The 56084-nt window shown below is 72.6% G+C and carries 52 protein-coding genes and 1 pseudogene (2 of these 53 cut by a window edge); 26 read left to right on the top strand and 27 right to left on the bottom strand.

Features of this window, described 5'->3' with window-relative positions; genetic code table 11:
* Positions 1–940, bottom strand: partial view of a DUF3068 domain-containing protein gene (locus tag ACFYXE_RS13610; protein ID WP_389312064.1) — the 5' portion only. It extends 95 nt beyond the left edge of the window; only the first 940 of its 1035 coding nucleotides appear in the window; it begins with the start codon at positions 938–940; the stop codon falls past the left edge of the window.
* Between the two features lie 225 nt (positions 941–1165).
* Between ACFYXE_RS13610 and ACFYXE_RS13605 the strand changes: the two genes are divergently transcribed.
* From ACFYXE_RS13605 to ACFYXE_RS13595, 3 genes are all read left to right on the top strand, one after another.
* Complete coding sequence (locus tag ACFYXE_RS13605; RefSeq protein WP_361176665.1) at positions 1166–1318, top strand: hypothetical protein; 153 nt, start codon at positions 1166–1168, stop codon at positions 1316–1318.
* A gap of 42 nt (positions 1319–1360) precedes the next feature.
* Positions 1361–2668 carry a helix-turn-helix domain-containing protein gene (locus ACFYXE_RS13600; RefSeq protein WP_389312559.1) on the top strand — a complete coding sequence of 436 codons (1308 nt, stop codon included), beginning with the start codon at positions 1361–1363 and terminating at the stop codon, positions 2666–2668.
* Between the two features lie 159 nt (positions 2669–2827).
* Positions 2828–3544 (top strand): hypothetical protein, encoded by a 717-nt coding sequence (locus tag ACFYXE_RS13595; RefSeq protein WP_389312061.1) that lies wholly within the window; start codon positions 2828–2830, stop codon positions 3542–3544.
* 86 nt (positions 3545–3630) lie between these two features.
* On the opposite strand, the gene ACFYXE_RS13590 is transcribed toward ACFYXE_RS13595, so the two are convergent.
* The gene (locus tag ACFYXE_RS13590) at positions 3631–4098 is read right to left on the bottom strand and encodes a MarR family winged helix-turn-helix transcriptional regulator (RefSeq protein ID WP_389312059.1); all 468 of its coding nucleotides are present in this window, start codon (positions 4096–4098) and stop codon (positions 3631–3633) included.
* 146 nt (positions 4099–4244) lie between these two features.
* Here ACFYXE_RS13590 and ACFYXE_RS13585 point away from each other — a divergent pair, with 146 nt between their 5' ends.
* Both ACFYXE_RS13585 and ACFYXE_RS13580 read left to right on the top strand, forming a co-directional pair.
* The gene (locus ACFYXE_RS13585) at positions 4245–5276 is read left to right on the top strand and encodes an NADP-dependent oxidoreductase (protein ID WP_389312057.1); all 1032 of its coding nucleotides are present in this window, start codon (positions 4245–4247) and stop codon (positions 5274–5276) included.
* 132 nt (positions 5277–5408) lie between these two features.
* Positions 5409–5837: an organic hydroperoxide resistance protein gene (locus ACFYXE_RS13580; RefSeq protein ID WP_355808728.1), complete on the top strand. Its 429-nt coding sequence runs from the start codon at positions 5409–5411 to the stop codon at positions 5835–5837.
* A 74-nt stretch (positions 5838–5911) separates the two neighbouring features.
* On the opposite strand, the gene ACFYXE_RS13575 is transcribed toward ACFYXE_RS13580, so the two are convergent.
* Together ACFYXE_RS13575 and ACFYXE_RS13570 are read right to left on the bottom strand one after the other, a co-directional pair.
* Complete coding sequence (locus ACFYXE_RS13575) at positions 5912–7072, bottom strand: serine hydrolase domain-containing protein (RefSeq protein WP_389312054.1); 1161 nt, start codon at positions 7070–7072, stop codon at positions 5912–5914.
* An 84-nt stretch (positions 7073–7156) separates the two neighbouring features.
* The gene (locus tag ACFYXE_RS13570; protein ID WP_389312052.1) at positions 7157–9757 is read right to left on the bottom strand and encodes a M14 family zinc carboxypeptidase; all 2601 of its coding nucleotides are present in this window, start codon (positions 9755–9757) and stop codon (positions 7157–7159) included.
* Positions 9758–9894: 137 nt separating this feature from the next.
* Here ACFYXE_RS13570 and ACFYXE_RS13565 point away from each other — a divergent pair, with 137 nt between their 5' ends.
* Positions 9895–10734, top strand: coding sequence for an EI24 domain-containing protein (locus tag ACFYXE_RS13565; protein ID WP_389312050.1), 840 nt, complete (start codon positions 9895–9897; stop codon positions 10732–10734).
* Here ACFYXE_RS13565 and ACFYXE_RS13560 read toward each other — a convergent pair.
* Positions 10692–12068: a pyroglutamyl peptidase gene (locus ACFYXE_RS13560; protein WP_389312048.1), complete on the bottom strand. Its 1377-nt coding sequence runs from the start codon at positions 12066–12068 to the stop codon at positions 10692–10694. The two genes, ACFYXE_RS13565 and ACFYXE_RS13560, sit on opposite strands and share 43 nt — an antisense overlap.
* Positions 12069–12416: 348 nt before the next feature.
* Between ACFYXE_RS13560 and ACFYXE_RS13555 the strand changes: the two genes are divergently transcribed.
* Complete coding sequence (locus tag ACFYXE_RS13555; RefSeq protein WP_389312046.1) at positions 12417–13049, top strand: LysE family transporter; 633 nt, start codon at positions 12417–12419, stop codon at positions 13047–13049.
* A 1-nt stretch (position 13050) separates the two neighbouring features.
* Here the strand turns inward: ACFYXE_RS13555 and ACFYXE_RS13550 are convergent, their stop codons facing one another.
* A complete protein-coding gene (locus ACFYXE_RS13550; RefSeq protein ID WP_389312557.1) occupies positions 13051–13935 on the bottom strand; it encodes an aminoglycoside phosphotransferase family protein in 885 nt (294 codons plus the stop codon).
* 250 nt (positions 13936–14185) lie between these two features.
* On the opposite strand from ACFYXE_RS13550, the gene ACFYXE_RS13545 reads away from it, so the two are divergent.
* Positions 14186–15004, top strand: a complete 819-nt coding sequence (locus tag ACFYXE_RS13545; RefSeq protein WP_389312044.1) for an NAD(P)-dependent oxidoreductase — start codon at positions 14186–14188, stop codon at positions 15002–15004.
* Positions 15005–15051: 47 nt separating this feature from the next.
* Positions 15052–15363, top strand: a pseudogene (locus ACFYXE_RS13540) (RidA family protein); the annotation flags it as partial.
* On the opposite strand, the gene ACFYXE_RS13535 reads toward ACFYXE_RS13540, so the two are convergent.
* Positions 15313–15996 (bottom strand): TetR/AcrR family transcriptional regulator, encoded by a 684-nt coding sequence (locus ACFYXE_RS13535; RefSeq protein WP_389312042.1) that lies wholly within the window; start codon positions 15994–15996, stop codon positions 15313–15315. The pseudogene ACFYXE_RS13540 and the gene ACFYXE_RS13535 sit on opposite strands and share 51 nt — an antisense overlap.
* 152 nt (positions 15997–16148) lie before the next feature.
* Between ACFYXE_RS13535 and ACFYXE_RS13530 the strand changes: the two genes are divergently transcribed.
* On the top strand, positions 16149–18617 hold the full coding sequence (locus tag ACFYXE_RS13530) for a glycoside hydrolase family 3 protein (protein WP_389312555.1): 2469 nt from the start codon (positions 16149–16151) through the stop codon (positions 18615–18617).
* A gap of 21 nt (positions 18618–18638) precedes the next feature.
* Here ACFYXE_RS13530 and ACFYXE_RS13525 read toward each other — a convergent pair whose 3' ends face one another.
* Positions 18639–19631 (bottom strand): aldose epimerase family protein, encoded by a 993-nt coding sequence (locus ACFYXE_RS13525; protein WP_389312040.1) that lies wholly within the window; start codon positions 19629–19631, stop codon positions 18639–18641.
* Positions 19632–19661: 30 nt separating this feature from the next.
* A complete protein-coding gene (locus ACFYXE_RS13520; protein WP_389312038.1) occupies positions 19662–20570 on the bottom strand; it encodes an SGNH/GDSL hydrolase family protein in 909 nt (302 codons plus the stop codon).
* 341 nt (positions 20571–20911) lie between these two features.
* Between ACFYXE_RS13520 and ACFYXE_RS13515 the strand changes: the two genes are divergently transcribed.
* Positions 20912–21406, top strand: coding sequence for a DUF3145 domain-containing protein (locus ACFYXE_RS13515; protein ID WP_389312036.1), 495 nt, complete (start codon positions 20912–20914; stop codon positions 21404–21406).
* A 105-nt stretch (positions 21407–21511) separates the two neighbouring features.
* Here the strand turns inward: ACFYXE_RS13515 and fabF are convergent, their stop codons facing one another.
* From fabF to fasR, 5 genes are all read right to left on the bottom strand, one after another.
* Positions 21512–22774 (bottom strand): beta-ketoacyl-ACP synthase II, encoded by a 1263-nt coding sequence (fabF, locus tag ACFYXE_RS13510; protein ID WP_389312034.1) that lies wholly within the window; start codon positions 22772–22774, stop codon positions 21512–21514.
* Between the two features lie 70 nt (positions 22775–22844).
* A complete protein-coding gene (locus ACFYXE_RS13505; protein WP_361166433.1) occupies positions 22845–23093 on the bottom strand; it encodes an acyl carrier protein in 249 nt (82 codons plus the stop codon).
* A 96-nt stretch (positions 23094–23189) separates the two neighbouring features.
* Entirely contained in the window at positions 23190–24191 is a 1002-nt protein-coding gene (locus tag ACFYXE_RS13500; RefSeq protein WP_389312032.1) for a ketoacyl-ACP synthase III, read from the bottom strand.
* A gap of 28 nt (positions 24192–24219) precedes the next feature.
* Entirely contained in the window at positions 24220–25131 is a 912-nt protein-coding gene (locus ACFYXE_RS13495) for an ACP S-malonyltransferase (RefSeq protein WP_361166427.1), read from the bottom strand.
* Positions 25132–25220: 89 nt separating this feature from the next.
* The gene (gene fasR / locus ACFYXE_RS13490; RefSeq protein ID WP_361166424.1) at positions 25221–26465 is read right to left on the bottom strand and encodes a fatty acid biosynthesis transcriptional regulator FasR; all 1245 of its coding nucleotides are present in this window, start codon (positions 26463–26465) and stop codon (positions 25221–25223) included.
* A 58-nt stretch (positions 26466–26523) separates the two neighbouring features.
* Here fasR and ACFYXE_RS13485 point away from each other — a divergent pair, with 58 nt between their 5' ends.
* A complete protein-coding gene (locus ACFYXE_RS13485) occupies positions 26524–27186 on the top strand; it encodes a pirin family protein (protein ID WP_389312029.1) in 663 nt (220 codons plus the stop codon).
* A gap of 103 nt (positions 27187–27289) precedes the next feature.
* On the opposite strand, the gene ACFYXE_RS13480 is transcribed toward ACFYXE_RS13485, so the two are convergent.
* Entirely contained in the window at positions 27290–28111 is an 822-nt protein-coding gene (locus tag ACFYXE_RS13480) for a serine hydrolase domain-containing protein (protein WP_389312027.1), read from the bottom strand.
* A gap of 151 nt (positions 28112–28262) precedes the next feature.
* Between ACFYXE_RS13480 and ACFYXE_RS13475 the strand changes: the two genes are divergently transcribed.
* Positions 28263–28736, top strand: a complete 474-nt coding sequence (locus ACFYXE_RS13475; RefSeq protein WP_389312025.1) for a MerR family transcriptional regulator — start codon at positions 28263–28265, stop codon at positions 28734–28736.
* A gap of 5 nt (positions 28737–28741) precedes the next feature.
* Positions 28742–29845, top strand: a complete 1104-nt coding sequence (locus tag ACFYXE_RS13470) for an aldo/keto reductase (protein WP_389312023.1) — start codon at positions 28742–28744, stop codon at positions 29843–29845.
* 23 nt (positions 29846–29868) lie between these two features.
* Here the strand turns inward: ACFYXE_RS13470 and ACFYXE_RS13465 are convergent, their stop codons facing one another.
* From ACFYXE_RS13465 to ACFYXE_RS13435, 7 genes are all read right to left on the bottom strand, one after another.
* Entirely contained in the window at positions 29869–31173 is a 1305-nt protein-coding gene (locus ACFYXE_RS13465) for an acyltransferase (protein ID WP_389312021.1), read from the bottom strand.
* Positions 31170–32333 carry an alpha/beta hydrolase gene (locus tag ACFYXE_RS13460; RefSeq protein WP_389312019.1) on the bottom strand — a complete coding sequence of 388 codons (1164 nt, stop codon included), beginning with the start codon at positions 32331–32333 and terminating at the stop codon, positions 31170–31172. Before ACFYXE_RS13460 ends, ACFYXE_RS13465 begins: the two co-directional genes overlap by 4 nt.
* Before the next feature lie 146 nt (positions 32334–32479).
* Positions 32480–33157: a response regulator transcription factor gene (locus ACFYXE_RS13455; protein ID WP_361166405.1), complete on the bottom strand. Its 678-nt coding sequence runs from the start codon at positions 33155–33157 to the stop codon at positions 32480–32482.
* Positions 33154–34518: a sensor histidine kinase gene (locus tag ACFYXE_RS13450; protein WP_389312017.1), complete on the bottom strand. Its 1365-nt coding sequence runs from the start codon at positions 34516–34518 to the stop codon at positions 33154–33156. The genes ACFYXE_RS13455 and ACFYXE_RS13450 overlap by 4 nt, the downstream gene beginning before the upstream one ends.
* A 158-nt stretch (positions 34519–34676) precedes the next feature.
* Positions 34677–35561, bottom strand: coding sequence for a DUF4429 domain-containing protein (locus ACFYXE_RS13445; protein ID WP_361166399.1), 885 nt, complete (start codon positions 35559–35561; stop codon positions 34677–34679).
* Positions 35562–35636: 75 nt separating this feature from the next.
* Positions 35637–36848, bottom strand: coding sequence for an alpha/beta hydrolase (locus ACFYXE_RS13440; protein ID WP_389312014.1), 1212 nt, complete (start codon positions 36846–36848; stop codon positions 35637–35639).
* Between the two features lie 283 nt (positions 36849–37131).
* Positions 37132–37767: a TetR family transcriptional regulator gene (locus tag ACFYXE_RS13435; protein ID WP_361166478.1), complete on the bottom strand. Its 636-nt coding sequence runs from the start codon at positions 37765–37767 to the stop codon at positions 37132–37134.
* 205 nt (positions 37768–37972) lie between these two features.
* Between ACFYXE_RS13435 and ACFYXE_RS13430 the strand changes: the two genes are divergently transcribed.
* Positions 37973–39583: an MFS transporter gene (locus ACFYXE_RS13430; protein WP_389312013.1), complete on the top strand. Its 1611-nt coding sequence runs from the start codon at positions 37973–37975 to the stop codon at positions 39581–39583.
* 262 nt (positions 39584–39845) lie between these two features.
* Complete coding sequence (locus ACFYXE_RS13425) at positions 39846–40220, top strand: peptidase inhibitor family I36 protein (protein ID WP_361166391.1); 375 nt, start codon at positions 39846–39848, stop codon at positions 40218–40220.
* A gap of 106 nt (positions 40221–40326) precedes the next feature.
* On the opposite strand, the gene aceE is transcribed toward ACFYXE_RS13425, so the two are convergent.
* Positions 40327–43059: a pyruvate dehydrogenase (acetyl-transferring), homodimeric type gene (gene aceE / locus ACFYXE_RS13420; protein ID WP_389312011.1), complete on the bottom strand. Its 2733-nt coding sequence runs from the start codon at positions 43057–43059 to the stop codon at positions 40327–40329.
* Between the two features lie 367 nt (positions 43060–43426).
* Between aceE and ACFYXE_RS13415 the strand changes: the two genes are divergently transcribed.
* The 6 genes from ACFYXE_RS13415 to ACFYXE_RS13390 all read left to right on the top strand — a co-directional run bounded on the left by ACFYXE_RS13415 (position 43427) and on the right by ACFYXE_RS13390 (position 48249).
* On the top strand, positions 43427–43858 hold the full coding sequence (locus tag ACFYXE_RS13415) for a DUF3052 domain-containing protein (RefSeq protein WP_361166385.1): 432 nt from the start codon (positions 43427–43429) through the stop codon (positions 43856–43858).
* Between the two features lie 266 nt (positions 43859–44124).
* Positions 44125–44583, top strand: a complete 459-nt coding sequence (locus ACFYXE_RS13410; RefSeq protein WP_361166382.1) for a peroxiredoxin — start codon at positions 44125–44127, stop codon at positions 44581–44583.
* Between the two features lie 162 nt (positions 44584–44745).
* Entirely contained in the window at positions 44746–45321 is a 576-nt protein-coding gene (locus ACFYXE_RS13405; RefSeq protein WP_062781869.1) for a TerD family protein, read from the top strand.
* Between the two features lie 197 nt (positions 45322–45518).
* Complete coding sequence (locus tag ACFYXE_RS13400; RefSeq protein WP_389312008.1) at positions 45519–46094, top strand: TerD family protein; 576 nt, start codon at positions 45519–45521, stop codon at positions 46092–46094.
* A gap of 64 nt (positions 46095–46158) precedes the next feature.
* Complete coding sequence (locus ACFYXE_RS13395; protein WP_389312006.1) at positions 46159–47304, top strand: DUF475 domain-containing protein; 1146 nt, start codon at positions 46159–46161, stop codon at positions 47302–47304.
* Positions 47305–47508: 204 nt separating this feature from the next.
* Positions 47509–48249 carry a Tellurium resistance gene (locus tag ACFYXE_RS13390; protein ID WP_389312004.1) on the top strand — a complete coding sequence of 247 codons (741 nt, stop codon included), beginning with the start codon at positions 47509–47511 and terminating at the stop codon, positions 48247–48249.
* A gap of 16 nt (positions 48250–48265) precedes the next feature.
* Here ACFYXE_RS13390 and ACFYXE_RS13385 read toward each other — a convergent pair whose 3' ends face one another.
* Positions 48266–49147, bottom strand: a complete 882-nt coding sequence (locus ACFYXE_RS13385; protein ID WP_389312002.1) for a TerD family protein — start codon at positions 49145–49147, stop codon at positions 48266–48268.
* Positions 49148–49393: 246 nt separating this feature from the next.
* Here ACFYXE_RS13385 and ACFYXE_RS13380 point away from each other — a divergent pair, with 246 nt between their 5' ends.
* The 4 genes from ACFYXE_RS13380 (at position 49394) to ACFYXE_RS13365 (ending at position 54168) form a co-directional block, all read left to right on the top strand.
* A complete protein-coding gene (locus ACFYXE_RS13380) occupies positions 49394–50578 on the top strand; it encodes an HpcH/HpaI aldolase/citrate lyase family protein (protein ID WP_389312000.1) in 1185 nt (394 codons plus the stop codon).
* An 84-nt stretch (positions 50579–50662) separates the two neighbouring features.
* On the top strand, positions 50663–53101 hold the full coding sequence (locus tag ACFYXE_RS13375; protein WP_389311998.1) for a phosphoribosyltransferase: 2439 nt from the start codon (positions 50663–50665) through the stop codon (positions 53099–53101).
* Positions 53102–53166: 65 nt separating this feature from the next.
* Positions 53167–53919 carry an HAD family hydrolase gene (locus ACFYXE_RS13370; protein WP_389312553.1) on the top strand — a complete coding sequence of 251 codons (753 nt, stop codon included), beginning with the start codon at positions 53167–53169 and terminating at the stop codon, positions 53917–53919.
* A 9-nt stretch (positions 53920–53928) separates the two neighbouring features.
* Positions 53929–54168: a zinc ribbon domain-containing protein gene (locus ACFYXE_RS13365; RefSeq protein WP_389311996.1), complete on the top strand. Its 240-nt coding sequence runs from the start codon at positions 53929–53931 to the stop codon at positions 54166–54168.
* Between the two features lie 24 nt (positions 54169–54192).
* Here ACFYXE_RS13365 and ACFYXE_RS13360 read toward each other — a convergent pair whose 3' ends face one another.
* The 3 genes from ACFYXE_RS13360 to ACFYXE_RS13350 form a co-directional block, all read right to left on the bottom strand.
* Positions 54193–55179 carry a sugar kinase gene (locus ACFYXE_RS13360; protein ID WP_389311994.1) on the bottom strand — a complete coding sequence of 329 codons (987 nt, stop codon included), beginning with the start codon at positions 55177–55179 and terminating at the stop codon, positions 54193–54195.
* A complete protein-coding gene (locus ACFYXE_RS13355) occupies positions 55176–55820 on the bottom strand; it encodes a bifunctional 4-hydroxy-2-oxoglutarate aldolase/2-dehydro-3-deoxy-phosphogluconate aldolase (RefSeq protein ID WP_361166351.1) in 645 nt (214 codons plus the stop codon). The genes ACFYXE_RS13360 and ACFYXE_RS13355 overlap by 4 nt, the downstream gene beginning before the upstream one ends.
* Before the next feature lie 124 nt (positions 55821–55944).
* Positions 55945–56084, bottom strand: the final stretch of a protein-coding gene (locus ACFYXE_RS13350) for a hypothetical protein (protein WP_389311992.1). 1333 nt of this gene lie beyond the right edge of the window; the window shows 140 of its 1473 coding nt (coding positions 1334–1473); its start codon lies beyond the right edge, outside the window; it ends in the stop codon at positions 55945–55947.

Genomic DNA, 56084 nt, shown 5'->3' with positions numbered 1-56084 from the left:
CGTCGTCATGCCGTCCTCGTGCGACCAGGGCGATTCCGGCCAGCGCGAGCGCCCCGCCCAGGACGGCCGCGACGATCGGCAGCGTCTCGCCGACCAGCTTCAGCCGGCTGCTGTCGTCGTCCGCGAGCTTCACCTGGGCCTTCTGGGTGGCCGGCGTGAACGCGATCCGCTCGCTGTCGAGCAGCACGGTGGCGTCCTTGTCCGAGCCCGGCGCGCGCAGCGTCTTGCGCGGCCCGATCGCGGCGTAGATGATCCGGCCGGTGCGCTGGTCCGCGACCAGCTCGATGCCGTGGTTGGCGTAGTACTCATTCGCGATCACCTGACTCCTGCTCGGCTGGCCGACCAACCGGCCCGGTACTTGCCGGGTGCCCGTCTTGGTGGCTTTCACCGTCGCCGTGAAGCGGTAACCCTCGTACCCCTGGACCTTCTTGGTGCCGCGGTAGGTCAGCGGCACGGTCGCCCCCAGCGTGTTGTCCCACCAGGTGTAGGAGCGCTTCTCCACGTCGAAGGGGAACTTCAGGTACGCCTCGCCCTCGAAGTAGGGCTCCTCCTTGCAGCAGTGCACCGGCGCGTTCGTCTTCCGGTCGGTGACCCAGCGCTCCAGCGTCCACTGCAGCGAGTCGTGCGGGTCGGCCGCGGGCAGCGACTTGTCGGGGTCCACGGACGTGGACACGTCCCAGACCGCCCGCCCGCTGTCCTCGCTGTCGGCGACGTCGCCGCGCACCTGGCGGGTGATCGTGAGGTTCTTGTCGTGGACGGTCTTGATCTTCTCGGTGTCGAAATAGCTTCCCTTGCCCTTGAAGACGGTCGTGATGTCGACGTCCACGGGCGTGCGTTTCGCGCGCGGTTCCACGTACCAGGCCAGCATCGGGGCCAGGACCAGAAGAAACGCGCCGAGCCCGAGAAGGATCAGCGACAGCGGAGAGGCGGTGCGGCGCATGAGGTCACTCCTGGGCTGAGGGCGGGAGAGTGTTACCGAGCCGTATGGGCCGGGAACCGTAGGCGCACCCTTGACGAAGTGTCAATGCATTGCCGAGACTGGGCACTTGCCGGGCGGGGCCGGTACGAGCTGGGTGACCTGCACTGTGGCCAGAGCCGCTCGACTGGCCGAGGGACCGCGTGACCGGGGTGGGGACGACCTCCGACAGAGAGGCTGACCCTCGCAATGCACCGACTGCTCGCCGCTTCACTCACCGTCGTCGCCGCGGCACTCCTCGCCGTGGGCGCGTCGCTCGGCATCGTCGCGCTCCTCGACGCCACACCGGACCAGCCCAATACACCCCTGGTGCACTACGAGACGCCCACCCGGGGTCAGTGAGCGACGGTGGCCGCGACCCACGCCCAGGCGTCCGACGAGTGGATGAGCGACGATCCGACGGCCGACGACCGCGCCGGGCACGACCCGTTCCGCTCGGCCTGGCGCGACGTGCCGCCCCGGCAGGTGCGGCAGTTCGCCGCGCTCGCCCTGGAGGAGGTGCCCGCGCTCGCGCAGGACATCCTGCGGGAGATCCGCGCCGAGTACCCCGGCCTGCCCGTCGTCCTGGACGACTCGGGCGAGCCGATGGCGCTCGTCGGCATCCGCCGTGCCCTGGAGGGCTTCGTCAAGGAGATCGCGTCCCAGGAGGGCCGCCCGCGCTACCACCTGGAGGTCTTCCAGGAGTTCGGCCGCGGCGAGGGCCTGCACGGCCGCAGCCTCGACTCGCTCCAGGCCATCTACCGCCTGGGCGTACGCCTGGCCTGGCGCCGCCTGGCCGAGATCGGCCAGCAGATCGAGATCCCGCCGCCCGCCATGTACGAACTCGCCGAGTCCGGCTTCGAGTACCTGGACGGCCTGGTCGACCAGTCCGTGCGCGGCTACGCCGAGGCCGCGGCCCGCGAGGCGGGTGAACGGCTGCGACTGCAGCGCAAGTTGATGGAGCTGCTCCTCTCGGAGCGCCGCTCGGACGCATCCGCCGGGTACCCGTACGGCCCCGCGGCGGGCCACGGCCCGGCCACCGGCGCCGGCGCGCTCGGCAACGCCCTGGGCGAGCGCGCCGCCCGGGTCGGCTGGCAGTTGCCCGAACGCGTCGCGGTCGGTGTCCTGCTGCGCCCCGCGCGCGACGCCGTCGCCCCCGCCGTCGGACAGGGCGTCCTGCTCGACATGGAGGCCGAGCAGCCCCGCATGGTCGTCCCCGACCCCGACGCGGCCGGGCGGCCCGAGCTGCTGCGCCGTGCCATGACCGGCTGGTCGGGCGCCATCGGCCCGCCCGTCGCGCTCGCCGACGCGGCGAAGTCGCTGCGCTGGGCGGAGGCCGCGGTGCGCCTGATGGAGCGCGGACTGCTGCCCTCCGGCGAGGTCCTGCACTGCACGGAGCACACCGAGGCACTGGTGCTCCTGCAACCCGAGGAACTCATCGAGGACCTGGCCCGGCGCTGCCTCGCCCCCTTGGACCACTGCGGCCCGGCCCACGGCCGCCGCCTCGCCGAGACCCTGCTGGCCTGGCTGGAGACCCGGGGCGGCGCTCCCGAGGTGGCGGCCCGCCTGGGCGTCCACCCGCAGACGGTCCGCTACCGCCTGCGCCAGATCAGGGAGCTGTGGGGCGACGAGATAGACGATCCGGACCGCCGGTTCGAACTGGAACTCGTGCTGCGCGCCCGCCGGTTGCGGGGCGAGCTCGGCCGGGCCTGAGCCGGGCGCGACCGGGGCGTTCCGGTCGTACTGCCGTGCCCCGCGTCCTCCGCGCGGACGCCCGCCGGCCCCCGGTACACCGGACGTTTCGATTCCGCACACAACTTTCACAGCGCCAACTTCCGTTGGTACGGACCCGGCACTTAGCCTCCAGGCCTCATGGACTACTGCCAGCCGTGCCGCAGGCACCTCAACGGCGCCCTCGCCTGCCCGGGGTGCGGAGCCCCGGCCGAAGCCTGCCGGGAGTACGCCCAGACCGTCGCGGTGTCCCCGCAGCAGCCCGGCGATGGCCTGCCGCCGGGGGACGACGCGTACGACGGTCCTGCGCCGCGCACCCGCGGCCGCCGCAAGGAGCGCAGCCGCCGGGCGCACCGGCGCAGGCGCCGCAAGGTCCTGTTCGTCACCGCGGGACTCGCGCTCGCCGCGGGCGGCCTGAGCCTGGCCGAGCTGGGCACCGAGAGCCGCTCCGAGGACCCCGCCGCCGCCTCCGTACGGGACGCCGGAACGGCCGGACCCTCCCCGTCGCGGTCCGGCGAGGCGGCCGGGGGCGCCCCCGGTGCCGCGACGGCCGAGGACGCGGTGGCCACCTCGGCACCGGCGTCCGGGGCGGCGCGGGACGCCGGGCGGCGGGCGGAGCGGGAGCGCGCCGACGGGCGTGAGACGAAGGGGGGCGCGGAGCGCCGCGACGACGCCCACGGGGGTGGCGGGGACCCGCGCCCCGCCGCGACGCCGACCGCGGCACGCCCGCCCGCGGGCGGCGGCCCGGCCACGGCCCGCCCGACGCCCCCGGCCGCCACCGCCGAGCCGCGCCCGACCCGGCCCCCGGCCCCGGAGCCGACCAGGACCTGCGACCGCTTCCTGTGGTGGTGCACCTGACCGCAGGCACCCCTGACCGCAGGCACCCCCGACCGCAGTCACCCCCGACCGCAGGCCACGGGGACACCGCGTCCCCGTGGGTCCCGTCACCCCTGCGGCGGCAGGAACTCCTCGCCCAGCATCCGGCGCAGCAGCCCGCGCAGCGCGAGCCGCTCCTCGCGGGAGAGCCCGGCCAGCGGCTCCCGGGCGAAGTCCAGTGACTCCCGCAGGCTGCGGGCGACCTCGACGCCCCGGTCCGTGGGCGCCGCCAGCTTCACGCGCCGGTCGGCCGCGTCGGGGCGCCGCTCGACCAGGCCGCGTGCCTCCAGGCGGTCCACGATCCCGGTGATGTTGGACGGCTCGCACTTCAGCTTCCGCGCGATGCGGCGCATGGGCAGCGGTTCCAGGGCGAGGAGCCCGAGGACCCGCGCCTGCGCGCCGGTCAGCGCGTGCCCGGCGGCCGCTTCCTCGTACTCCTCGTAGTAGCGCGCCACGACCGTGCCGATGAGCTCGACGACTTCGAGCGTCAGCGGGTCGGCGCTGGGCGTGCGGGCACGGGAGCTGCTGGTGGCCATGGTCACCAGGCTACCCGGTTACTTGACATCATGAAATATTCAGGCGCATGGTTGTTTCATAACCTCAAGCATTTCTGGTCGCACCAGACAGCGCGCCAGACATCGCAGCCAGACACCCCCGTGCACGCAGTAGGAGGACGCCCCCCATGTCCGTCACCCCCGAGCAGCTCCCCTCCGTCGGCCGCGAGTGGCACCTCGTGCGGCGCCCGTCCGGCTGGCCGGTCCCGGAGGACTTCGCGCTGCGCGAGGTCCCCGTCGAGGCCCCGGCCGAAGGCCGCGTCCTGGTCCGCAACCTGCACTTCTCCGTGGACCCGTACATGCGGGGCCGGATGAACGACGTGAAGTCGTACGTCCCGCCGTTCCAGCTGGACCGCCCCATGGAGGGCGGCGCGGTCGGCGAGGTCATCGCCTCGAACGCCGAGGGCTTCGCGGTCGGCGACCACGTCCTGCACTTCGCCGGCTGGCGCGAGTACGCCTCCGTCCCCGCCCAGCACGCCACCAAGGTGGACGCCCAGGCCGCGCCGCTCTCCGCCTACCTCGGCGTGCTCGGCATGACGGGCCTGACGGCGTACGCCGGGCTCCTGGAGGTGGCCTCCTTCAAGGAGGGCGACTCCGTCTTCGTGTCCGGCGCGGCCGGCGCGGTGGGCGGCCAGGTCGGCCAGATCGCCCGGCTCAAGGGCGCCTCGCGCGTCGTCGGCTCGGCGGGCTCCGACGAGAAGGTCAAGCTCCTGGTCGAGGAGTACGGCTTCGATGCGGCCTTCAACTACAAGGACCCCAAGCCGGTCGTCGAGCAGCTCAAGGAGGCCGCTCCCGACGGCATCGACGTCTACTTCGACAACGTCGGCGGCGAGCACCTGGAAGCCGCCATCAGCCGCATGAACGTGCACGGGCGCGCCACCATCTGCGGCATGATCGCCGGCTACAACGACACCGAGCCGACCCCCGGCCCGCGCAACCTCGCCATGGTCATCGGCAAGCGGCTGCGCCTGCAGGGCATGCTCGTGCAGGACCACGCGGACCTGCAGCCGGAGTTCGTGCGCGAGGTCGGCGGCTGGATCCGCTCCGGCGAGCTGGCCCACCGCGAGACGGTCGTCCAGGGCGTGGAGAACGGCGTCGAGGCCTTCCTCGGCATGCTCCGCGGCGAGAACACCGGAAAGATGATCGTCTCCCTGGGCTGACCGCCCGGCCCGGCGGGCCCGGCCCTTCGACCGGCCGGGCCCGCCGTCGTACTTCCGGTATCCGATAACCTAATTCCACAAGCCGTGGTTGTGGGCGCGCACCACGTCACATCTCAGGAGGAACAGGCACTTATGTCCATCCAGAAGATCGACGTCAAGTACACCGCTGTCGCCACCGCAGAGAACGGCCGCGACGGCCGCGTGGCCAGCGACGACGGCAAGCTCGACGTCGTCGTGAACCCGCCGAAGGAGATGGGCGGCAGCGGCGCGGGCACCAACCCCGAGCAGCTCTTCGCGGCCGGCTACAGCGCGTGCTTCCAGGGCGCCCTCGGCGTGGTCGCCCGCAAGGAGAACGCCGACATCTCCGGCTCGACCGTGACCGCCAAGGTCGGCATCGGCCAGAACGAGGCCGGCGGCTTCGGCCTGGAGGTCGCGATCACCGCCTCCATCCCGAACGTGGACGCGGCCACCGCGCAGTCCCTGATCGAGAAGGCCCACCAGGTGTGCCCGTACTCGAACGCCACGCGCGGCAACATCAAGGTCGAGCTCGCGGTCGCCTGACCCGGACCGACCCGCGTACGACGGAGGGCCGCACCCCGAAGGCGGGGGTGCGGCCCTCCGTCGTGCCCGCCTCCTCAGCGCGCCGCGAGCGCCGCCTCGTGCACGGCCCGCACCAGCCGCTCGTTCTCCGGAGCGGCACCGCCCGGGAACGCGAACCGCCGCCGCGTGTAGCCGTACGCCAGCCCGGCGCGCGGGTCCGCGAACGCCTGCGAGCCGCCCGCGCCGCTGTGCCCGAAGGAGCCCGCGCCGAGGAACGGGTACCAGTTCTCCGACGTCGCCTGGAAGCCCACCGCGAACACCTTGTGCGCCCGCGCCACCAGGTCGTGCCCGGCCGACTGGATCTGCCCGAACACCCCCAGGGTGTCCGCGGTCAGGAGCGCCGCACGCCCCTCGGCGCCGGTCGCCGCCGCCGCGTACATCCCGGCGAGGCCGCGCGCGGAGGCCACACCGCCGGCCGACGCGGGGCCCGCGGCGCGGATCGCGCGGGAGTTGGGCAGCGCCTCCAGGTCGGTGGGGAGCGCGGCGTTGCGGTTGAAGGCGATGGAGGTCAGGTCGTGCGGCCCGCCCGGCGCCGCCGCGAGGAGCGCCCGCTGCTCGGGCGTCGGCGCCATCGGCAGCACGGTGCGGAACCGCCCCTCGTGCTCCTCGGGCAGGCCCAGGAAGAAGTCCAGCCCGAACGGCGCCCGCACCCGCTCCTCGTACACCTCCCGCAGCCGGCGCCCGGTGGCGCGGAGGACCACCTCACCGGCGAGCGCCCCGACGGACAGCGCGTGGTAGCCGAAGGCGCCGCCCGGCCGCCAGAACGGGCGCTGGGCGGCGAGCCGGGCGGCGACCGCCCGGTCGTCGGCGAGCTCGTCGGGGGTGAACCCGGCGTCGGCGCCCACCACGCCCGCGCGGTGCGCGAGCAGCTCGCGCAGGGTGACGGCGCCCTTGCCCCCGGCGGCGAACTCCGGCCAGTAGTGGGCCACCTCGCGGTCCAGGTCGAGCACGCCGTCCTGGACGAGCAGGGCGACCACGAGGTGCGCCGCGCCCTTCGTGGACGAGTACACCCCGTACAGCGTCCCGCCGTCGGTGTCGGGGCCCGCCCACAGGTCGACGACCCTGCGGCCGTGGACGTACGCGGCGAGCTGGCCCGCGTAGTGCGGTTCCTGGTCGGCGAGTACGGCGGTGAACTCCTCGCGCACCGCCTCGAACCCCTCGGCGACGGTGCCCTGCACTCGGATCTCACGGGTCATGCGGTCAGGCCTCCGGGGCGCGGTGGGACGATCGTGCCCCGATCAACCGCCGCGCCCCGGGCCCGCATTCCCGCATCCCGCCGCCTACCGGCCGACCCGCAGCAACGCCCTGCCGACCTGCGGGAACACCCCCTTGGGGTGGGCGCGGAAGAGCGGCTCGGTGCCGAAGAGCACCACGCCCGTACGCCCGGCCGTCCCGCTGATCACCGAGGCGCGCCCCGCGGCCGCCGCCGGGCCCCCGCCGCCGTCCGGCAGGGCCCGCCAGTGGCCGGACAGCAGCGGGTTCCCGCTGCCGTACCGCTGCTCTACGCGCACGCCCCTGCCCAGGCCGGTGAACCACGTCGGCGCGTAGACGAAGCTGTGATCGGGCGCTCCGGCGGTGAGCGCGCCGCCGGTGTTCACCACCCGCACCACGCCGTTGGCGTCGCCGTTGCCCTCGACGGCCCGCGCGGTGAGCAGCTTCGCGTCGGCGTTCAGCGCGGCACCGGCCGCGCCCCGCCCCACCAGGCCGCCGCCCCGGGCGAGGAACCGGTCGAGTCCGGCCCGCGCCGCGGGGCTCAGCCGGGCGCGGTCGAGCCCGGCCGACACGAAGAGCGCGTCCGTCCTCCGCCAGTCGAAGCCCGCGTCGAGCACGGCGGTCGACACCGGCACCACGTCGAAGTTCATCTCCCGCAGCGCGAACAGCTCGCCCGGCGTGACGGCCGCCGCGACCCGCGTGCGGTGCAGCGGGGCGCCGCCGGTGGCCCTGGTGGCGTCGAAGGCCACGTCGTACGTCCGGGCGGCCGCGGTCGCCGCCCGGCGCGCCGACGACGGCAGGACCGCGCTTCCGTCCCGGTCGCTCCGGGCCGGCACACCCTGTGCGAGCAGCGAGTTCAGGGCCGCGATCTCGCGCGGGTCGTCCAGGCGCAGCCGCAGATCACCGCGCGGCGCCACGTATCCGACGCGCGACGCGGCGTGCACCGCCCGGGTGCGCACGCGGTCCAGGTCGCCGCGCTCGACGGCGTCCACGCGCGCGCCCCACAGGCGTCCCAGGCTCCACCCCGAGATGTCGTACATCGTCGCCACCTTGCCGCTGATGTCCCGCCCGTCGGCGAGCATGACGTTGGCCAGGCCTCGTTTGGGCTGGTGCATGTCGACGACGTACGCGCCCTTCGGGTACGTCCGCCCGCCGAGCCGGAACGACATCCCGGCGCGGGTGACGCGGACGTCGTTGGCGAGCAGATGGTCGACCAGCCGGGCCGCCGCCGTCGCCGACCCCCGGCCGCGCCCGTCGGCCGGAATCACGTACGCGCGCGGGAAGTCGGTGGTGTACACGTCCTCGGGGCCGATCCCGGGCACCCCCGGCACGGTCTCCTCCGACACCGGGACCTGCGCGGCGCCCGTGGCGCCCCGCCGGAACACCTCGATCTGGTCGGCGATCACCGAGCCGCGGTGGCGGTCGGTGTAGTCGAGGGTGGCGCGCATCGCGGCGCCCGCGATGTCCACGTTGACGGCCGCCCTGCGGCGCAGCTCGGCCACCGGCAGCGTGTCGTAGGCGGCGTTGTTCACCTGCATCGGGAACTCGATGGTGTGCGCGGCGACCGCGCCGTGGAACGGCATGTACTGCGGGGTGAAGATCGGCGGCCAGTCGTCCCAGCCCTCCTCCTGGTCGCGGAACGGGATGACGGGTGGCTTCACGCCGTCCTTCTCCTCGGTGTGGCCGAGGCCCTTGATGGCGGCCTCCATGCCCAGGGCGTTGGCGTAGGAGTGCTTGAGGAAGAGGTCGTACTCGTAGTTCTCGCCGTGCGGGGGAGTGGTCGGCTCGATCAGCGTGCCGTTCACGTACCCGTGCAGGTCGATCATCACCGCGGGCTGCTTGGTGATCGCGATCCGGCGCACCGCGCGGGCCTCGGGCTGGGAGGCGGTGATGAAGTCGCGGTTGAGGTCGAAGCCGCCCGCGTTGGCGCGGGTCCCCGCGATGCGGCCGTCGGGGTTGGTCGTGACGTTGAAGTAGAGGCGGTTGCGCGCCAGGAGCTTCCCGGTCCGTGCGTCCTTCGCGCCCGCCAGCTCCCGGATGAGCTTCAGGGCCGCGTCGGTCCCCTCCCACTCGTTGCCGTGGATGTTGTTGTTGACGAACACGGGCGTCTTGTACGAGGACTTGATCGCCTTGTCCGCGGCGGCGGCCGACGGTTCGTTCTCGATGCGCTCGCGCATCCGCTCCTGCCGGGCCGCCTCGCGCGCCGACTCCGGGGCGGTGACGGTCACCAGATAGAGCTGGTGGCCGCCCGCGGAGCGGCCGTTGAGCTCCACGCTCACCCGGTCGCCGATGCGCTGCAGCGCGTTCAGTTCGGGGGCTATGCCGTGGTAGGGCACGAGCCCCAGTTTCAGCGACTTGTCCGCCGGGTTCACCGGGGGCGCGGTGAGCCTGCGCTCGCGCGGATAGCCCCGGCCCGCGCCGTCCACGGACTCCACGGACTCCACGGACTCCACGGACTCCGCGGCTCCCGAAGCGCCGAGCGCCCGCTCCGCCGCGCCCTCGGGGGCCCGGGCGGCCGGTCCTGCGTCGTCCCGCGGGCCCTCGCGGGTGACCGGCCGTGGCGTCGGGCCCGCGGTCGCGCTGCCCGGGACGAGCGTGGTGAGGACCAGCGCGCCCGTGGCGGCGGCGGTGGCGAGCAGCAGGGGTCTGGACGGCCGGGATATGCCCATACGTACCTCCGGGAGATCGGTAGGCGAGGTCTACCGGTTCAACCCACCGACAACAAGAGGGCCTTGTGTCCCAGCTGTGACCCGACCGTCGACTTTCCCGCGCAAACCCCCGTCGACCTGCGGCTAAGGTGTGCCGCATGCGCGATCTGGGTGTGGGCTTCGGCTACTTGGTGAAGGGGCAGCGCTGGGTCGCCCAGCACGGCAGGCAGTACGGATGGGGGCTGCTGCCCGGCCTCATCACGCTCGTCCTGTACGCGGCGGCGCTGGTCGCGCTCGCCCTGTGGGGCTCCGACCTCGTCGGCTGGGCCACGCCCTTCGCCGACGACTGGTCCTCGCCCTGGCTCGGCCTCTTCCGCGGCTTCCTCACCGCCCTGCTCTTCGCCCTCGCGCTGCTGCTCTCCGTCCTCACCTTCACCGCGGTGACGCTCCTGGTCGGCCAGCCCTTCTACGAGTCGCTGTCCGAGAAGGTCGACATCGCCGAGTCCGGGCACGCCCCCGAGTCGGGGCTGCCGCTCTGGCGCGAGCTGTGGATCTCCGCCAGGGACAGCCTGCGCGTCCTGGTGCGCGCGGCACTGTGGGGCGTGCTCCTCTTCGCCCTCGGCTTCGTTCCGGTCGTCGGCCAGACCGTGATCCCGGTCGTCGGGTTCGCGGTGACCGGCTTCTTCCTGGTCGAGGAGCTCACCGCGGTGGCCCTGCAGCGCCGGGGCGTCGAACTGCGTGACCGGCTCGCCCTGTTGCGCGCCCGCAAGGGGCTGGCCTGGGGCTTCGGGACGCCGCTCGCCGTCGCCTTCCTGGTGCCGTTCGTCGCGGTGTTCCTGATGCCGGGCGCGGTCGCGGGCGCGACGCTGATGGCACGGGACCTGCTGGGCGAGAACGGTTCGGGCGACGGCGGGGGCGGCTCCGGGGCCGGGGTGCGTTCCGGCGCGGACGCGGGTCAGGACGACGAGGCGGCCACCCCGAGGATCCCCCGCACCTGAGCGATGATGTCGAGCCGGTTGCGCACGAACTCCGGATCGGTCACCGTGCCCGTCGCCGGATCGGTGTTCCCCGCGCCGAACTGCAGGACGGGCGTGTGCACATGGCCGCCGGGCAGCCGGTCGTGCAGCCCGAGCCGGTCGCGCAGCAGCGTGACCCGGTAGGCGATCTCGTTCGACAGGTAGTTCCCGCCGCCGCCCTCCCGCGCCGTCGACCCCGCGGTGGGCCCGTCGGGCCGGACCACGGGGGTCGTGCCGCCCGCCGGGATCTCGGTCACCGACGTGTTGTCGTACACCGGGAAACGGCCGGTCCCGGCCGCCACGATCTTCTCGTACGGGAGGGTCGTGGACGTCCACTGGGGCTGCGCGGCCGGGTCGGTCACCGGTACCGTCCCGGTGCGGGAGAGGTTCTCGTTGTCCGGGAACCCGCCGCGCCAGGCGCCGTTGGTCCGCTCGACGTCGAAGCGGCCGACGCGGCCCTGGCTGATCGTGGTGAAGAGGTCGACGTGCGGCAGGTAGGGCCGCAGCGCCCGCTCCACGGTGCCCTCGGCGAAGTCCTCCCAGCGGACCGGGAAGATCACCGCCTCCACCCGCGCGGGCCCCTCGGCGGTACGGATCGTGGTGCCGTCCAGGGCGAGCGCGGCGGCGCCCGACGGGTTGCTGATGCGGACGTCGCGGTCGAGGGTGAAGGGGTCGAAGCCGGTGACGAGGATGCGCTTGACGTGGCCCTTGCCGCGCGCCCCGCGCCGGGTGCCCTCGGCGTCCTTGCCGTCCGCGCTGCTCCCGTTGGCCTTGCTGCTTGCGTTGCCTGCGTGGCTTGCGTTGCTTGGGTCGTTCTTGTTGCTCTTGTTGCTCCCGGGGTAGGCGATCGTGTCCTGTCCGCGGGACGAGCGCTCCAACGCGCCCAGCAGCGCGGCCCGTTGGCCCTCGCCCAGCGGGAAGCGGGCGGGGTCCCACTGCCGCAGCTCCCGGGTCATGCCGAGCCGTGCCCAGTACAGCGGCCGGTCGTCGTCCCTGCTGAGCCCGGCCGCGGGCCCGCGCCCCTGCGCACGGTCGACGGCCCGCCGCCACAGCGCCGCCCCTTCGCGCACGACCAGTCCGCGTGCCTGGTCGTAGGAGCGCGCCCGGTCCAGCGCACGCGCCAACTCCGGTGCCACGGAGTCGAATCCGCTGCGCCGCAGGATCTCCTGGGGCGCGGCGCGGTCGAGCCGCGCCTCCTCGGCGGTGGGCGCGGCGCGGCCGGCCGGGGCGTCGGAGGGGGCGGCGGAGGCGGAGGCCGGGACGGCGAGTCCGGCCAGCAGGGCGGCGACGCCGAGGGCGCCAAGACGTATGAGCACGCGAGTCCTTCCGTAACCGATGAGGTGGCGGAAGTATCGCGGGACGCGAGGGGTGGGCGCTACGGGGTCCTGCGCCGAGGTGGGGGGGCGTGGTCGTCGGGGGGGCGGGGGATCCGGTGCCGCCGGACTGCGGGCGGGCGGACTGCGGGCGAGCGCGGGCGAGCAGGCGGGCGCGGGCGGGCGCGGGCGGGCGTAAATCGGTTGTCCGCAGGGGCGTGGTCCCGGGAGGCTCGGCCCCATGACCACCGCCGCGGCCACCGCCGCCCTGCCGCCGACCCCCGCCGCCGCCCGTCCGGTGCGGGCCCGGCAGCGGACCGGCCGACCCCGGGGGCCGCTGCCCGCGCACGCGTGAGCGCGGTCCTGGTCGCGGGGCTGCTCGCCGGGTACGGCATCGCGATGCCGGTCGGCGGGGTCGCGACCTACCTCGTCTCGCTCACCGCCCGCACGTCGCTGCGGGTCGGCGTCGGCGCCGCGCTGGGCGTGGCCACCGCCGACGGCGTGTACGCCCTCGTCGCGGCGGCGGGCGGCGCCTCCCTCGCCGGTGCCGTCGAGCCGGTCGTGGTGCCGCTCCGGCTGGCCTCGGTCCTCGTGCTCGTCGCGCTGGCGGCCCGCGGCGCGGTGACGGCGGTTCGCGCGTACCGGCGGCACGGCACGGCCGCCGCCCGGGCCGGCACACCGCCGGGGCCCGCCCGCGCCTACGCCGCCCTGCTGGGCATCACGCTCCTGAACCCGGCCACGGTCGTCTACTTCGCGGCGCTCGTCCTCGGCAGCCCCGCCACGGCGTCGCTCACGCACCTGGAACAGGGCGCGTTCGCGCTGGCGGCCTTCGCCGCCTCCGCGAGCTGGCAGCTCCTGATCGCGGGCGGCGGGGCGCTGCTCGGCAGGACCCTGACGGGGCGCGGGGGCCGCCTGGCCACGGCCCTCGCGTCGAGCGCGCTGATCACGGGCCTGGCGGTCCACCTGCTGCTGGGCACCGGGTGACCTACCCGCGGGACTCCGTCAGCCGCTCGACGACACGGCGCGCGACGGCCGCCATGACGCGGTTCGTCTCCTGGTAGTAGAGGAGTTCGGCGAGGGCGATCGTCAGGGCCCAGCCCCGCCCCCGCGCCCACATCGCGTCGTCGACGGCCGGACCGAGGGCGGCGCGGAAGGCCGGGCGGGCCCCGGCGTCCATCAGGTACCAGGCGGAGATGAGATCGACCGCCGGGTCGGCCGTGCCCATGCACCCGAAGTCGATGACCGCGCCGAGCCGGCCCCGGTCGACGAGGACGTTGCCCGGCTGCAGGTCGCCGTGCACCCAGACGCCGGGCTCCCGCCATGCCGGGGCGCGCAGGGCGTCCTCCCACACGGCCGTCGCGGCGCGCCCGTCCACGCGCGCGCCGAGAGCCGCGATCACCGCGCGGGTGTCGGCGTCCCGCCCCGCCAGCGGGTCGCTGCGGTAGGCGGCGGGCGCGCCCGCCGGGTCCACCTCGCGCAGGGCGAGCAGGAACTGCGCGACGTCCTTGGCGAACAGCGCGGGCTCGGCGAGCGGCACGGCGGGATCGGGCGTCGCGCCGTCCAGCCACCGGAAGACCGACCAGGGGTACGGATAGCCCTCGCCCGGCTCGCCCTTGCCGAGCGGCACGGGGACCGCGACGGGCAGCGCGGGCGCCAGCACGGGCAGCCACCGCAGCTCCCGGTCCACGTCCTGTGCGGCCCCCTCGACGCGCGGCAGCCGCGCCACCATGTCCGGGCCGAGCCGGTACATGGCGTTGGACGTCCCCGCGGAGTCCACCCGCGCCACGGACAGCCCGGCCCACGCCGGGAACTGCCCCGCGACCAGCCGCCGCACCAGATCCGCGTCGATGTCGGCCTCGTCGGCGTGCATCGTGCCCCTGCTCACATGTCCCCCTCGTCGCTCCCGGACCGCCCGGGTCGTGCCGTCCGGCCCCGAATGGAATCCGCCGACGGGCCCGCAGGTCAAACCGATTGCCCCGCCGCGCCACCGCTCCGGCTCCGCGACCGCCGCGCCGCGACGCGCCGCCCCGCTCGGGCCGGGTGCGGCAAGCGGGTTCGGCACGACCGGCATGCCGGACATGCGCTTGTCGCATCCCGGGGCCCGGCCTAGCGTCGGGCGCATGGAAAAGATCGCATTCCTCGGCCTCGGTCACATGGGCGAGCCGATGGCCCGCCAACTCCTGGCCGCAGGACACCCGTTGACCGTATGGAACCGCACGCCGCGGAAGGCCGACGACCTCGTGGCGGCGGGTGCGTCCGCCGCCCCGGACCCCGGCGCGGCGGTGCGGGACGCCGACGTCGTCATCACCATGCTCGCCGGACCCGACGCCGTGCGCGCGGTCGCCGACGCCGTCCTCCCCGCATTGCGGCCCGGCGCGTACTGGGTGGAGATGTCGACGATCGGGCCGGAGGTCGTGCGGGAGCTCGCGGACCGCGTGCCGGCCGGGGTCACCCTCGTCGACGCCCCCGTCATGGGCAGCACCGACAAGGCCGCGGCGGGACGGCTCGGCATCCTCGCGGGCGGCGACGCGGCGGGCGTCGAGCACGTCCTCGCCCGCTTCGGCCCGGTCACCCGCACCGGCGCGCCCGGCACGGGCGCCGCGCTCAAACTCGTCGTCAACACCGCCGTCATGGGCGGAGTCGCGCTGGTCGCCGAGGCGATGAAGCTCGCCGACGCGCTCGGCCTCGACGAGTCCACCGCCAAGGACGCCCTCGCCGGCGGCCCGCTCTCCGGCGCCGTCGGCCGCGCCTTCGCCACCGACGTCCACTTCGGCAACGACCTTGCCGTCAAGGACATCGCGCTCGCGACGCGGACCACGAGCCTGCCCGCCATGGAGGCGGTGCTGCGGCAGTTCGAGGCGGTCGCCGCCGACCCGGAGCTGGTCCACGAGGACATCGCCCGCGCCGTCCCCCGCATCCGCGCCCCGCGCACCACCTGACCCCGCCCGGCCCGCTCGCCGGGCCCCCGCACCCAGGAGCACGCAGCATGCAGATATCCCTCGGCAACCCCGCCGGCGCCCCGCGGCCGCAGGGCCCCTACTCGCAGGTCGCCCGGGTCGAACACGCCGACGGCGGCGTCCTGTTGTACGTCTCGGGGCAGTGCGCCGAGGGCGACGGCATGGCCGCCCAGACGCGTGCCGTCTTCGAGAACCTCCGCGCCCTGCTGACGCCGCACGGCGCGGGACTCGGCGACATCATCAACATCCGCACGTTCCTCACCGACATGGACGGCTTCGCCGACCACGCCTCAGTGCGCCGGGAGTTCCTCACCGGGACCCCGCCCACCAGCACCACCGTCGCCGTCCCGCGGCTGGTCCCGCCCTGGGCGCTGGTCGAGATCGATGTCGTCGCCGCCGTCGCCGCCCCCGCCGGTCACGCCCCCGCCCAGTAGCGCCAGGAAGTCCCGGAACGCCCCCGGCATGTCCACCGCGCCGGGGTCGAGCAGCCACTGGTACTGCAGGCCGTCCATCACCGCCACGAGCAGGGGGGCGGCCGCCTCCGGGGTGAGGCCGCCCGGCAGCCGGTCGCCGTACTCGGCGCGCAGCACCTGCGTGAAGTTCTCGCGCACCGCGGCGTACCGGCCGGTGAAGAAGGCGCGGGCCGGGTGCCCGTCCGTGACGCTCTCGCCGAGCAGGGCGGAGAAGGTCTGCACGATGCCGGGCCGCATCGCGTTGTACTCGACCAGCGACCCGAGCAGGTCGATCCGCCACTCGCCGCGCGGCACCGCGTCCCACTGGTCGCGCGCCTCCAGGACGGCGACCAGCAGGGCCTCCTTGGTGGGGAAGTAGTGCAGGAGGCCCTGCTGGGTGAGCCCCACCCGCTCGGCGACCGCCCCGAGACTCGCGCCCCGGTAGCCGCGCTCGGCGATCACCTCGAAGGCCGCCCGGAGGATCTCCGCGCGCCGCTCCTCGCTCCTGGCCCTGGCCGCCATGGCCCGCACTCCTTCCGTACGTCCTCGCTCGGAGGACCGTACGACATCTTGAGATAACGAGAAGATAACAAAAACTACCTCTCTACAGGTAACGGATGCAGGATGGAGGAGCCGACACGGAGGAACCGACCCGGATGAAGCGAGGCACCGTCATGGCGGAGACCCAGTCCACCGAGCCCATCGAGCAGACCCCGGCAGCCGAGGCCGCGCGGGAGGCCGCCGTCGAGGCCGCCCTCGGCAAGCTCGACCTGGACGCCAAGGCCCGCCTGCTCGGCGGCCGCACCATGTGGGAACTGCACGCGCTGCCGGAGATCGGCCTCGGCTCCCTGGTGATGTCCGACGGCCCGATCGGCGTGCGGGGCGTGCGCTGGACCGCCGACGACCCCTCCGTCGCGCTGCCCTCGCCGACCGCGCTCGCCGCCACCTGGGACCAGGACCTGGCCCGCCGGGCCGGCGCGCTGCTCGCGCAGGAGGCCCGGCGCAAAGGTGTGCACGTGCTGCTCGCCCCCACCGTCAACCTCCACCGCACCCCGCTCGGCGGCCGCCACTTCGAGGCGTACAGCGAGGACCCGTATCTGACCGGCGTCATCGGGACCGGGTACGTCCGGGGCGTGCAGTCCGGCGGCGTCGGCACCACGGTCAAGCACTTCGTCGCCAACGACGCCGAGACCGACCGCTTCACCGTCGACAACAAGGTGCCCCCGCGCGCCCTGCGCGAGCTCTACCTCGCGCCCTTCGAGACGATCGTCGAGAACGCCCGCCCCTGGGGCATCATGACGGCGTACAACCAGGTCAACGGCGTCACCATGACCGAACACCGCGACCTCGTCGAGGGCGTGCTGCGCGGCGAGTGGGGCTTCGACGGCGTCAACGTCTCCGACTGGATGGCCGCCCGCTCCACCACCGGCGACATCGAGGGCGGCCTCGACGTCGCCATGCCGGGCCCGCGGACCGTGTACGGCGAGCCGCTGGCCGCCGCCGTCCGCGCCGGCGAGGTCGCCGAGGAGCGCGTCGACCGGGCCGTCCGCAACGTCCTGCGGCTGGCCGCCCGCGTCGGCGTCCTCGACGGCGCCGACCCGGTCGTGGCCCCGGCCGACCTGCCCGCGCCGATCGACGGCGAGGCGCTGGCCCGCGAGATCGCCCGCCGCGCCTTCGTCCTCGTGCGCAACGAGAACCGGGCGCTCCCGCTGACCGGCACCGGCACCGTCGCCCTGACCGGCGCCGCCGCCCGCGACGCCCGCATCCTCGGCGGCGGCTCCGCCACCGTCTTCCCCGCGCACGTCGTCTCCCCGCTCGACGGCCTGACCGCCGCCCTGCCCGAGGGCGCCCTCACCTACGCCGTCGGGGCCGACCCCAGCGACGAACTCGCCCCCGCCGAGAAGGGGTTCACGCTCCGTGCGATCTGCCGCGACGCCACGGGCGCCGTCATCGGCGAGGGCAACCTGCCCACCGGCCAGGTCCAGTGGATCGGCGACGACCTGCCCGAGGGCGTCACCCACGAGACCCTGGACAGCGTCGAGATCACCGGCACCTTCACCCCGCGCGAGAGCGGCGAGCACGTCTTCGGCACCCGGGGCCCGGGCGCCTTCACGCTCACCGTCGACGGCACGGTCCGCTACGACGGCGTGCAGACCATGGGCTCCGCGAGCGACCCCTTCGAGGCGTTCTTCGGCGCACCCGCCGAGCGCGCCAAGGTGGCGCTCACCGCGGGCGAGACCGTCGAGATCTCCCTGAACCACCCGCTCGACCGGCGGACGAAGGCCCCGCTGCAGGGCGTCGTGTTCTCCCTCGTCCACCTCGCCCCGCGCCGCGACGCCGACGAACTGATCGCCGAGGCCGTCGCGGCGGCCCGCGCCGCCGAGACCGCCGTCGTGGTCGTCGCCACCACCGAGAGCGTCGAGTCCGAGGGCTTCGACCGCACCGACCTGCGCCTGCCCGGCCGCCAGGACGACCTGGTGCGCGCCGTCGCCGCCGCCAACCCGAACACCGTGGTCGTCGTCAACTCCGGCTCCCCGGTGGAGCTCCCGTGGCGCGAGGAGGTCGCCGCGGTGCTGCTCGGCTGGTTCCCCGGGCAGGAGGGCGGCGCCGCCCTCGCCGACGTCCTGCTGGGCGCCGAGGAGCCCGGCGGCCGGCTCCCCACCACCTGGGGCGACCTCGCGTCCGCCCCCGTCACGGACACCACCCCGAAGGGCGGCGAACTCGCCTACTCCGAGGGCGTGTTCATCGGATACCGCGCCTGGGACAAGGCCGGCGCCACCCCCTCGTACCCGTTCGGCCACGGCCTCGGCTACACCGACTGGACGTACGAGTCGATGACCGTCGAGGGCCCGGCCGTCACGGTCCGCCTCCGCAACAGCGGCGGGCGCACGGGCCGCGAGGTCGTCCAGGTCTACCTGGCCCCCACCGGAGACCCGGAGCGCCCGGCCCGCCTCCTGGCCGGCTTCGCGGGCGCGGTGGCGGCCCCCGGCGAGAGCGTCGAGGTCACCGTCGAACTGCCCCGCCGCGCCTTCGAGACCTGGGACGAGGCCACGCACTCCTGGACGTACCGCACGGGCACGTACGAGATCCGGGTCGGCCGCTCGGTCACGGACCTGCGGCTGCGGGAGACCCTGGTCGTGTAGGGCGGGCGCGTCCCGCGGGGGTCACCGCGCCGAGAACCCGTACACCGTCTCCGACGTGAACACCTCGTCCGGCCGCAGCACCGTGGAGGGAAACCGCGGCCGGTTCGGGGAGTCGGGGAAGTGCTGCGTCTCCAGCGCGACCCCGTGCCCCGACGCGAACGGCAGGTCCGCCGCGAAGTGGTCCGCCGTGTACAGCTGGAGCCCCGGCTCCGTCGTGGCGATCGTCAGGACCCGCCCCGAGCCGGGATCGCACAGCTCGGCCACCTCGACCGGCCCGGCCGTGACCCCCTTGTCCAGTACGTAGTTGTGGTCGTACCCCGGACCGGCCGCCCGTGCCGTGCGGAAGTCGTACCGCGTCCCCGCCACGTCCTGGTACGCCCCGGTCGGAATCCCGGAGCCGTCCGCGGGGGTGATCCGGGACGCGGCGATCCGCAGCTCGTGCCCGAGCGCCCCGCCGGGGCCGTCCGCGCCCGCCAGGTTCCAGTACGTGTGGTGGGTGAGGTTCACGACGGTCGGCGCGTCGGTCCTCGCCTCGTACGCGATCCGCAGCGCGCCCGTGCCCTCCAGCGTGTACGTCGCGGCGACCGCGAGCCGCCCGGGATAGCCCTCCTCGCCCGCGGGGGAGACCCGCGCGAGGCGCACCCCGTGGTCGCCCGCGGGCTCCGCGTCCCAGAGCCGCCGGTCGAAGCCGCGCTCGCCGCCGTGCAGGGCGTTGGGCCCGTCGTTGCGCGCGAGGCAGTGGGCGCGCCCGTCGAGGGGGAAGGAGCCGCCCGCGATGCGGTTCGCGTACCGCCCCACCAGCGCCCCGAAGTAGGGCTCCGGGTGCCGCAGATACCCGTCGAGCCCCTCGAACCCCAGCGCCACCGGCGCCGTCCGCCCCGCCCGGTCGGCCGCCTCGGCCGACTGCAGGATCCCGCCGTACGTCAGGATCCGCACCCGCACCCCGGCCCGCTCCAGCGTCCAGCGGTGCACGGGCCTGCCGTCGGGAAGCGTCCCGAAGAGTTCACTGCGCATGATCGCGACCCTACGCCGGGCCGCGGGCCGCTACGCCACGGGCTTGCGCGACGTGACCTGCCGGTAGGCGATCTCCGCCAGCCGCGACTGGCCGTCCTTGCTGGGGTGGAACCAGTCCCAGTGGCTCAACTGGTCGCCGTCGAAGCGGTAGTCGAAGACCGCCCCGCCGTCGTACCTGCAGTAGCGGTCCTTCTCGCACACGTCCTCGAGGACCTTGTTGTACGCGACCACGCGGTCGCGCACGGACGCGCGCCGCTCGGTGGCCGCGGCGTCCAGGTCGTCCGGGTCGGCCAGCATCGACGCGCAGATGCCGAGCTTCCACACCTGCTTGCCCAGCGGATTGGTCCGCCCCTGCGACCAGAGCCGCTTGAGGTCGGGCACCGACGCCACGTACACCTGCGTCCGGGGCAGCTCGCGGCGCAGGGCGCGCAGGGCCTCCTGGAACTCGGCGCGGAACCGGCCGACCGGCGTCATCGCGGCGGCCGAGGGGCGGCAGGCGTCGTTGGCGCCCGTCATCACCGTCAGCAGTTCGGGGCGCTCGGCCGCGGCCTGCTGGATCTGCCCGGTCAGGTCCGCCATGCGGGCGCCGGTCTTCGCGTGGTTCCAACTGTGCGAGGCGGCCCGCTTCTTTCCCAGCAGCCGCGTCGCCAGGCTGTCCACCGCGGCGTCCGTGCCGGTCGCCCAGGACGCCTCGGGGCAGTCGGAGAGCACCGAGCAGGCGTCGAAGCCGCGGGTGATCGAGTCGCCGACCGCGGCGAGCGAGCGGGGCGAGGTGTCCCAGCTCGGCGTGGGGGAGGGCGACGGCTTGCGGTGCGACGGGCTGCCCGGTGCCGAGGAGTTGCCGCCCTGCGCGTCACACGCGGTGAGCACCCCGCCACAGAGCAGGGCCGCCGTCGCGAGGGCGACGCCGGCCCGTGAGCGGTGCCTGCGGTTCCGCATCCCCTGCTCCCCTCTGTCGTTCAACGTGACGTCGTGCGCGTGCCCGGGGTTGCGCCCCGCCGGGTGAAAGGTCGGAGTTTCCTGGCCTCTGGACCGACGGTACGTCACACTCCTTGCGCCGCCGCACGGTAGCCTCGGCCCGTAGCCACCGGGCCGTCGGCGTCACGGCGGCGACAGGCGGGTGATCCACCCGGTTGTACCCCGCTGCAGTGGTTCCGCTAAATTACATCACGTCACATCTGTCCCCTTTTCCCAGGTTTATCTAGTATTTGGGGAAAACTGCTCGGCACGGGCGCGAGGCCGCTGGGGAAGGCGAACCTCGACCCACACTGGAGGTCCCGGTGACGACACGTGGAGTCCTGTACGTGCACTCCGCTCCGCGCGCGCTGTGCCCGCACGTCGAATGGGCCGTCGCGGGCGTGCTCGGTGCGCGCGTGAGCCTCGACTGGATCAGACAGCCCGCGGCGCCGGGCACCTGGAGATCCGAATTCTCCTGGCAGGGCTCGGCGGGCACCGCGTCCAAGCTCGCCTCCGCCCTGCGCGGCTGGGACCTGCTGCGCTTCGAGGTCACCGCGGAGCCCTGTGCCGGCGCCGAGGGCGAGCGCTACAGCGCCACGCCCGCGCTCGGCATCTACCACGCGGTCACCGGCATCCACGGCGACATCCTGATCCCCGAGGACCGGCTGCGCGCCGCCCTCGCCCGCTCCCAGCGCGGCGAGAGCGACCTGGAGGCCGAGCTCGCCAAGCTGCTCGGCAAGCCCTGGGACGACGAGCTGGAGCCCTTCCGGTACGCGGGCGAGGGCGCCCCCGTGCGCTGGCTGCACCAAGTGGTCTGAGCACGTGATCTGAGCCCGTGGACTGAGCACGTGGTCCGAGAGACGCGAGAGGGGCCCCACCGGACGGTGGGGCCCCTCTCATGTCACGCGCCGTGCGCGCCCGGCTCAGACCGAGCGGAACGCCAGGACGACGTTGTGCCCGCCGAAGCCGAACGAGTCGTTCAGTGCCGCGATCGTGCCCTCGGGCAGCGGACGGGCCTCGCCGCGGACGATGTCCGCGTCGACCTCGGGGTCGAGGTTGTCGATGTTGATCGTCGGCGGGGCGACACGGTTCTTCAGCGCGAGGACCGTGGCCACGGTCTCCACGCCGCCCGCGCCACCGAGCAGGTGACCGGTCATCGACTTGGTGCTGGAGATCGCCATGTGGTCGACGTCGTCGCCGAACGCCTTGCGCAGCGCCTTGATCTCCGCGACGTCACCCTGCGGCGTCGAGGTGGCGTGCGCGTTCACGTGCACGATCTCGGCGGGCTTGAGGTCCGTCGTGTCGATCAGGTTCTGCAGCGCGGCGGCGATGCCGTTGCCGGACGGCTCCGGCTGCGTGATGTGGTGCGCGTCGGCCGAGATGCCCTGGCCGACGGCCTCCGCGTAGATCTTCGCGCCGCGGGCCTTGGCGTGCTCCTCGGACTCGAGGACGATCACGCCGGCCCCCTCGCCGAGCACGAAGCCGTTGCGGTCGGCGTCGTAGGGACGCGAGGCGCCCTGCGGGTCGTCGTTGTTCTTCGACATCGCCATCATGTTGCCGAACGCGACGATCGGCAGCGGGTGGATCGCCGCCTCCGTGCCGCCCGCGACGACGACGTCGGCGCGGCCGGTGCGGATCATCTCGATCGCGTAGCCGATGGCCTCGGCGCCCGAGGCGCAGGCCGACACCGGGGTGTGGACGCCCGCGTGGGCACCCAGCTCGATGCCGACGTTGGCCGCCGGGGAGTTGGGCATCAGCATCGGCACGGTGTGCGGGGAGACGCGGCGTACGCCCTTCTCCTTGAGCACGTCGTACTGGTCGAGGAGCGTGGTCACGCCGCCGATGCCGGACGCGATGACCGCGCCCAGACGGTGCGGGTCCACCGACGCGTCCTCGCCCGCCTTGGCGGTGTAGCCGGCGTCCGCCCAGGCCTCCTTGGCCGCGATCAGCGCGAACTGCGCCGAACGGTCCAGCTTGCGGGCCTGCGGCCGGGGGATGACCTCGCCCGGCTCGACGGCGATCTGGCCGGCGATGCGGACGGGCAGCTCGGCCGCCCAGTCCTGCTCCAGCGCGCTGACGCCGGAGCGGCCCGCGAGCAGGCCCTCCCACGTCGACGCTGCGTCGCCACCCAGCGGTGTGGTTGCGCCGATACCGGTGACGACCACGGTGCGATTGGTCGAGTTCACAGGAAATTTCTCCACGGTGTTGAGGGGATCAGCGGCGCCACCGCCGGGTGGCGACAGAGCACGGGGCAGGTCAGCCCTGGTGCTCGAGGATGTACGTGGTCGCGTCGCCGACCGTCTTGAGGTTCTTGACGTCGTCGTCGGGGATCTTGACGTCGAAGCGCTCTTCGGCGGCGACGACGACCTCGACCATGGACAGCGAGTCGACGTCCAGGTCGTCGGTGAAGGACTTGTCCAGCTGGACGTCCTCGACCGGGATGCCGGCGATCTCGTTCACGATCTCCGCGAGACCGGCGACGATCTCTTCCTGAGTGGCGGCCATGTCGGCGCTCCTTCTTGTCTATCCGAGGGTGTGGCGCCCGCCGCGGCAGCGGCAGGTTGGTAAAGCTGTCCGGATCGGGTGATCCGCACGATATGCCTAGGGGAGGGTAACGACCGTGGCGGCGTACACGAGACCCGCCCCGAAGCCGATGACGAGCGCGGTGTCGCCGCTCTTCGCCTCGCCGGTCGCCAGGAGCCGCTCCATCGCGAGCGGGATCGAGGCGGCCGAGGTGTTGCCGGTGGTGCGCACGTCACGGGCGACCGTGACGTGTTCCGGCAGTTTCAGAGTCTTCACCATCGAGTCGATGATCCGCTCGTTGGCCTGGTGCGGAATGAAGACATCCAGGTCGTCCGCGGTGATTCCGGCCGCGTCCAGCGCCTGCTGGGCGACCTTCGCCATCTCGAACACGGCCCAGCGGAAGACCGCCTGGCCCTCCTGCGTAATGGCAGGGAACTTGTCGGGCGTGCCGTCGCGGTAGACGTCCCAGCCCTCGGTCTGCTTGATCGTCTCGGCCTTGTCGCCCTCCGAGCCCCAGACCGTCGGTCCGATCATCGGCTGCTTGGCCGGGCCCACGATCACCGCGCCCGCGCCGTCACCGAAGAGGAACGCCGTGGCCCGGTCGTGCAGGTCGGTGAGGTCGCTCAACCGCTCCACACCGATGACCAGGACATACTCGGCGGAACCCTCGACGACCATGCCCTTGGCGAGGGTCAGGCCGTAGCCGAAACCGGCACAGCCCGCGGAGATGTCGAACGCGGCGGGCTTGCCCGCGCCGACCTTGTCCGCGATCTCGGTCGCGATGGCCGGGGTCTGCTTGAAGTGCGAGACCGTGGAGACGATCACGGCACCGATCTGGCCGGGCGTGATGCCCGCGTCGGCGATCGCCTTGCCCGCCGCCTCGACGGACATCGCGGCCACGGTCTCCTCGTCGGAGGCCCAGTGGCGGGTCGCGATGCCGGAGCGGGAGCGGATCCACTCGTCGGACGAGTCGATCGTCTCCAGGATCACCTCGTTGGGCACGACGCGCGTGGGACGGTAGCCGCCGACACCCATGATCCGCGCGTACGGATGGCCTTGTGCGGCCTTGATCTTCGACATGCGCTACGGCTCCTTGTCTGTCGTCGGCTCAGGAATGCTCGGCGACGAGCGCGCGGGCCGCGTCGAGGTCGTCGGGGGTCTTGACCGCGAGGGTCTGGACGCCCTTGAGCGCGCGCTTGGCCAGACCGGTCAGCGTGCCACCGGGGCACACCTCGATCAGCGCCGTCACGCCGAGCTCCTGGAAGGTCTCCATGCACAGGTCCCAGCGGACCGGGTTGGCGACCTGGCCGACCAGCCGGGTGACCACGTCGGCGCCGGAGGCGACCGTCCTGCCGTCACGGTTCGAGACGTAGGTGAGCGTCGGGTCGGCCGGGGCGAGGCCGGCGGCGGCCTCTTCAAGACGGGCCACGGCGGGCGCCATGTGCTCGGTGTGGAAGGCGCCCGCGACCTTGAGGGGGACGACCTTGCGCACGCCCTCGGGCTTGTCCTCGGCGAGGGCGGCGAGCTGCTCCAGGGTGCCCGCGGCGACGATCTGGCCGGCGCCGTTCACGTTCGCCGGGGTCAGGCCCAGCTTCTCCAGGTGCGGGACGGTGACCTCGGGGTCGCCGCCGAGCAGCGCCGCCATGCCCGTCTCCGTGACGGCGGCGGCGTCGGCCATCGCCAGCCCACGGGTGCGGACGAAGGCGAGCGCGTCGTCCTCGGAGAGCACACCGGCGTACGCGGCGGCGGTGATCTCGCCGACGCTGTGACCGGCGACGGCGCCCGGCGTGATGTCACCGAGTGCCGCGGCGGACAGCAGCCCCGCGGCCACCAGCAGCGGCTGGGCCACGGCGGTGTCGCGGATCGCGTCCGCGTCGGCCTGGGTGCCGTAGTGGGCGAGGTCGAGTCCCATGGCGTCGGACCAGGCGGCGATGCGGTCCGCTGCGCCGGGGAGGTCGAGCCAGGGGGTCAGGAAGCCGGGCGTCTGAGCGCCTTGGCCGGGAGCGACGAGTACGAGCACTCTTACACTCTCTCTTGTGGACGGCACGGGCCGCCCGTGGGGACAGGGACGAAGAACGGCTGGGGGAATTGTAGGGGCCCGACAAAACCCTACGACTGCGGATCCCCGTCGGCCAGACGCCCCAGGATCAGCGCGATCCGGAGCGTGAACGCGGAGCGCACATCGGAAGGCGACCAGCCGGTGACGTCAGTCACACGTCGGAGCCGGTAGCGCACGGTGTTGGGGTGGACGAACAGCATCCGGGCCGCCCCTTCGAGACTGCTCGCCTGCTCCAGATAGACACTGAGCGTCTCCAGGAGCGCCGAGCCCGCCTCCTCCAGCGGTCTGTAGATCTCCTCCACCAGCTGCTCGCGGGCCGCCGGATCCCCGGCGATCGCGCGCTCCGGCAGCAGATCGTCCGCGAGGACCGGCCGCGGGGCGTCCTGCCAGGCGGCACACGCCTTGAGCCCGGCGGCCGCGGCCTGCGCGGAACGGGTCGCGGCGAGCAGGTCCGGGACGATCGGCCCGGCCACCACGGGACCCGCGGCGTACGGGCCGATCAGGGACTTCGCCACGTGCAGCGGATTGTCGTTGCCGCCCGCGATGACGACCAGCCGGTCACCCAACACACCGGTCAGGACCTGCAGCTTCGCGTGCCGGGCGGCACGCCGGATGGCCTCGACGGTCAGCTCGCTGTCGCCGTCGGGGGCGGTGCCGAGGACCACGCAGACGTGCTCGGGGGAATTCCACCCGAGGGCCGCGGCGCGCGAGACGGCGCCCTCGTCGGCCTCCCCGGACAGCACCGCGTTCACCACGAGCGACTCGAGCCGGGCATCCCAGGCACCCCGTGCCTCGGCGGCCTGTGCGTACACCTGAGCGGTGGCGAAGGCGATCTCGCGGGCGTAGACGAGCAGGGCCTCCCGCAGCACGGACTCGTCGCCGGGCGCCGCGACCTCGTCGATCGCGGACTCCATCACCTCGATCGTCGTCCGCACCATCTCCACGGTCTGGCGCAGGGTGATCGCCCTGGTCAGCTCGCGGGGCGCGGTGCCGAAGACGTCGGTGGAGATGGCCTGCGGGGCGTCCGGATGCCGGAACCACTCGGTGAACGCGGCGATACCGGCCTGGGCGACCAGGCCGATCCACGACCGGTTCTCCGGCGGCATCGCCCGGTACCAGGACAGCGTCTCGTCCATGCGCGCGATGGCCTGCGCCGCGAGGCTCCCCGACGACTTCTCCAGACGCTTCAGGGTCGCGGCGTGGGCGTGGGCGGCCCGCCGGGCGTCCGGGCCGGATTCCGGGTGGGACGGGTGGCTGGACTCCTGCTGGGCTTCGTTCGCTGAGGGTTCGGGCACGGGACAAGACTGCCTTATCGGGGCGGGGCGATGCGGTGCCGGGGCTACCGTGGGGTGCGTGATTGAAGTACGGCGCTCCGGCGACCGGTACCGCGGCGGGGAGACCGCGGCCGGTATCGAGTCCTTCCACGCCTTCTCCTTCGGGCCGCACTACGACCCGGACAACCTCCGCTTCGGCGCGGTCCTGGCCTGCAACGAAGAGCGGCTCGCGCCCGGCGCGGGCTTCGACGAGCATCCGCACAGCCACACCGAGATCGTGACGTGGGTCGTCGAGGGCGAGCTCACCCACCGCGACTCGGCGGGCCACGCCTCACGGGTGCGCCCCGGCGACGTGCAGCATCTGTCCGCCGCGGGCGGCGTCCGCCATGTGGAACGCAACGACGGCGCGACCCCGTTGGTCTTCGTCCAGATGTGGCTCGCGCCCCTCGCGCCCGGCGGCGATCCGTCCTACGAGGTGGTCCACGGCATCGCCGACTCCACGCCGTACGCGGTGCCCGGCGCGGGCGCCCTGCTCCACGTCCGGCGGCTCGCGGCGGGCGAACGCCTCGGCCTGCCGAACGCGCCGTTCGTGTACGTCCACGTGGTGCACGGCGAACTGACCCTGGCCGACGACCGCCTGGGCCCCGGCGACTCGGCCCGGATCAGCGACGAGACGGACCTGGAAGGGGTGGCACCGGGCACCGCGGAAGTGCTGATCTGGGAGATGGCGAACGCCGCGTAGAGGCGGGCGTGGGGCGCGGGGCACCCGGCGCCGGGCACGGGGTGCGGGGCGCCCGGCACGGGGCGCGGCGGGACAAGGGGCGCTGCGGGATGCGGCGGGCGCGTCAGCCGCGGAGCTCGCCGAGCACCGCATCGGTGAACGGCGGCCACACCTCGGCCGCCCACGGCCCGAAGGGCCGGTCGGTGAGCGCGACACAGGCCGCCCCGGCGTCCGGATCGACCCACAGGAACGTGCCCGCCTGCCCGAAGTGCCCGAACGTCCGCGGCGAGGACGAACTCCCCGTCCAGTGCGGCGCCTTGGAGTCCCGGATCTCGAACCCGAGCCCCCAGTCGTTGGGGTTCTGGTGCCCGTACCCCGGCAGGACACCCTTCAGCCCCGGGTACGTCACGGTCATCGCCGCCGCCACCGTCCGCGCGTCGAGCAGCCGCGGCGCCTGCACCTCGGCGGCGAACCGCACCAGGTCGTCGACCGTCGACACCCCGTCCTTGGCGGGCGAGAGGTCACCTTCGAGCGCGGTGGAGGACATGCCCAGCGGCTCGAGGACCGCCTGGCGCAGGTACTCGGCGAAGGGAATGTCCGTCGCCTTGGCGATGTGATCGCCGAGCACCTCGAACCCCGCGTTCGAGTACAGCCGCCGCACCCCCGGCTCCGACGTCACCCGGTGCTCGTCGAACGCCAGCCCGCTGGTGTGCGCGAGCAGGTGCCGTACCGTCGAACCCTCGGGCCCGGCGGGCTCGTCGAGCTCGATCGCCCCCTCCTCGTACGCGACGAGCGCCCCGTACGCCGCGAGGAGTTTGGTGACCGAGGCGAGGGCGAAACGCCGGTCCGTGGGGCCGTGCGTCCCCACGACGGTGCCGTCCGCTCGGACGACCGCCGCGGCGGCGGTGGGGACCGGCCAGTTATCGATCAACGCCAGGCTCTGCATGCCCCGAGCCTAAGCGCCCCACCGGGGTGGGCGCACCGAGGGGTCCGTGGCCGCGCGGTCCCACGGCTCCCCGCTCCTTGCCCGGCCCGCTCCTCCTCTCCGCCGGAATCCCCTTGCTTGGAGTGCACTCCAAGGTTCTAGCGTGTGCGTCATGACGGTGATGGAGACCAGGACCGCACCAGCCCGCCCCGCCTCCGGGGCCGACCCCTGTGCCTCGGCACCCGCAGGACCTCCGAGGCCGACCGGTCAGGACCACTACACGATCAGTGAAGTCGCCGCCTGCACCGGCCTGACCGCCTACACCCTGCGGTGGTACGAGCGGATCGGCCTCATGCCGCACATCGACCGCTCCCACACGGGCCAGCGCCGCTACCGCAACCGCGACCTGGACTGGCTCGCCTTCGTCGGCAAGCTGCGCCTGACGGGAATGCCGGTCGCGGACATGGTCCGCTACGCGGAACTCGTGCGCGAGGGCGAGCACACCTTCGCCGAGCGCCAGGAACTCCTGGAGGCGACCCGGCGCGACGTCCGCGGCCGCATCGCGGAGCTGCAGGACACCCTCGCCGTCCTCGACCACAAGATCGACACCTATGCGGGCGCCCGCAGGGCGTCAGAGAGGCCCTGACACCGATGACGGCTGACCACACCCACGCGAACATCCCCACACCGTCCTCTTCCCCCGACTCCGCCGTGTCCGCCGTGTCCGCCGCGCCGACCGGGTCCGGCGAGCGTCTGGCGACCACGCGCCTCGGCGACGGCGGGCCCGAGGTCGGCATCCAGGGCCTCGGCTGCATGGGCATGTCCGCCTCCTACGGCCCCACGGACACCGACCAGGCCAGGGCCACCCTGGAACGCGCCCTCGAACTGGGCGTCACCCTCTACGACACCGCCGACGTCTACGGCATGGGCGAGAACGAGAAGTTCCTTGCCCCCTTCCTCAAGGCACACCGCGACGAGGTCGTCCTCGCCACCAAGTTCGCCCTCGGCGTCCCCACGGCCGACCCGACGAAGCGGCGCATCGACAACTCTCCCGACTACATCCGCACCTGCGTCGACGCCAGCCTGCGCCGCCTCGGCACGGACGTCATCGACCTCTACTACATGCACCGCCGCGACCCGGCCGTCCCCATCGAGGAGACGGTGGGCGTGATGGCCGAGCTCGTCGCCGCGGGCAAGGTCAAGCACCTCGGCCTGAGCGAGGTCACCGGTCCCGAGCTGCGGGCGGCGCACGCCGTCCACCCCATCGCCGCCGTCCAGTCGGAGTGGTCGCTCTTCAGCCGTGACGTCGAGCGCGCCGTGGTCCCCACCGCCGCCGAGCTCGGTGTGGCCCTCGTGCCCTACTCGCCGCTCGGTCGCGGCTTCCTCACCGGATCGTTCGTCAGCGCCGAGAAGGAGCTCACCGAGGACGACTTCCGACGCCAGCAGCCCCGCTTCACCGGCACCAACGCCTCCGCCAACGCCGCGCTCCTGGACTCCGTCCGTGCCGTCGCCGACACCCACGGAGCGAGCCTCGGGCAGGTCGCCCTGGCCTGGATCCAGCAGCAGGCCACGGCCTTCGACCTGCCCGTCGTCCCGATCCCCGGCACCCGCAAGCCCTCCCGCATCGAGGAGAACACCGCGGCCACCCGCATCACCCTCACCGCCGACGACCTCGCCCTGCTCGCGCCGATCGCCGACGCCGTCTCGGGCGACCGCTACGCCGACATGACCTTCACCTCGGCGGGCCGCGAGTAAGGGCCGTTGCCGGCTCCGGCGCCTCAGGCCAGGCCCAGGGCGAAGACCGCGAAGCCGGCGGCCAGGAGCCCGGCGAGCGCCCGTCGGGACCGGGGCGTGCGCTGCCACGGAGCCTCGAACCGGCGGGCGTACCGGCCGGTCAGCACCAGCAGACCGGCGAGGACCGGGAGCCAGGCGACGCGCGCGGCGATCCAGCCGAGCGTGTCCGGGCTCGTCGTCAGCCCCGGCACCGCGCCGAGGAACGAGCCGGGTATCGCCGCGGTGAGCAACGCCGTCTGATGCCAGCACAGGATCGTCATCGCCGAGAGGTTGATGACGACGACCGGCGCCCACAGGGCGGGGCGGCGCAACAGCCTGCCGATGCGGTCCCGCAGCAGGATCGCCGCGCCGCTCTGCGCGGCGGCGAGGGCCAGGACCAGGAGCGACGGCGGATGCGAGTTGGTCCGGGCCTCGCCCGGGACCCCGACCATCGACGACGGGTAGTGGAAGAGGAGGAGCAGCGCGGTGAACAGGGCCGTCCCTCCGGCGAGGAGCAGCCACGCGCCGCGCCTGCCCAGCTTCTTCTCGCTCCAGCAGACGCCCAGTTGATAGGCGAACAGCCAGCCCGGCAGCAGGTTCAGCAGGCTCAGCCAGGACGGCACGGCCTCCGCGAACGGCCCGTAGCGCAGGAAGTCGACGACGGCCACGGACCCGAGCAACGGCACCGCCGTCCAGGCCCGCCACCGCTCCGCCGCACGGATGCACCAGGGCGTGAGCGCCGTGATCACGGTGTAGACGCCCACGAACCACAGGGGTTGGATCACCAGGGTCGACGCCGTGTGCAGTGTCGTGCCGGGCACCCCCAGTCCGTACAGCGTCGGGATCAGTGCCGCCCACACCGCCGTGACGCCGAGGACCGGCCGGCCGAGCCGGGCGAGGCGACCGCGCAGCCAGCCGCCCCTCGACTCGCCGCGCGCCACGGCCCGGCGGTACGACAGGGTGGAGGCATAGCCCCCGACGAGGAAGAAGATGCCCAGCATCTGCAGCACCCAGCTGAGCGGGGCGAAGAAGCCGAACGACGCCAACGGGCTCGCGTTGTGGAGCGCGCCGCCGGAGTCGAGGTCGAAGCCGCCGAGCAGCCAGTGCCCGGTCGGCACGGCCAGCAGGGCGAGGGCACGCAGCCCGTCCACGGCCCGGTCGCGGTGGGCGGGGGTCCTGGCGTCCACCGCCGACGCCGCGCGGTGCAGCGTCCCGCGCAGGGACGTCACCGGGGCCAGGATGTTCCTCGGGGTCAGGATGTTCGTCGGGGTCAGGGTCGGCCGGGTCGTCTCCCGGCTCCGGTGGCTCATGTCCGTGCTCCGGTCGGTCGGTTGCGGTCGGAGGTGCCGGCTCCGTCGGCGATGCGGGCGAAGGCACGCAGGGAGTCGGTGCCGGGGGCGAAGTAGCCGGTGTGGCCCTCGGCCCGCTCGGCGGGGATGCGGCGGGCGCCGAAGCCGGGCTCGGCCGGGTCCTCGCCGTGGCCGAGGCCGAACAGCTCGACGCTCGGCACCTTGTCGATCCAGTCGCTGTCGTCCTTGGCGGCCCAGACGCGGGCGGTGGTGTGCAGGTCGGCGACGCTGTCCGCCCGCATGCCGGGGGAGCCGAGCACCACGAGGTCGGCCGCCGGCAGCCGGGAGGCGGCCAGGCCGCAGACCACCGAGCCGTAGCTGTGGCAGAACACGGCGGGCCGCGGGGTGCCGGAGGCCGTCAGACCCTGCGCGAAGCGCACGAGACGCGGGGCGCCGGCCTCGGCCAGCCGGCCCGTCGCGGCGTCGGGGCCGAGGCCGACCGGCGTCGTATACCCCACCCAGGCGATCACGGCGGTGCGCGGGCCCGTCGCCGCCCGCAGGGCGTGGCCCATGCCTGCCGGTGTTCCGTACCGGTCGGTGGCGCGGTCGAAGGTGCTCAGGTCGATGTCGGAACCGGGCACGACGACGGACACGTGCTCGGCGGTCGCCAGATCCCCGTACACCTCGGCGACTTGGCCGCGGCCTCGCGGATCGAACGCCAGTATCTGCCGCCCCGGCGTCAGCAGTTCGTCGTAGCGGTCGATCAGGGAACGGGCCCGCTCGTGGTCCTGCAGCGTGAGGTCGGGGTCGGTCGCCCTGGCCTGCTCGCGGGCGCGCTCGGCGCGCAGGTAGCGGGAGTTGGCCTCGAAGCGCAGAGCGGTGGGGGCACCGTCCAGATTGCCGACGACGGAGGGATGCCGGGCCACCAGCCGCTCCCGCCGGTCCTGGTCCAGCGAGTCGAAGAAGGCGGCGATCCGGTCGGGGCTCGCGGTCTTGGGGTCCGGCAGTGTCAGACCCGCCGAGTGGTCCGCACGCCAGGAACTCGTGCCGGGCGGCGGGCCCGTGAGCGGCTGCTGCTCACTGCCGATGGCCCAGCCCGCCGTGCCGGTGACGATCGTCGTCATGAGCGCGGCGGCGACGAGCGCCCTCCTGCTCCGTGCTCTCCAGGACCGAAACCCCATGGCTCGTCTTCCTCCCCGCTTCGTGGCGCGCTGTGGCCTGACGAAGCGAAAGGTAGGAAGACGGTGGGTCGCGGCACGTCACACCGAGGAGCCAACTCTCGAGTGATACCGGGGTATGCCGGGGTGATACCGAGGTAGGGGGTGGGCTATGACTCGCCGGGGGAGACCAGCCCCGATTCGTAGGCGAAGATCACGGCCTGGGCGCGGTCCCGCAGGTCCAACTTGCTGAGCACACGCCCGATATGGGTCTTCACGGTCTGCTCGGCGAGCACCAGGCGATCGGCGATCTCCTGGTTGGACAGCCCGCGGGCGATCAGGACCAGTACCTCGGTCTCACGCGGGGTCAGTCCGTTGAGCCGGAGGGACTCGTCGTTGCGCGGAGTCGTCCGCTGCTTGGCGAAGTCCGCGATCAGACGGCGGGTCACCGAGGGCGCGAGCAGGGCCTCGCCGCCCGCCACGACACGAACGGCCGAGATGAGGTCGGCGGGCGGCGCGTCCTTCAGCAGGAACCCGGAGGCTCCGGCACGCAGCGCCTCGTACACGTAGTCGTCCACGTCGAAGGTGGTCAGCATCAGCACCTTCGGCCGGTGCACCACACCCGGAGGCGGGTCCAACAGGGCGCGGGCCGCGGCGAGTCCGTCCAGCTCCGGCATGCGGACGTCCATCAGCACGACGTCGGGGTGGGTGCTGCGGCTGACCTCGATGCCCTGCTTGCCGTCGGGCGCCTGGCCCACGACGTCGATGTCGCTCTGCGCGTTGAGCAGCGCGGCGAACCCCGCGCGCACCATGGCCTGGTCGTCGACGATGATCACGCGGATGGTCATGCGGTGCCGGAGTCCTTCGGGATGAGAGGGAGGCGGGCGGCCACACGGAACCCGCCGTCGGGCAGCGGACCGACGTCGACCGTGCCGCCGACCAACCGTACGCGCTCGCGCATGCCGACGAGTCCGTGCCCCGTGCCGCTGCCCTCCAGCAGGCCGGGCGGCTCGGTCGACGGGCCGTTGACGACGAGGATCAGCAGGTGATCCGGGTCCAGGGTCAGGGTGATGTGGGTGGGTGCGCCCGGCGCGTGACGCATCACGTTCGACAGGGCTTCCTGGACGATGCGGTAGGCGGACAGGTCCACGGCCGGGGTCACCTCGGCCAGTTCCTGCAGGATCGCCAGCTCAGGGCGCGAGAAATCGACCGGTATGCCGGCCCGCACGGTGGCCTCGATCAGGTGGGGCAGCCTGTCGAGTCCCGGCTGGGGTGCGCGCTCGCCGTCCACCCCCTCGCTGCGCAGCACCGCGAGCAGCCGCCGCATCTCGGTGAGGGACTCCCGGGCGCTCGCCGCTATGCTCCCGAACTCCGCGCGTGCCGCGGCGGGCAGGCCGGTGAGGCGGTAGGGCGCGGAGTCGGCCTGGACGGTGATGACCGACATGTGGTGGGCGACGACGTCGTGCAACTCGCGGGCGATGCGCGCGCGTTCCTCCAGGAGGGTGCGCTGGGCGCGCTCGGACTCGCTGATGGTCTCCTGTTCCATCAGCCTGCGCCGGGCGTCGCCGCGCTCGCGCAGGAGCGCGCCCAGCAGCAGCACGACACCGCTCAGTACGGTCAGGAGCACGCCGGTGTCCTGGCTGCCCTCGCCGCGGAACATCCCGAGGACCACTCCGGCGACCACGGTGACCAGCCAGATCCCGAGGAGGGTGCGGCGGCTCTCCCGCAGGGACAGCGCGCAGCAGAGGACCACGTATCCCACGACGATCATGGGGGTCCAGGGGGCGGGCCTGCCGGGGTCGGCGGCCAGCGTCGCGACGCCGCCGAGGATGTCCGCGACGATGACGATCCACCACGCCGGGAGCGGCCGGAAGACCGCGAGGAGCAGGGGCACGGTCTGGGCGACGCCCAGGGCTCCGGCCACGCCGCCGTCGACCCCGTAGTCGTTCGTCAGGACCTGGACGGTGACGGGAATGAGGACGACGACGAAGCAGGCCGCGATGATCAGCGGCAGTCTGCGCACCCACGGCCTGGGGGAGCGCGCGAGCAGGGGCTCGGCGGGGGCCGAGGATTCCGACAGCGCGGTCCATGCGGTGCGCAGGCCGTCGCGGACCGCCGTGGCGGCGCGACGGAGGGCGCCCGGGCGTCCGTCCGGCTCGGACGCCGGACGACGGGGATCTTGGTCGGGCGGTATCGATGTGCTGCTCATGGCCTGATCAGCGTAGGCGCGAAGACGCCGCCGTGACGTCATACCGGGGAGCCGGAACGCACCTCATACCCTGGTATCACGCACGCACATCTCCCGGCGCCCCGCCTGCCCCGAGCTTCGGGCGGCCTGCCTGCCCCGAGCTCCGGCGCCCCGCCTGCTCACAGCTCCGCGAGCAGCTCGGTCTTCTTCGTCGTGAACTCCTCGTCCGTGAGCAGTCCCGCCTGGTGCAGTTCGCCCAGGTGCCGGATGCGGTCCGCGATGTCCGCCGGATCGCGGCGCACGGCCGTGGCCACGACGGGAGAGCCGGTGCCGACGGCATCGGAGAGCGGGGCGGGACCCGAGGCCCGCACCGCGGCGAGGACGGACGCCGCGAACGGCAGAGACTCGTGGACGGGGCCGTAGCCGAGGCCGAAGACGACGGCCGCCGGGTCCTGGTCGGCCTGGGCGGGCTGCGCGACGGGCGTCTCGCGGCGCAGCAGCCGCAGATGGCCCTCGAACACCTCGGGGGAGCGCCATTCGATGCCGCACAGGTCGCTGACGGGGAAGCTCTGGTCGCCGGCCTTCCACTTCGCCGACGAGGCGCCCGTCCAGAACCAGCGGAAGGCCACCAGCTTGCCGTCGAAGGACGCCTTCCCGTCGTACGCCTTGAACTGCTGGGGCGCCTCGGGAGCGGCCACCAGATGGCGTTCCGCCGGTTGGTCGGCGTCCGGGGCGAGCTGTGCCCGCAGCTCGTCCGCGTAGTACTCGGCGAGCGTCTCCCGCTCGGCGGGCAGCACCAGTCGGTACGGGTCGCTGCCCTCCTTGAGCTGCCCGGCCGCCGCCTCCATCAGGGGATCGGCGCCCGGTCTCGGCACGGCATGCAGGACCACGGTCCCGCGTTTGCCCGGGGAGAGCGTCACCGCCGCGATCGCCTCATGCGGGATGCGCCGTTCACCGAGAGCCTGGAAGAGCTTCGGCGTGCGGATTCCCCGTTCGAAGCGGATGAGCACGGAGTCGGACTCGAACTCCCAGGCGGCATGAAATCCGGCCAGTACGTCACCCATGCAGCTCATCGTAGGCGGCACGCGCGCCCCCGTCCCTCCTGCGGCGTGCCGCTGTTTCATCGATTTCTACGCGCGTCAGGCCGCTGCCTCGCCGGAAATACCCTTCCGGCAGGCACCGCCGTCGCTCGCGCATCGCACCCCGTGGTACGAACCCGTGCCGATCTCTGCGAAGTTGCGCAGGCTCTCCGTGCCCGGCTCGAAATAGCCGGTGTGTCCGTGTGCGCCGGCCGCGGAGAACACGCGCGCGCCGAAGCCCGCGGCCACCGGGTCGGCGCCGTGGCCGAGCCCGCCGATCTCCATGTTCGGCACGTCCTGGATCCAGTCGTCGTTGTCCCGCGTGGCCCAGATCCGGGCCCCCGTGCCCAGCTGGGACGCCGAGTCGGCGCGCATGCCGGGGCTGCCCGCCACCGCGATGTCGGTGACCCGGGGCGGCAGTTTGCGGGCGGCCACACCGCACACCACGGAGCCGTAGCTGTGGCAGTACAGCGCGACCGGAGTGCGTCCGGGCAGGCCGCGCACCATCGACTCCAGGCGCGTCGCCCCGTCCTCGGCGCGCATCACGGTCGCCGCGTCCACGCCGATCCCGACGGGTGCGGTGTAGTCGGCCCAGGCGATCACCGCGGTACGCGTGTGCGGGTTCGCCGAGCGCTCCGCGCGGTACAGCGACTTCGCCATGCCGACGGGCGCCGAGTACTTGCGGAACGTCCGCTCGAAGGTCAGCACATTGGTGTCCACACCGGGTACGACGACCGAGACGCGGCGGGCCTTGTCGAGGTCTCCGAAGACCTCGGCCATGCGCCCGGACCCCATGGGGTCGAAGGAGATGACCTGGCGCCCGGGGCGCATCATCACCCCGAACCGCTTCATCCTGCGCTCGGCCTCCTGCTGCCCCAAAGGGGAGAGGCGTTTGTCGTGCATGCGTTGACGCTCGACCTTGCGGGCCTGCCCCAGGGCGATGTGGTTCGCGCGATAGCGCAGCGTGGCGGGCGCGCCGTTCATGTTGCCGACCGCCAGCGGGTAGCGCGTGGCCAGCCTGCTCTGCTGCTTCGCGTCGAGCGTCGCGAAGAAGTGGGCGAGGCGGGCGGCGGGCGCGTCGGGGTCGGGCAGGGCCCGTCCGTCTATGCTCCCCCGCTCCCAGGCGGCGAGTGCGGCGTTCAGGGGCGACGCGTCGCCCCTGTTGTGGCGCACCGCGGTCCAGCCGGTGGTCGCCAGCATGACGAACACGACGGCCAGCGCGAGCAGAGCGCGCCAGACGTTGAGTTGAGGGGAAGAGTCGAAGGAAGTCACTACGGGACACCCTAGGAGAATCGTGATGCATACCGTGCATCGCGTGAGGCAGATCACGTTTCCGTAAGGGTAATTGAGGCAAAACAGGCACATCTTGAACCGTCCGTCACCCTCCGTAGGTAACGGTGACGCGCCGGGCGGCGCCATGGGTGTCACTCGGGGTGCACGTGATCTCGCTCAACGCTCCGGCGGATCCTGCGGGTTGATCCGGCGGATTCCGCAGGTTGAACCGATCGATCCCGCGGGCGAGCGGCGCTCGATCAAGTCGGCGAGCGGCACTCGATCAGGAAGTCGACTCTGGAGGCTCTGTTCGCCAGCCCTCGGCCAGTGCGGGCCCCAGATGGTCCAGATACCGCTCCGTGAGGGCGCGGATGGACTCGGGGGTGATGTCCCCGCCCGCGCCCCAGAGGCGTCCCGTGACGCGCATGACGCCACTGAACGCGGCCACCGCCACGCGCGGGCGTGGGTCGGTCTCCAGGTCCACCCCTTCCCGTTCGGCGATCACGCGCGCGACCTCGTCCTCCATCTCGATGGAGCGGCGCAGGTGGGCGGCGAGCAGGGTGGGTGTCGACTCGATCATCCGGTAGGTGCGCATGTGGAGTTCGACCGGCACGACCTCCTCGATGGACTGGCCCATCGCCTCCCAGGTGCCGAGGACGGCGCCGCGCAGAGCCATCAGCGGGCTCTCGGGGGCGGGGCGGTCGCGCACCGCCTGGACGAACCGCGCCTCCACCATCTCCTGGACGGCGAAAACGGCCTCCTGCTTGTTGGCGAAGTATCGGAAGAACGTGCGCTGGGAGACGTCGACCGCTTCGGCGATCTCGTCGACGGTCGTCTCCTCGTACCCCTTGGTGGTGAACAGTTCGAGCGCCACGCGGAGGAGCGCGTCCCGGGTGCGCTGCTTCTTGCGCTCGCGCAGCCCCGGCCTGGCGGGGATGCCCTCGACGGGGCCCTCGGGGGGCTCGGTCGATGCTGTCGCGGGGGCCGTCGCTCGCTGCGTGGTCGTCACACCTTGGTCCTCTTTCCTGCCGTTTGCCCAGTTCACCATACCTGTGAGCTACGTGACAGTTACCGACTTGTGAAATGGTTTGTCAACTGTCAGTCGCTGTCACTAACCTCATCGCATGACTAGTCAGACCACCGTCGACAAGGCGGACAAGGCGCCGGAGCCCGCGTCCGTGCCGACCCCGGCCAAGGGGCTCCGCGGCCACCCCTGGCTGACGCTCTTCGCCGTCGCCATCGGCGTGATGATGGTGGCCCTTGACGGCACTATCGTGGCGATCGCCAACCCGGCCATCCAGAAGGACCTCGGCGCCACGTTCGCGGACGTCCAGTGGATCACCAACGGCTACTTCCTCGCCCTCGCCGTCGCGCTGATCACCGCGGGCAAGCTGGGCGACCGCTTCGGCCACCGCCAGACCTTTCTCATAGGCGTGGTCGGCTTCGCCGCCGCCTCCGGGGCCATCGGCCTGTCCGACAGCATCGCCCTGGTGGTCACCTTCCGCGTGCTCCAGGGCCTCTTCGGCGCCCTGCTGATGCCGGCCGCGCTGGGCCTCCTGCGGGCCACGTTCCCGGCCGAGAAGCTCAACATGGCCATCGGCATCTGGGGCATGGTGATCGGCGCCTCGACGGCCGGTGGCCCGATCCTCGGCGGTCTCCTCGTCCAGCACGTCAGCTGGCAGTCCGTCTTCTTCATCAACGTGCCGGTCGGCATCATCGCCGTCGTGCTCGGTGTGCTCATCCTCAAGGACCACCGCGCGGAGAACGCCCCCAGGTCCTTCGACGTGGTCGGCATCGTGCTGCTCTCCGCGGCCATGTTCTGCCTGGTCTGGGCGCTCATCAAGGCCCCGGAGTGGGGCTGGGGCGACGGCATGACCTGGACGTTCATCGTCGTCTCCGTGGCGAGCTTCGTGCTCTTCGCGCTCTGGGAGTCGAAGGTCAAGGAACCGCTCATCCCGCTGGCGCTGTTCCGCTCCGTGCCGCTGTCCGCCGGTGTGGTCCTGATGGTCCTCATGGCCATCGCCTTCATGGGCGGACTCTTCTTCGTCACCTTCTACCTGCAGAACGTGCACGGGATGAGCCCCGTCGACAGCGGTCTGCACCTGCTGCCCCTCACCGGCATGATGATCGTCGGCTCGCCGCTGGCGGGCGCGATGATCACCAAGGTGGGGCCGCGCATTCCGCTGGCGGGCGGCATGCTCTGCACCGCCGTCGCCATGTACGGCATGTCCACGCTGGAGGCGGGCACCGGCAGCGGTCTCATGTCGCTCTGGTTCGCGCTCCTCGGTCTCGGCCTCGCCCCGGTGATGGTCGGCGCGACCGAGGTCATCGTGGGCAACGCGCCGATGGAGCTGTCCGGTGTCGCCGGTGGCCTCCAGCAGGCCGCGATGCAGATCGGCGGCAGCCTCGGCACGGCCGTGCTCGGTGCCGTCATGGCCTCGAAGGTCGACAGCGACCTGCCCGACAACTGGGCCGAGGCGAAGCTCCCGCCGATGAGCGAGGCCCAGCTCGACAAGGCCGCGGAGGCCGTCCAGGTCGGTGTGGCACCGGTACCGCCGAAGGCTCCGCCGTCGCTCGCCGACCAGATCACCTCGGTCGCGCACGACACCTTCATGTCCGGCATGAGCATGGCCTGCCTGGTCGCCACCGGAGTCGCGGTGGTCGCGGTCTTCGTCGCCTTCCTGACCAAGCGGGGCGTCAACGCCGAGGCGGGCGCGGGCGTCGGCCACATCTGAGAACCGGCACGGGTGTCGGCCACATCTGAGAATCGGAGCCCGAGCCGCTCCGAAAACCCCCGGGGACATCGGTCTCGGCGCCCGTCTCGGGGAAAGCCCCTCAGGGACAACCTGGGGGGCTTTCGCCTATCAGGGTGAGGCGCGTCCGTACCCCTTCCGGCGGCACGGCCACCGGGTCCACAGTTCAGGCAGAAGATCCGCACGGCGCAGACGCCGGGCACGAACCTGCCAACTGCGCCGCACCACACGGGGGTTGAACACCATGCGTACGACCGTGCTCACGACCGTCACCGCTGTCTCGCTCGCCGCGGTCCTCCTCACACCCGCGCACGCCGGGGCCACCGCCCCGCCGACGCTGCGCGGCTGCGAGGCCGGCGAGCTCTGCCTCTGGGGGAAGGCTGGGTTCAAGGGCGCCCGCCACGTATACGAACTGAAGGACATCGACATCGAGAGCTGCACCGCGCTGCCGGAGGGGAGCAGCGCGCAGTCCCTCGCGAACCGCACCGGACGCCCGGTCACCACGTACCAGTCGGCGGAGTGCGACGAGACCGCGGAGTTCAACACCTACCCGGGCAGCGGCACCTGGGCGCCCCAATCGCCGTATCGCGTAAGGGCCTTCAAGGTCTGGGAGCGATGAGGCGGAGAACGCCGAAGGGCGGCGGGAACCAAGTCCCACCGCCCTTCGGGAGCCACTCGTAAGTGCCCCGGAGCGCCACTCGAAAGTGACCCGGAACGTCCGGAGGCTACGCGTCGCCTCCGGCCGCACCCGGATCCGCTGCCGTGACGTCGAGCAGCTGGTAGCGGTCGATCGCCTGCTTCAGCACGGAGCGGTCGACCTTGCCCTCACGGGCCAGCTCGGTCAGCACGCCCACCACGATCGACTGCGCGTCGATGTGGAAGAAGCGGCGGGCCGCACCGCGGGTGTCGGCGAAGCCGAAGCCGTCCGCACCCAGTGACTGGTACGTGCCGGGCACCCAGCGGGAGATCTGGTCCGGGACGCTCCGCATCCAGTCGGAGACGGCCACGAACGGGCCCTCGGCGCCGGACAGCTTCTGCGTCACGTACGGGACGCGCTGCTCCTCCTCGGGGTGCAGGAGGTTGTGGCGCTCCACGTCCACGGCCTCGCGGCGTAGCTCGTTCCAGGAGGTCGCCGACCAGACGTCCGCCTTGACGTTCCACTCCGAGGCGAGGATCTGCTGCGCCTCGACCGCCCAGGGCACCGCGACACCGGACGCGAGGATCTGGGCCGGAATGGCGCCCTGCTCCCCGGACTTGAGGCGGTAGATGCCCTTGAGGATGCCGTCGACGTCCACGTCGGCGGGCTCGGCCGGGTGCTGGATGGGCTCGTTGTAGACGGTGAGGTAGTAGAAGACGTCCTCACTGTCGGGGCCGTACATCCGGCGCAGGCCGTCCTTGACGATGTGCGCGATCTCGTAGCCGAAGGCGGGGTCGTAGGCGACGCAGCCCGGGTTCGTCGAGGCGAGCAGCTGCGAGTGGCCGTCCGCGTGCTGCAGACCCTCACCGGTCAGCGTCGTGCGGCCGGCGGTCGCGCCGAGGACGAAACCGCGCGCCAGCTGGTCGGCCATCTGCCAGAACTGGTCGCCGGTGCGCTGGAAACCGAACATCGAGTAGAAGACGTACACCGGGATCAGCGGCTCGCCGTGGGTGGCGTAGGCCGAACCGGCGGCGATGAGGGACGCCGTGCAGCCCGCCTCGGAGATGCCGTCGTGCAGCATCTGGCCCGTCGGCGACTCCTTGTAGGCCAGGAGGAGTTCGCGGTCCACGGCCTCGTACTGCTGACCGAGCGGGTTGTAGATCTTCGCGCTCGGGAAGAAGGCGTCCATGCCGAAGGTGCGGTACTCGTCGGGGGCGATCAGCACGAAGCGCTTGCCGATCTCCTTGTCCCGCATGAGGTCCTTCAGGATGCGGACGAACGCCATGGTGGTGGCGATCGACTGCTGACCGGAGCCCTTCTTCGCGGGCGCGTACGTCTTGTCCTCGGGGAGCTGCAGCGGCTTGGAGCGCACCACACGGGTCGGGACGTAGCCGCCCAGGCCCTTGCGGCGGTCGTGCATGTACTGGATCTCTTCGGAGTCGCGGCCCGGGTGGTAGTACGGCGGGGCGCCGCCCTCCAGCTGCTTGTCCGTGATCGGGATGTGCAGGCGGTCGCGGAAGCCCTTGAGGTCGTCGACCGTGAGCTTCTTCATCTGGTGCGTGGCGTTGCGGCCCTCGAAGTTCGGGCCGAGCGTCCAGCCCTTCACCGTCTGCGCCAGGATGACGGTCGGCTGGCCCTTGTGGGCCTTGGCGGCCGCGTACGCCGCGTAGACCTTCTTGTGGTCGTGGCCGCCGCGGCCCAGGTGCAGGATCTGCTCGTCGGTCATGTTCTCGACCATGGCGCGCAGGCGGTGGTCGTCGCCGAAGAAGTGATCGCGGATGTACGAGCCGGTCTCGGTCGCGTACGTCTGGAACTGGCCGTCCGGGGTGGTGTTGAGCCGGTTGACCAGGACGCCGTCGCGGTCCTGCGCGAGCAGCGGGTCCCAGCTGCGGTCCCAGACGAGCTTGATGACGTTCCAGCCGGCGCCGCGGAACTGCGACTCCAGCTCCTGGATGATCTTGCCGTTGCCGCGCACCGGGCCGTCGAGGCGCTGCAGGTTGCAGTTGACGACGAAGGTGAGGTTGTCCAGGCCCTCACGGGCGGCGATGGAGAGCTGGCCGAGCGACTCGGGCTCGTCCATCTCGCCGTCGCCGAGGTAGGCCCAGACGTGCGACTTGGAGGTGTCGGCGATGCCGCGGGCCTCCATGTAGCGGTTCATCCGCGCCTGGAAGATCGCGCCGAGCGGGCCGAGGCCCATCGAGACCGTCGGGAACTCCCAGAAGTCCGGCATCAGGCGCGGGTGGGGGTAGGACGAGAGGCCGTGCGGCGCTTTGGACTTCTCCTGCCGGAACGCGTCGAGCTGCTGCTCGGTGAGCCGGTCGAGGAGGAAGGCGCGGGCGTAGATGCCGGGGGAGGCGTGCCCCTGGAAGAAGATCTGGTCGCCGCCGTCGCCCTCGTCCTTGCCGCGGAAGAAGTGGTTGAAGCCCACGTCGTAGAGCGAGGCGGAGGAGGCGAAGGTGGCGATGTGGCCGCCGACGCCGATGCCGGGGCGCTGGGCGCGGGAGACCATGACCGCGGCGTTCCAGCGGGTGGCGTTCAGGACCTTGCGTTCGATTTCCTCGTTGCCGGGGAAGAACGGCTCGTCCTTGGTGGCGATCGTGTTGATGTAGTCCGTACTGCGCATCTCGGGCACGGCGACGCGCTTCTCGCGCGCCCGCTCGATCAGTCGGAGCATCAGGTAGCGGGCCCGCTCGCGGCCGCGTTCGTCGACCGCGGCATCGAGGGAGTCGAGCCACTCCTGGGTCTCTTCGGGATCGAAGTCCGGGACCTGACTCGGCAGGCCGCCAATGATGATCGGGTTGCGATCGGATCCGGAAGCCACGCTGTTCCTTCGCTGTTGGGGCTTTCGCCTGGGTAATACCTGGCCGTGCACCGCTCCCCATCGTCTACCGCATGGACGCAAACGTCATCTCTACCGAGAGGTAACCGAGACGTTCCTCCGGCGACCCTGGGGTAGGCTCGGCCCAAATCGCAACGATACGCCCATCCTGCCTAGTCCCTTCGCAGAGCCGTTCGGTCTCGACGGATGTGGCGGCAGTTGCGGCGACACGGTCGGGAACGTCACCGTTTCGGCGGTCTCGGCGGCCGGGTACTTGCGCGATCCGTCCCGCCCGTGTGGACTACGGCCAACGCCCCGCGCACGCGCGTGGCTGACAGGCATTCCCAAAAACATGATCAGGAGGCAATCCGTGAGCGCGACCGCGGACCACGCGGAGACGAACCTTGCCGTAAGGCTTGGTTTCCAGCCCGACCAGGTGGTCCAGGAGATCGGCTACGACGACGACGTCGACCAGGAGCTCCGCGAGGCCATCGAGGAGGCCACTGGCACAGAGCTCGTCGACGAGGACTACGACGACGTGGCTGACGCCGTGGTGCTCTGGTTCCGTGAGGACGACGGGGACCTGACTGATGCGTTGGTGGATGCCATCGCGTACATGGAGGAGGGCGGCTCGATCCTGCTGCTGACTCCGAAGACCGGTCGTGACGGGTACGTCGAGCCGAGCGAGATCGGCGAGGCTGCCACCACCGCAGGCCTGTCGGCCACCAAGAGCGTCAACGCAGGCAAGGACTGGAGCGGCAGCCGCCTGGTCACGCCCAAGGCGGCCGCCAAGAAGCGCTGAGCACCGGCACAGGCCCCAGCGGCCCCTCGGAGCACCCGGACCCCGGTCCCGCCCCCGCCCGGCCGCAGAACCACCGTGAGGCCCCCCGACGACGGATCACGTCGTCGGGGGGCCTCACGCGTGCGTGCCGCGCCGGTCGACGGGCGCGCGGGACATACCGGCCGGCGCACCGCGTGGGGCCCTGATCGGCGGACGGATGCGGACGTAGGGTGGATGTCACCCGAACAGCCCCGCCCCAGGGGACCCCGTCGAAGGGATGCGTACTCATGGCGATCGAGGTCGGCACCAAGGCCCCGGAATTCGAGCTGAAGGACAACCACGGCCGGTCCGTGAAGCTCTCCGACTTCCGCGGCGAGAAGAACGTGGTGCTGCTCTTCTACCCGTTCGCGTTCACCGGCGTGTGCACGGGCGAGCTCTGCGCGCTCCGCGACGAGCTGCCGAAGTTCGTCAACGACGACACCCAGCTGCTCGCCGTCTCCAACGACTCCATCCACACCCTGCGCGTCTTCGCCGAGCAGGAGGGCCTGGAGTACCCCCTGGTCTCCGACTTCTGGCCGCACGGCGAGGTCTCGCGGGCGTACGGCGTCTTCGACGAGGACAAGGGGTGCGCGGTGCGCGGCACCTTCATCATCGACAAGGAGGGCGTGGTGCGCTGGAGCGTCGTCAACGGCCTGCCGGACGCCCGCGACCTCAACGAGTACGTCAAGGCCCTGGACACCCTGTGACACCCCGGGAGTGACACCCCGGGATTCCTCAGGGGTGACACCCCGTGATTCTTCGGGTGCAGAGCCTGTGGCGTCCGGGAACCGGTCACTAGGATCCACTCGTTGATCCGATGGCAACGCAACGCTTGGGGCTCCCCGCCCCTGGACACCAATGGAGGACTCGTGGGAGTCAGCCTCAGCAAGGGCGGCAACGTATCTCTGAGCAAGGAGGCGCCGGGCCTGACCGCTGTTCTGGTCGGCCTCGGCTGGGACGTGCGGACCACCACCGGCACGGACTTCGACCTCGACGCCAGCGCGATCCTGACGAACGCGGAGGGCAAGGTCAGCAGCGACCAGAACTTCGTGTTCTTCAACAACCTGAAGAGCCCCGACGGCTCCGTCGAGCACACCGGTGACAACACCACCGGTGAGGGCGAGGGCGACGACGAGGCGATCAAGGTCGACCTGGCCGCCGTCCCGGCCGACGTCGAGAAGATCGTCTTCCCGGTCTCGATCTACGACGCCGAGACCCGCCAGCAGTCGTTCGGCCAGGTGCGCAACGCGTTCATCCGCGTCGTGAACCAGGCGGGCGGCGCGGAGATCGCCCGCTACGACCTCTCCGAGGACGCCTCGACGGAGACCGCCATGGTCTTCGGCGAGCTCTACCGCCACGGCGCCGAGTGGAAGTTCCGCGCCGTCGGCCAGGGCTACGCGTCGGGTCTGCGCGGCATCGCGCAGGACTTCGGCGTCAATGTCTGAGTCGTAGGCCCCAGCTCACCCCGTCCGGCGCCGCACCCCACCGAGTGCGGCGCCGGACGCGCTCACCGCCCGTGGTCCCGTGACCACGGGCCTGTGGGTCCCGTCACCCGGGGGACACGTGTTCCCCGGCGCGGCGGCCCGCGCTCCCGCCATCCGCGGGACCCTCTGCTCTCGTCATCCCGGGGAGGACCACAACCATGGGCGTCACACTCGCCAAGGGAGGCAATGTCTCCCTCTCCAAGGCCGCACCCGATCTCACCCAGGTTCTCGTCGGCCTGGGCTGGGACGCGCGCTCCACCACCGGCGCCCCCTTCGACCTCGACGCCAGCGCCCTGCTGTGCAGCGCGGGCCGGGTGCTGGGCGACGAGTGGTTCGTCTTCTACAACAACCTGAAGAGCCCGGACGGCTCCGTCGAACACACCGGCGACAACCTGACGGGTGAGGGCGAGGGGGACGACGAGTCGATCCTCATCGACCTCTCCCGGGTGCCGGCCGGCTGCGACAAGATCATCTTCCCGGTCTCGATCCACGAGGCGGACAACAGGGGCCAGACGTTCGGCCAGGTCAGCAACGCCTTCATCCGGGTCGTGAACCAGGCGGACGGCCAGGAGCTCGCGCGCTACGACCTCTCCGAGGACGCCTCCACGGAGACCGCCATGATCTTCGGCGAGGTGTACAGGTATGGCGGAGAGTGGAAGTTCCGTGCGGTCGGGCAGGGGTACGCGTCGGGCCTGCGCGGCATCGCTCTAGACTTCGGGGTCAACGTTTCGTAAAGCCGGGGACCGGCGCGGGGGAGACCGCTAAACGGGAGCCCGTACACACACGATTGGGTAGCCAGTGCTTCTGAAAACCTTCGGCTGGTCGTTCGCGGTCACCGCGCTCGGCCTGGTGGCCGCGGTGTTCTACGGGGGGTGGACCGGCTTCGGCATCGTGGCGATCCTGTCCATCCTCGAGATCTCGCTGTCCTTCGACAACGCGGTGGTCAACGCCGGAATCCTGAAGAAGATGAGTGCCTTCTGGCAGAAGATCTTCCTCACCGTCGGCGTGCTGATCGCGGTCTTCGGCATGCGACTGGTCTTCCCCGTCGTGATCGTCGCCATCAGCGCGAAGATCGGCCCGATCGAGGCGGTCCGTCTCGCCCTCAACGACAAGGACCAGTACCAGCAGCTGGTCACCGACGCGCACCCGTCGATCGCCGCCTTCGGTGGCATGTTCCTCCTGATGATCTTCCTCGACTTCATCTTCGAGGACCGTGACATCAAGTGGCTGAGCTGGATCGAGCGCCCGCTCGCCAAGCTCGGCAAGGTCGACATGCTGTCGGTCTGCATCGCCCTCGTCGTGCTCCTGGTCAGCGCGATGACCTTCGCCACCCACGCCCACCAGCACGGTGGAACGCATGTGGACAAGGCGCAGACCGTCCTGATCTCGGGAATCGCCGGTCTGATCACCTATCTCGTGGTCGGCGGACTCTCCGGCTACTTCGAGAACAAACTGGAGGAGGACGAGGAGCGCGAGCACGAGGAGGAGGAAGAGGCCAAGAGGACCGGCAAGAAGGTTCCCGCGGTCGTGATGGCCGGCAAGGCGGCCTTCTTCATGTTCCTCTACCTCGAGGTCCTGGACGCGTCCTTCTCGTTCGACGGTGTCATCGGCGCCTTCGCCATCACCAACGACATCGTGCTGATGGCGCTCGGCCTCGGCATCGGCGCCATGTACGTCCGGTCCCTCACGGTCTACCTGGTCCGCCAGGGCACCCTCGACGACTACGTCTACCTGGAGCACGGCGCGCACTACGCGATCGGCGCCCTCGCCGCGATCCTCCTGGTCACCATCCAGTACGAGATCCACGAGGTCATCACCGGCTCCGTCGGCGTGATCCTGATCGCCTGGTCCTTCATCTCGTCCGTCCTGCGCAACCGGCGGCTCGCGGCCGCCGAGGGACAGGGGAGCCAGGGAGGCAAGACCGAGGTCTCCTCAGGAGTCTGAGGCTGACTGATTCCCTCGCCGCGCTGTCCGATTCCGCTCCCCGGAGTGTGACGGCGGCCGGAGCGAGGAACGCTCTGTTCGGGGCGGCCGTCGAGGAGATGTCCTTGTGGCCGCCCCGTTCGGCATCGCGGCGCCGGTGACACCGGCCCGCACGGCGGGACCCACCGGCATGCGCAGGGATCACGAGGGCACTTGGGGGCGGGAATGTCCTTCTGGGACGGTCTGTGGCGCGGGCGTTCGATGGACTTCGAATCGGGCAGCGCGGCGACCAACTCCATCGAACTGACCAAGCGGCACCCGACGGTCTCGCTGTCCCGGCAGGGGGCGGCCTCGGGCAATCTGCGGGTCAACCTCTCCTGGCAGATGCGCACGTCCGACCTGATGGGCAAGGAGCGCGGCGGCAGCGGCCTGCTGCGCCACCCCTTCCAGATGTTCCGGCCCGAGCCGGTGCAGGCGCACACCCAGAGCATGGTCAACGTGGACCTGGACCTCGGCTGCCTCTACGAGCTGACCGACGGCGACAAGGGCGTGGTGCAGCCGCTGGGCAACTTCTTCGGCAGCCTCAACTCACCGCCGTACGTGAAGGGCAGCGGCGACGACCGGTTCGGCTCCGGATCGGGCGAGACGCTGTACGTGAACCTCGACCACCGCGAGTCGATCAAGCGCCTGCTGATCTTCGTCTACATCTACGACCAGACGCCGGCCTTCGACCGTACGCACGCCAAGGTCACGCTCTACCCGAGCAACGGCCCGCGCATCGAGATCGACCTGGACGAGCGTCAGCCGCAGGCCCGCTCGTGCGCGGTGGTCTCCGTCGAGAACGTCAAGGACGAGCTGATCGTGCGGCGCGAGGTGAAGTTCGTCTACGGCTTCCAGGCCGAACTGGACCGGCTCTACGGCTGGGGCCTGCAGTGGGGCCGCGGCTACAAGAGCAAGGTGGGCTGAGCGGCCCGCCGCGCGCTCAGCGCGGCAGGAACTGCGGCCCCTGCGGGGGCAGCCGGAAATTCGGGTCCGGCATCGGGGTCACCGGCTGCGGATAGCCGTACGACGGCGGGGAGGCCGGGGCCGGCTGCACGATCGGGGCGGGCTGGGTGGGCGCCGCCGGAGGGTAGCCGTAGGCGGGCTGCGGCGCCGGGTACCGGGGCGGCTCGGGCGGGTAGCCGTAGGCGGGCCCGGGCGGCGACTGCGGGGCGGGACGGGCGGCCGAGCCGCCCACGGGCTGGTGGGTCCGGTGCGGCGCGGGCTGCTCGGGCGGCAGCGGGAAGGACGAGGAGGGCGCGGGCTCCTGCGAACCGGAGTCCGAGTCGTCCACGGAGATCCCGAAGTCCGAGGCGAGGCCCTCCAGGCCGTTGGAGTAGCCCTCACCGAGCGCGCGGAACTTCCACCCCTCGCCGCGGCGGTAGAGCTCCCCGCAGATCAGCGCCGTCTCCTCGCCGGTCTGCGGCGTGATGTCGAAGTGGGCGAGCGGCTCTCCGTCGGCGACCGCGGCGTCGTACAGCAGGATGCGCAGCGCGGGGACGTGCTCGAAGGAGACGCCCTCGGCGGAGGCGGCCAGCAGGACCCGGTGCACCGCCGGGTCCATGCCCGCCAGATCCGTCTGGATCGTGTCGGTCAGGCCCTCGGCGACCCGCTTCTTGCCGAGCCGCCAGACCTTGCCGCCGGGGTGGCGCGGCTGGTTGTAGAAGACGAAGTCCTCGTCGGAGCGCACCCGGCCGTCGCCGCCGAGCAGCAGCGCCGACGCGTCGACGTCGGGGACGCCCTGGCCGGTGGTCCAGCGGAGCACGGCGCGGACGGCCGAGGCTTCGAGAGGGACGTTCGACCCCTTCAACATCGCGTGCGTCATGCGGTCATCCTGCCTTCCCCCGCACGGGTGGGACAACGCGGGGGGCTTCCGGTCCCGACCGCGTCACCAGGCTCCTGACCTGCGGGTGGTGCGAGCGTGCGACGGTTGTGTGGTGAGGGTGTACGACATGGCCGGGTTACCTGAAGTTCATGCCCGCCGGGAACCTCCGGCACCCGTCTCTACGTACTATTACCGGCCACATCACAACGGCCCCGTCGGCGGAACAGGCGACAGCAGGGAAATCACATGCGACATTTCGGGCACATCGCCCCAGAGGTGCGTCAGCGCCTCTTCCACCGGGAGCCGTGTGCCTTCACCGCGGACTCCCCGCCCCACCTGCTCGCGCCCGCCCTGGGCGCCACGCTCTACAGCCCCGCCACCCGCCCCCGCCTCGCCGACGACGTCATGAAGCAGGCCGGACGCGGCGTGGTCTCCATGGTGATCTGCCTGGAGGACTCCATCGACGACGCCGAGGTCGCCGACGCCGAGGAGAACCTGATCCGGCAGTTCGCCGACCTGGCGGCCCGGGACGCCGAACCGCCCCTGCTCTTCGTCCGGGTCCGCGCCGCCGAACAGATACCCGACCTGCTCCGCAGGCTCGGCGCCACCGCCCGGCTGCTGTCCGGATTCGTCCTGCCCAAGTTCACCGAGGAGCGGGGCGTCCCCTTCCTGGAGGCCCTGGTCGCCGCCGAGGCCGAGCTGCCGCACGACGCGGCGGGCCGCCCCCGACGGCTCTTCGCCATGCCCGTCCTGGAGTCGCCCGAGCTGCTGCACCTGGAGAGCCGCGCCGACACCCTCGCCGGGATCGCCCGCACCGTCGACAAGTACCGCGACCGGGTCCTCGCGCTGCGCCTGGGCGTCACCGACTTCTGCTCGGCGTACGGACTGCGCAGACCGCCGGACATGACCGCCTACGACGTGCAGATCGTCGCCTCCGTCATCGCCGACGTCGTGAACGTCCTGGGCCGCGCCGACGGCACCGGCTTCACCGTGACCGGACCCGTCTGGGAGTACTTCCGCGTCCAGGAGCGGATGTTCAAACCGCAGCTGCGCCGCAGCCCCTTCCTGGAGAGCCGCGCCGACGCCCTGCGCCAGGCCCTCATCGAGCACGACATGGACGGCCTGCTCCGCGAGATCGAGCTCGACCGCGCCAACGGCCTGCTCGGCAAGACCTGCATCCACCCCTCCCACGTGCTGCCCGTGCACGCCCTCTCCGTGGTCAGCCACGAGGAGTACAGCGACGCCGAGGACATCCTGCGCCCGGAGCGGGGCGGCGGCGGGGTGCTGCGCTCCTCGTACACGAACAAGATGAACGAGGTGAAGCCGCACCGCGCCTGGGCCGAGCGGACCCTGCGGCGCGCCGAGGTCTTCGGCGTCGCCAAGGAGGACGTCGGCTTCGTGGAACTGCTCACCGCCGGACTGCCCGGCTGAACCGCCGGACCTCCCGGCGCGCACCCTCCCCTCGAAGAAACCGCCTGACCCATCGTCCGGCCGAACGCAAGGAACAAGACGTACGTGACTGAAGACGCGGTGTGGTCGGGGACCTGGGTCGCCGAACGGCTCGGGGTCGGACTCGACGGCGACGAGGCGCTGCGCGGCATGCTCGGCCTCGCCCTGCGCCGCAACCCCAAGCGGGCGCACCTCCTGGTGTCGAACGTCCTGGGCAAGCACGTCCCGCAGCACCCCTCGGTCGTGTACGGCGCCGGGCACGACCTCGGCGTGCGGGTACGGGAACTGCTCGGCGACGACGCGGCCCGGCGCGCCGTCGTCCTCGGCTACGCGGAGACCGCGACCGGCCTCGGCCACGCGGTCGCCGACGGCCTCGCCCTCGCGCCCTACCTGCACTCCACCCGGCGCCCCGTCGAGGGCGTCGAGCGGGCGGGCGGCTTCGAGGAGTCCCACTCGCACGCCACCTCGCACCTGCTGCTGCCCGAGGACCCGCGGCTGCTCGCGGGCGCCGGGCCGCTCGTCCTGGTCGACGACGAGTTCTCCACCGGCAACACCGTCCTCAACACCGTCCGCGCCCTGCACGAGCGCTTCCCCCGCGAGCGGTACGTCATCGTCGCCCTGGTCGACATGCGCTCGCCCGCGGACCGGGCGCGGCTGGCCGACTTCGCCCGCGAGATCGGCGCGCGCGTCGACCTCGTCGCCACCGCGTCCGGGACGGTCCGGCTGCCCGACGGCGTCCTGGCCAAGGGGCAGACGCTGGTCGCCGAGCACGAGAGCGCCGCCGGGCCCGGCCCGCTCCCGCGGCCCCGCGCCGAGCGGGCCCCGGTGACCCGCGTCGCCCTCGACTGGCCCGCCGGCACACCCGACGGCGGGCGGCACGGCTTCACGCCCGCGCACCGCACCGCCCTGGACGCGGCGCTGCCCGGCCTCGCGGAGCGGCTCGCGCGGGCACTGCCCGACGGCGCCCGCCGCGTGCTCGTCCTCGGCTTCGAGGAGCTCATGTACGCGCCGCTCGCCCTCGGCGTCCACCTGGAGCGCCGCACCGCGGCCGAGGTCCGCTTCTCCACCACGACCCGCTCACCCGTCCTCGCCGTCGACGACCCGGGCTACGCGATCCGCACCCGCCTCGCCTTCCCGGCGCACGACGCCCCCGCCGACGGCCCCGGCACGCGGTACGCCTACAACGTCGCGGGCGGCGGCTTCGACGCGGTCGTCGCGGTCGTCGACTCCGTCGCCGACACCCCTGAACTGCACGCGCCGGACGGCCTGTTGGCCCAGCTGTCCGCGCACACCGGGCACGTCCTGCTGGCCGTCGTCCCGTCGTACGTCCCCGAAAGGCCCGCCATGCTCCCCGAGCCCCTCCGCGGCCCCGCCTTCTCCTCGTACGCACCCGAGGACGTCGGCTGGCTGCTCCAGGACCTCTCCGACGTGACGCTCGAAGCGCCCACCGAGGAGCGCGAGGAGGCGATACAGAGCGGTGGCGCGCACTACGCCGAGTCGCTGCCCGTCGAGTACCAGCCCAGCGAGCGCTACCAGGACCTCTTCCGGGCCGCCCTGGACACGTCCGCCGCCCGCATCGCGCAGGCCGTCGGCACCGTCACCGAGACCGTCCTCGCCGAACGCTCCCCCCGGCCCGTCCTGGTCTCCCTGGCCCGCGCGGGCACCCCCGTCGGCGTCCTGATGCGCCGCTGGGCCGCCCACCGGCACGGCCTGGACCTGCCGCACTACGCCGTGTCGATCGTGCGCGGGCGCGGCATCGACGCCAACGCGCTGCGCTGGCTCGCCGCCCACCACGACCCCGCCGACGTCGTCTTCGTCGACGGCTGGACCGGCAAGGGTGCGATCACCCGCGAACTGGCCGACGCGGTACGGGAGTTCGAGAAGTCCGGCGGCCCCGCCGGGTTCAGTCCGGAGATCGCCGTGCTCGCCGACCCCGGCTCGTGCGTGCGCACCTACGGCACCCGCGAGGACTTCCTCATCCCCTCCGCCTGCCTCAACTCCACGGTGTCCGGGCTGATCTCGCGCACCGTCCTGCGCTCCGACCTCGTCGGCCCCGACGACTTCCACGGCGCGAAGTTCTACCGCGAACTCGCGGACGCCGACGTCTCCGGCGCCTTCGTCGACGCGGTCGAGGCCCGCTTCGGCGAGGTCGGCGACGCGGTGGACGCGCAGGTCAAGGAGGCGCTGTCCGCCGACAGGGCGCCGACCTGGGAGGGCTGGGCCGCCGTCGAGCGGATCAGCGAGGAATACGGCATCCACGACGTCAACCTCGTCAAGCCGGGCGTCGGCGAGACGACCCGGGTGCTGCTGCGCCGGGTCCCCTGGAAGATCCTGGCCCGCGCGGGCGCCGGAGCGGACCTCGACCACGTGCGGCTGCTCGCCGAGCAGCGCGGCGTCCCCGTCGAAGAGGTCGGCGAACTCCCGTACACCTGCGTCGGGTTGATCCACCCCCAGTACACGCGCGGCGCGACCGGCGCGGACGGCAGGACGGTGACCTCGAAGTGACGCAGCTCGTCGCCAGCGACCTCGACCGCACCCTCATCTACTCCACCGCCGCGCTCGGCCTGACCATGCCGGACGCCGAGGCGCCGCGCCTGCTGTGCGTCGAGGTGTACGAGGGCAAGCCGCTGTCGTACGTCACCGAGGCCGCCGCCGGGCTCCTCGAACGGCTCGCCCGCACCGGCCTCTTCGTGCCGACCACGACGCGCACGCGCGCGCAGTACGAGCGCATCCATCTGCCCGGGCCCGCACCGCGGTTCGCGATCTGCGCCAACGGCGGGCACCTGCTCGTCGACGGCGTCTCCGACCCGGCGTGGCAGGCGGTCGTCGCCCGCCGCCTCGCCGCCGAGTGCGCGCCGCTCGACGAGGTCCGCGCCCACCTCGTGCGCACCGCCGACCCGGCGTGGCTGCTCAAGGAGCGCGTCGCCGAGGACCTCTTCGCCTACCTCGTCGTCGAGCGGGCGCTGCTGCCCGACCAGTGGGTCAAGGAGCTCACCGGGTGGGCCGACGGGCGCGGTTGGACGGTGTCGCTGCAGGGACGCAAGCTCTACGTGGTGCCGAAGCCGCTCACCAAGAGCGCGGCCGTGCGGGAGGTCGCGCGGCGGACGGGCGCGCGGGAGATCCTCGCCGCGGGCGACTCGCTCCTCGACGCGGACCTGCTGCTCGCCGCGGACCGGTCCTGGCGGCCCGGGCACGGGGAGCTCGCCGACACGGGGTTCTCGGCGCCGGGCCTCACGGTGCTTCCGGTGCGCGGGGTCGCGGCGGGGGAGGAGATCGCCGGGGCGTTCCTCGGGGCGTTCCTCGGGGCGGGGGCGGGCGACTAGCCTGGGCGCATGCCTCGATACGAGTACCGGTGCCGGTCCTGTGGTGACACCTTCGAACTGAGCCGGCCCATGGCGGAGTCCGGCGCGCCCGCGGAGTGCCCTGCCGGGCACGGGGACACGGTGAAGTTGCTGTCGACCGTCGCGGTCGGGGGGTCTTCCTCTTCTTCTGGTTCTTCTGGTTCTTCTGGTTCGTCCGCGCCTGCGGCCCGTGGCGGGGGCGGGTGCTGCGGGGGCGGCTGCTGCGGCTGAAGGTCCCCCTCCGGGGCACGGTCCTCAGCGGAGTACCGTGCCGCCGGTCGCTTCGAGGAGGGGGAGTTCCGCCCGGGTCGGGGCGCCCTCCCAGTCGCCGGGGGAGGCCACGGCGAACGCGCCCGTGGTGACCGCGCGGGCCAGCCGGGTCGGCAGGTCCGTGCCGTCGAGGAGCCCCGAGAGGTGCCCCGCGACGAACGCGTCGCCCGCGCCCACCGCGTCCACGGCGCGGACCTCGCGCGCGGGAGCGTGCAGGGTGCCCTCGGCGGTGTGCGCCGTGGCGCCCTGCGCGCCGAGCTTGACCACGACCTCGCGCACGCCCGCGTCCAGCAGGTACCGCTCCGGGGAGACGCCCGCGGGCGTTCCCTCCGGGGGCAGGCACAGCGGCAGCTCGTCGTCCGAGGCGATCAGCACGTCCACGTACGGGATCCAGGTGCGCAGCTCGGCCGCGGCCTCCTGCGCGCTCCACAGCCGTGAGCGGAAGTTGACGTCGAGGCAGACCTGCGTGCCGTGCTCGCGGGCCAGGTGCAGGGCGAGCCGGCAGGACTCCGCGGCCGACGGGCCGAGGGCCGGGGTGATGCCGGTCAGGTGCAGGACCCGCGGGGTGGCGGCACCGGCGAAGGCCGCCTCGACCGCGTCCGGGGCGAGCCGGGAACCGGCCGATCCGGCCCGGTAGTAGTGCACCCGGGTCACCTCGGGCAGCCGCGGCTCGAAGAGGATCAGGCCGGTCGGCGCGTGCGCGTCACGCGTGGCCGATGCGACGTCGACGCCCTCCGCGCGCAGCGTGCGCAGGACCAGCTCGCCGGCCTCGTCGTCGCCGACCGCGCCCGCCCAGCGGACGGTGTGGCCGAGCCGGGACAGGCCGATGGCGACATTGCTCTCGGCACCCGCGACGGACACGTCCAGCGAGCCGCCCAGCTTGAGGGGTCCGCTGCCGCGCAGGGCGACCATGGTCTCGCCGAGGGTGAGGACGTCCGCCGCACCGGCGGACAGGGGGCCGGGCACGCTCATCGCCGCACCGCCCCCGCCGCCTCGGCGACCCGTACGAACTCCGCCGCCCGCGCGCGCAGCGCGGCCAGGTCACCGCCGTCCGCCGCGTCGCCGATCAGCGGCGAGCCGACGCCCACCGCGACCGCGCCGAGCGCCAGGTACTCCTCGGCGGCCGCCGCGTCGACGCCGCCGACCGGCACGAAGGGGGTGTCGGGGAAGGGCGCGCGCAGGGCCTTGAGGTAGCCGGGGCCGCCCATCGCCGACGCGGGGAAGACCTTGAGCGCCGTCACTCCGGCCGCCTCGGCCGCGATCACGTCGGTCGGCGTGAGGACACCGCCGAGCACGGGCAGGCCGAGCCGCGTGGCCTCCGTCACGCCCGCGCCGAGGCCCGGCGTGACGATGAGGTTGGCGCCCGCGTCGGCGGCCCGCCGCGCGTCCTCGGCGGTACGGACCGTGCCCGCGCCCAGCCAGGCCCGCTCGCCCAGCTCGGCCCGCGCCCGGCGCAGCACGCCCGGGGCGTCGGCGCCGCTGAGGGAGACCTCGACCAGCGGGACGCCGGATTCCACGAGCGTCATGACCGTACGGAAGGAGGCGTCGGGATCGGCGCCGCGCACGATGGCGACGAGACGCCGCGCCCGGAGAGCCGTGGTGAAGTCGAGCATGCCCCCACGGTCGCACAGCGGTTTCGGCCGGTCCGATGCGGGGGTTTCGGCCACGCTCAGTGGTCGGCCCGCTCCGGATGACGGCCTTCCGGTGGGGGTTGCTCCGGCGCGCGAGCCGCGGCCCTCAGGCCCCCTGCCCGCGCTCCTCCCGTATCTGCGCGACCACGCGCGCCACGGTCGTGCGGACCGCCTCGGTCTCGGTCAGGAAGTGCCAGTAGTCGGGGTGGCGGCCCTCCAGGGAGGCGACCGCGTGGTCCAGACGGG

This window comes from Streptomyces sp. NPDC002564 (genome assembly GCF_042889645.1).
In the GTDB taxonomy this organism is placed as follows: domain Bacteria; phylum Actinomycetota; class Actinomycetes; order Streptomycetales; family Streptomycetaceae; genus Streptomyces.
Note: the sequence above shows the minus strand (reverse complement) of the source record. Positions and strands in the feature narration are given on the sequence as shown.

Bases quoted from the DNA above. Each gene is read 5' to 3' on its own strand.
- ACFYXE_RS13550 (WP_389312557.1), bottom strand. From the start codon at position 13,935: ATGCACGCCGACGAGGCCGACATCGACGCGGATCTGGTGCGGCGGCTG.
- ACFYXE_RS13460 (WP_389312019.1), bottom strand. From the start codon at position 32,333: ATGGGGTTTCGGTCCTGGAGAGCACGGAGCAGGAGGGCGCTCGTCGCC.
- ACFYXE_RS13545 (WP_389312044.1), top strand. From the start codon at position 14,186: ATGGAAAAGATCGCATTCCTCGGCCTCGGTCACATGGGCGAGCCGATG.
- ACFYXE_RS13380 (WP_389312000.1), top strand. From the start codon at position 49,394: ATGCGACATTTCGGGCACATCGCCCCAGAGGTGCGTCAGCGCCTCTTC.
- ACFYXE_RS13470 (WP_389312023.1), top strand. From the start codon at position 28,742: ATGACGGCTGACCACACCCACGCGAACATCCCCACACCGTCCTCTTCC.
- ACFYXE_RS13505 (WP_361166433.1), bottom strand. From the start codon at position 23,093: ATGGCCGCCACTCAGGAAGAGATCGTCGCCGGTCTCGCGGAGATCGTG.
- ACFYXE_RS13410 (WP_361166382.1), top strand. From the start codon at position 44,125: ATGGCGATCGAGGTCGGCACCAAGGCCCCGGAATTCGAGCTGAAGGAC.
- ACFYXE_RS13390 (WP_389312004.1), top strand. From the start codon at position 47,509: ATGTCCTTCTGGGACGGTCTGTGGCGCGGGCGTTCGATGGACTTCGAA.
- ACFYXE_RS13580 (WP_355808728.1), top strand. From the start codon at position 5,409: ATGTCCATCCAGAAGATCGACGTCAAGTACACCGCTGTCGCCACCGCA.
- ACFYXE_RS13570 (WP_389312052.1), bottom strand. From the start codon at position 9,757: ATGGGCATATCCCGGCCGTCCAGACCCCTGCTGCTCGCCACCGCCGCC.
- ACFYXE_RS13535 (WP_389312042.1), bottom strand. From the start codon at position 15,996: ATGGCGGCCAGGGCCAGGAGCGAGGAGCGGCGCGCGGAGATCCTCCGG.
- ACFYXE_RS13400 (WP_389312008.1), top strand. From the start codon at position 45,519: ATGGGCGTCACACTCGCCAAGGGAGGCAATGTCTCCCTCTCCAAGGCC.
- ACFYXE_RS13530 (WP_389312555.1), top strand. From the start codon at position 16,149: ATGGCGGAGACCCAGTCCACCGAGCCCATCGAGCAGACCCCGGCAGCC.
- ACFYXE_RS13465 (WP_389312021.1), bottom strand. From the start codon at position 31,173: ATGAGCCACCGGAGCCGGGAGACGACCCGGCCGACCCTGACCCCGACG.
- ACFYXE_RS13480 (WP_389312027.1), bottom strand. From the start codon at position 28,111: ATGCAGAGCCTGGCGTTGATCGATAACTGGCCGGTCCCCACCGCCGCC.
- ACFYXE_RS13430 (WP_389312013.1), top strand. From the start codon at position 37,973: ATGACTAGTCAGACCACCGTCGACAAGGCGGACAAGGCGCCGGAGCCC.
- ACFYXE_RS13425 (WP_361166391.1), top strand. From the start codon at position 39,846: ATGCGTACGACCGTGCTCACGACCGTCACCGCTGTCTCGCTCGCCGCG.
- ACFYXE_RS13455 (WP_361166405.1), bottom strand. From the start codon at position 33,157: ATGACCATCCGCGTGATCATCGTCGACGACCAGGCCATGGTGCGCGCG.
- ACFYXE_RS13600 (WP_389312559.1), top strand. From the start codon at position 1,361: ATGAGCGACGATCCGACGGCCGACGACCGCGCCGGGCACGACCCGTTC.
- ACFYXE_RS13525 (WP_389312040.1), bottom strand. From the start codon at position 19,631: ATGCGCAGTGAACTCTTCGGGACGCTTCCCGACGGCAGGCCCGTGCAC.
- ACFYXE_RS13590 (WP_389312059.1), bottom strand. From the start codon at position 4,098: ATGGCCACCAGCAGCTCCCGTGCCCGCACGCCCAGCGCCGACCCGCTG.
- ACFYXE_RS13450 (WP_389312017.1), bottom strand. From the start codon at position 34,518: ATGAGCAGCACATCGATACCGCCCGACCAAGATCCCCGTCGTCCGGCG.
- ACFYXE_RS13575 (WP_389312054.1), bottom strand. From the start codon at position 7,072: ATGACCCGTGAGATCCGAGTGCAGGGCACCGTCGCCGAGGGGTTCGAG.
- ACFYXE_RS13370 (WP_389312553.1), top strand. From the start codon at position 53,167: ATGCCGGACGCCGAGGCGCCGCGCCTGCTGTGCGTCGAGGTGTACGAG.
- ACFYXE_RS13445 (WP_361166399.1), bottom strand. From the start codon at position 35,561: ATGGGTGACGTACTGGCCGGATTTCATGCCGCCTGGGAGTTCGAGTCC.
- ACFYXE_RS13585 (WP_389312057.1), top strand. From the start codon at position 4,245: ATGTCCGTCACCCCCGAGCAGCTCCCCTCCGTCGGCCGCGAGTGGCAC.
- ACFYXE_RS13475 (WP_389312025.1), top strand. From the start codon at position 28,263: ATGACGGTGATGGAGACCAGGACCGCACCAGCCCGCCCCGCCTCCGGG.
- ACFYXE_RS13565 (WP_389312050.1), top strand. From the start codon at position 9,895: ATGCGCGATCTGGGTGTGGGCTTCGGCTACTTGGTGAAGGGGCAGCGC.
- ACFYXE_RS13520 (WP_389312038.1), bottom strand. From the start codon at position 20,570: ATGCGGAACCGCAGGCACCGCTCACGGGCCGGCGTCGCCCTCGCGACG.
- ACFYXE_RS13385 (WP_389312002.1), bottom strand. From the start codon at position 49,147: ATGACGCACGCGATGTTGAAGGGGTCGAACGTCCCTCTCGAAGCCTCG.
- ACFYXE_RS13365 (WP_389311996.1), top strand. From the start codon at position 53,929: ATGCCTCGATACGAGTACCGGTGCCGGTCCTGTGGTGACACCTTCGAA.
- ACFYXE_RS13355 (WP_361166351.1), bottom strand. From the start codon at position 55,820: ATGCTCGACTTCACCACGGCTCTCCGGGCGCGGCGTCTCGTCGCCATC.
- ACFYXE_RS13605 (WP_361176665.1), top strand. From the start codon at position 1,166: ATGCACCGACTGCTCGCCGCTTCACTCACCGTCGTCGCCGCGGCACTC.
- ACFYXE_RS13360 (WP_389311994.1), bottom strand. From the start codon at position 55,179: ATGAGCGTGCCCGGCCCCCTGTCCGCCGGTGCGGCGGACGTCCTCACC.
- ACFYXE_RS13595 (WP_389312061.1), top strand. From the start codon at position 2,828: ATGGACTACTGCCAGCCGTGCCGCAGGCACCTCAACGGCGCCCTCGCC.
- ACFYXE_RS13500 (WP_389312032.1), bottom strand. From the start codon at position 24,191: ATGTCGAAGATCAAGGCCGCACAAGGCCATCCGTACGCGCGGATCATG.